This window comes from Comamonas sp. SCN 65-56, assembly GCF_001724135.1.
Taxonomy (GTDB): Bacteria; Pseudomonadota; Gammaproteobacteria; order Burkholderiales; family Burkholderiaceae_C; genus Comamonas_C.
This window is the reverse complement of the sequence record NZ_MEDS01000019.1, coordinates 1-55220: the sequence shown is the minus strand read 5'-3', so window position 1 is coordinate 55220 and position 55220 is coordinate 1. Positions and strand designations below refer to the sequence as shown.

Sequence of the window (55220 nt, the reverse complement as noted above, 5' to 3'; positions counted from 1 at the left end):
AAGCTCTTTTCGTTGGCGTAGCCGGCCGCCAGCGCCACCAGCTTGATCGGGCGGCTTGTGTGGCGCAGTTGCTGCTTGGCAAGGCCCAGGCGCACTTCGTCCTTGAGCTGCTGCAGCGAGCTGCCTTCCTGCTGCAGGCGGCGGTGCAGCGTGCGTGGCGACAGATTCAGCCGCTCGGCCAGCAGGGTCGCGCCGTGCAGCATGGTCGGCTCGTCGGCGAGCAACTGGCGCACGCGCGCACTCACCAGGCGCTCGTGGCGGTACTGCCGTACGGTCAGTGGCAGCGCGCGCTGCAGCATCTGGCGCAGCGCGGCCTCATCGCGCGCCAGCGGCAGTGCAAGATAGTTTTTATCAAAATAGATAGCTGCTTGCGCAGCACCAAAGCGCGCTTGACCAGGAAAAAGCAATGCATACGTAGCCGCGTGCGTTGGTGCGTCAAACGGAAACTCCGTCGCCAGCAGCGGCAGGTGCGAATCGACAAACCAGCAGGCCAGGCCGTGGATGTTGCGCAGCACCGAGACCAGGCAAAACTCGCGCAGGCTGCCCTCCAGGCCCAGGGGCCGGTGCTCGATGATGGTGATGGCTGCGCGGTCGCCGTCCTCGTTGAGCGAGAGGGTGATGGCATCCGTCAACAGCCCGTGGTGGCGACACCAGCGCGCCAGCGCCAGGCCCAGGTGCGGCGCGCTGATGGAGGCGCGCGCCAGCATGCCGTAGCTGCCCCAGGGCAGGCGCCGCTCGAACCAGCCCAGCGCCTCGTCGTCGAGTTCGTGCATGGCTGCGCCGCACAGCGCCTCCATCTGCCAGGCGGTGATGCGGGCGTCCTCTTGGTTGACCTGTTCTGGCGCAATTTGTGCCGCTTGCAGGGCGGCGCCAGGGTCCACCCCACGCTGCGCGTAGACCTGCATGATGGCACGCACGAACGCCATGGGCGTCGCGGCTGCACCGCCTCGGCGGGGCGGCGGGCGCGGCCCTGCAGAGAGCGAAAACAGGGTGGGTGTATACATGTGAACCTGTGGTGTCATGCACGGGTATGGCAATTATTGCAACCTTGCTGTCGCCATCTGCGCAGGCATGCGACGTATTCTTGCGGCGCATCGCGCTTTCCAAGGAGACCCACCATGACCCAGATTCCTCTGAGCCAAAGCTACGCGCGCGGCAGCCAAGCCACGCCACTCATAGAGCAGACCATTGGCGACTATTTCCGCGACAAGGTGGCGAGCCAGCCCGCGCGCGATGCGCTCATCAGCCGCCACCAGGGGCAGCGCTACACCTACGCGCAATTGCATGCGGAGCAGCGGCGCCTTGCCAGCGCCTTGCTGGGCCTGGGTTTGCAGCCCGGCGATCGCGTTGGCATCTGGTCGCACAACAATGCCGAATGGGTGCTGATGCAACTGGCGACCGCGCAGGTGGGGCTGATTCTGGTCAACATCAACCCGGCCTACCGTACGGCGGAGCTGGAATACGCGCTCAACAAGGTGGGCTGCAAGGCGCTGGTGACCATGGCGCAGTTCAAGACCAGCGACTACCTGGGCATGCTGCGCGAGCTGGCGCCCGAGATGGACCGCTGCGCGCTGGGTGATCTGCACGCCGCGCGCCTGCCCGATCTGCGCACTGTGGTGTGGATTGATGTAGCGGGGCAGGGCGAGGAGCAATCCGGAGCGCTGCGCTTTTCCAGTCTGATGGCTCGGGGCGATCCGCAGGATGCGCGTATCGACGCGATCGCCGCGACGCTCAAGGCCACTGACCCGATCAACATCCAGTTCACCAGCGGCACCACGGGCTTCCCCAAGGGTGCGACGCTCACGCACCGCAACATCCTGAACAACGGCCTGTTCATCGGCGATTGCATGCAACTCACGCCGGCGGATCGCCTGTGCATTCCCGTACCGCTGTACCACTGCTTCGGCATGGTGCTGGGCAATCTGGCCTGCTTCACGCATGGCTCGGCGATCGTTTACCCCAACGATGCGTTCGATCCGGTCTCGGTGCTGGAGACTGTGCAGGCCGAAAAATGCACCGCCCTGCACGGCGTGCCGACGATGTTCATCGCCGAGCTGGACCATCCGCGCTTTGCCGAATTCGACCTCGGCAGCCTGCGCACCGGCATCATGGCCGGCAGTCCCTGCCCGGTGGAGGTGATGAAGCGCGTGCAGCGCGACATGAACATGGCCGAGGTGACCATCGCCTACGGCATGACTGAAACCAGCCCGGTGAGCTGCCAGAGCAGCACCGATACCCCACTGGAAAAGCGCGTCTCCACGGTGGGACAGGTACAGCCGCACCTGGAAATCAAAATCGTCAGCCCCGAGACGGGCGCCACCGTGGCGATCGGCGAGCGTGGCGAGCTCTGCACCAAGGGCTATTCCGTCATGGCAGGCTACTGGGGCGATGAAACGATGACGGGCGAAGCGATCGACGCCGACGGTTGGATGCACACCGGCGATCTGGCGACGATGGACGACGAGGGCTATGTGAACATCGTCGGTCGCATCAAGGACATGGTGATCCGCGGCGGCGAAAACCTTTACCCGCGTGAGATCGAGGAGTTCCTCTATCGGCACCCTATGGTGCAGGATGTGCAGGTGGTGGGCGTGCCGGACCAGAAATATGGCGAAGAGCTCTGCGCCTGGATCATCGCCAAGCAGGGCACCGAGCCCACGGAAGAAAACATCCGCGCCTTTTGCAAGGGCCAGATCGCGCACTACAAGGTGCCGCGCTACATCCGGTTCGTGAGCAGCTTTCCGATGACGGTGACGGGGAAAATCCAGAAGTTCAGGATGCGCGAGGTCATGGTTGAAGAGCTGCAGCTACGCGTCGAGCCGATGGCCTGAAGCGTCCGCGTGTTTAAGGCAGCGTTGAATAAGTCCGACAGGCGCCTAAGTGTCGCCACCCACCGGCAGGCCGGCGGCGCGGCGGGCCACGACCAGGCGCTTGCGCATGGCAACCTCCTGCAGGTCGAGCTCGCTGACCAGGCTGCGCAGCGACTCGTCGTTGATGCGGTGCGCCTGGCGTTCGCTGTAGTACCGGTCTCTTTCCGCGCGTATGCAATCAAGCCGTGCCTCGATCTCCAGCACATAGCGCAGCTTGCGCTGGCGCACCACCTCGGGCGCCTCGCGCTGCGCTTCGACGGTGAAGGTTGTTCCGCTGCCGTCGTCGAGCAGCTGAATGCGGGTGCGGTATTCCTGCGTCAGGTGGCCATTGACCTCCTGGCGCATGGCAACCCACTCGGCGTCGTGTTTTTGCAGCTCTTCCTCGGTCAGCGTCAGCCGTGTGATGGCGGCCAGACAGGCCTGCTCGCGCGCCAGGCGCTCTTCGCGCAGCGTGGGCGATTCGGCGGTACGCGGCAGGTAGCGCAAGATGAGCGGCAGGCTGATCGAGCCCAGCACCAGGGTGAAGAGGATGGTTCCGGTGGCGAGAAAAATCAGCATGTCGCGCGCCGGGAACGGCACGCCTTCGTTCAGCACCATGGGCACGGACAACGCACCGGCCAGCGTTACCGCGCCCCGAATACCGGCCATGGTCGTCGCCAGGTTCAGCAGCGGCGAGGGGCGCTCGGTCATCTTGCCCTGGTGGTGGGCGCGGGAGAGCGCACGGTGCACGCCCAGCGTCAGCCAAACCCAGCGCATCAGCAAGAGCGCCAGCGAAATGGCCACGACGTAGCCCACCAGAAGCCAGCCCTCGTGGCCCGCCTTGTGCAGCGTCACGCCAATGATGGATGGCAGCTGCAGGCCCAGCAGCAGGAAGATGGCGCCGTTGAACGAGGACTCCACCATGCTCCAGGTGCCGGTCGTCTGCATGCGCTCGCTGATGTAGCTGCTGCGTTCGAGGTCGCCGAAATTGGTTGCCACGCCCGCGGCCACTGCCGACAGAATGCCCGACACGCCGATCTTCTCGCCGACGATGTAGGCAGCAAACGGCAGCAGCACCAGCAGCAGCACCATTTGCGTGGCCGCCACGTCGCCCAGGCGGTGCGTGATGGTGCCGCGCGCGTACGAAAAGCCCCAGCCCAGCAGTGCACCCACACCCAGGCCGCCCACGGCCATCCAGGTGAACTCCTTGGCCACCTCGTTCCACGAGAACAGGCCGGTGAGCGTGGCGGCAATGCTGAACTTGAGCGCCACCAGGCCCGATGCGTCGTTGAGCAGCGATTCGCCTTCGAGCACGTGCATGGTCTTCTCGGGCATGCCCAGATTGCGCGTGATCGACGAGACGGCGACCGCATCGGTCGGCGAGATGACGGCCGCCAGCGCAAAGGCCACCGTGAGTGGCATCTCGGGAATCATCCAGTGGATCAGGTAGCCCAGGCCCACAACGGTGAACAGCACCAGGCCGAAGGCGAGCAGCAGGATGGGCCGTGCCAGGGCGAAGAATTCGCGCTTGGGAATGCGCCAGCCGTCGGCAAACAGCAGCGGCGGGATGAACAGCAGCAAGAACAGCTCGGGGTCGAACGTGATGTGCAGCCCCGCTTGCGGCCAGGCAATGAGGGCGCCCAGCGCAATCTGGATGAGCGGCAGCGGAACCGCGCGGATGTAACGCGCCACAATGCCGGTGAGCGCACCCAGAAGCAGGACGAGCAGAACAATTTCGACGGTGTGCATGCGGTATTTTCTTCCGCCGCTGCTGCCCCTGTTTGCAACACGTGCCACCAAAAAATCCGACACTCCCATCCAACACAACAGCAAAGAGGTCAGCCATGAGCATTCTGGGGACGCAACTCAATCCGCGTTCCGTGGGTTTTCAGGCCAACGCGCAAGCCATGCAGGCGTTGGTTGATGACTTGCGTGCACATCTGGAGCGCGTCGCGCTCGGGGGCAGCGAGTCCTCGCGCCAACGCCATGTTTCGCGCGGCAAGCTGCTGCCGCGCGAGCGGGTGCAGCAGTTGCTGGATCCGGGCTCGCCTTTTCTTGAAGTTGCGCCGCTCGCGGCGTTGAACATGTACGGCAACGATGCCCCCTGCGCCGGCCTGATCGCGGGCATTGGCCGGGTGTCGGGCGTGGACTGCATGATCGTGTGCAACGACGCCACGGTGAAGGGTGGCACCTACTACCCGATGTCGGTGAAAAAGCATTTGCGAGCGCAGGAGATCGCCGCTCAGAATTGCCTGCCCTGCATTTACCTGGTGGATTCGGGCGGTGCCAACCTGCCCAACCAGGATGAGGTCTTCCCCGACCGCGAGCACTTCGGCCGCATCTTCTACAACCAGGCGAATCTCTCGGCGCAGGGCATTGCGCAGATCGCCGTCGTCATGGGCTCGTGCACCGCGGGCGGCGCCTATGTGCCGGCGATGAGCGATGAATCCATCATCGTGAAGAACCAGGGCACGATCTTCCTCGGCGGCCCGCCGCTGGTGAAGGCCGCCACCGGCGAGGTGGTGAGTGCCGAGGATCTGGGTGGCGGTGATGTGCACACGCGGCTTTCGGGCGTGGCAGACCACCTGGCGCAGAACGACATGCATGCGCTGGCGCTGGCACGGCAGGCGGTAGCGAATTTGAATAAAAACAAGCCTGCAGCGCCCGGTGACATTGCGCCAGAAGCTCCCAAATATGGAGCAAAAGAGCTCTATGGGGTGATTCCGACGGATACGCGCAAGCCCTTTGACGTGCGCGAAATCATCGCCCGCATTGTCGACGCCAGCGCGTTTGACGAATTCAAGGCGCGCTTTGGCAGCACGCTGGTCTGCGGCTTTGCGCGCATCGAAGGCATGCAGGTGGGCATCATTGCCAACAACGGCATTCTGTTTTCCGAGAGCGCGCAAAAAGGCGCGCACTTCATCGAGCTGTGCTGCCAGCGCAAGGTGCCGCTCGTCTTCCTGCAGAACATCACCGGCTTCATGGTGGGGCGCAAGTACGAGAACGAAGGCATTGCGCGCCACGGCGCCAAACTGGTGACGGCGGTGGCCACGGCGGCAGTGCCCAAATTCACCATCATCATCGGCGGCAGTTTTGGCGCCGGCAACTACGGCATGTGCGGCCGCGCCTACTCGCCGCGCTTCCTCTGGATGTGGCCGAACGCGCGCATCAGCGTGATGGGCGGTGAGCAGGCGGCGAGCGTTCTGGCCACCGTCAAGCGCGATGGCATAGAGCACAAGGGCGGTACCTGGTCTGCCTCCGAAGAAGAAGCCTTCAAGGCACCGATCCGCCAGCAGTACGAAGAACAGGGCCACCCCTACTACGCCAGTGCGCGCCTGTGGGATGACGGCGTGATCGACCCGGCGGACACGCGCCGCGTGCTGGCGCTGGGGCTGTCTGCCTCGCGCAATGCGCCGATAGGCGAGACCCGGTTTGGTGTTTTTCGCATGTGATGTGTATCATGTGCATGAAACAGGTGATTTATACACATCATGCGTACCAACATCGATATCGACGATGACCTGCTCGCCCAAGCCATGCAGGCCGGCCCCTACACCAGCAAGAAGGAGACGGTGGAGGCTGGGCTGCGTCTGCTGGCGCGTCAGGCGGCCTACCGCGAAATTCTCAAGTGGGAGGGCAAGCTCCAGTGGGAGGGCGATGACGCCAGTGACTGGGTAGCGCTGAATGCGCAGGTGCAGCAGGCCGAGCCCATGGGTGTTCAGGAGCCTGCAGCGGGCTACGCAAGCAGGCCGTCCGTGCCCGCCAAGGCAATGCGTGGCAAGGCGCGCAAGCCGGGAGCCAAGTCGCATGCTGGCGGTTGATTCCAGCGTCTGGATTGATTTTTTCAATGCGCGCGACACGGCGCAGCGTGCGGAGTTGCGTCGTCTGCTGGACGACGGCCATACGCGCCTGGTCCTGCCCGACCTGGTGCTCTACGAGGTGCTGCGCGGCTTTCGCGAAGAGCGCGCGTTGCGCCAGGCGCGCCTGCTGCTGCAAACGCTCAGCGTCGAACCTTGTGGTGGCGAAGACATCGCACTGGCCGCCGCCGAGCATTACCGCCACCTGCGCGCGCGTGGCATCACCATTCGCAGCAGCATCGACGTAATGATTGCCGCCTTTTGCATCGAAAACGGCTACCTGCTGCTGCACAGCGACCGTGACTACGACGCGCTGGCCCGTTACCGCGGTCTGCGCGTGTGGGGGCAATGAACATGCCGACCTGGGCGCAGCATTTCGCCCGGCCCTGCCCGGAGCTTGACCTTGTCCATTACCTGCAAAACCCGGATGCACCATGAGCGAAAACCTCTCCATCACCCAATCCGGCCAGGTGGCCCGGATCACGCTGACCCGGCCCGACATCCGCAACGCCTTCAGCGATGAGGTCATTGCGGAGCTGACCGCCGCATTCAAGGACGTGGGTGCACGCGCCGACGTGTGCGCCATCGTGCTCGCCGCCGAGGGGCCGGCGTTTTGCGCCGGGGCCAACCTGAACTGGATGCGGCGCATGGCCGACTATTCGCACGACGAAAATCTGGCGGACGCGGCGCAGCTTGCCGAGATGCTGCGTGTGATGTACGAGTGCCCTAAGCCGACCATCGCGCGCGTGCAGGGCGACGTGTACGCCGGCGGCATGGGGCTGGTGGCCGCGTGTGACTTGGCGGTGAGCGCGGACAGCGCCCACTACTGCCTGAGCGAGGTCAAGCTCGGCCTGATTCCGGCCACCATCAGCCCCTACGTGATCCGTGCGATGGGCGCGCGCGCAGCACACCGCTACTTTTTGACGGCCGAGCGCTTCACCGCCGCCGAGGCGCTGCGCATCGGCTTCGTGCACGAGGTGGTGGTGGCCGATCAACTGGACGGCGTGGTCGATGGCTGGGTGCACGCGCTGTGCAATGCCAGCCCCCACGCGCTGCGCGAATGCAAAAAGCTGGTGCAGGACGTGGCCGAGCGCGAGATCAACGCGGCGCTGATCGCGCAAACCGTGCGCGGCATTGCCGACATCCGTGCCAGCAGCGATGGCAAGGAGGGCGTGCAGTCCTTCCTGCAAAAGCGCAAGCCCTCGTGGGTGGCGGGTTGAGCACCAAGCACGCCGCCTGAGCAAAGCAAACCACCATGGATCAACTCTGGCCCTCCATCGTGCAGTGGCTGCATACCGTGGGGCTGCATGTAGACCCCGGCACCGCGCGCGGCGTGGCCGAGGGCGCGGCACGTGTAACGGCCACGATGGACATGCCCAGCCTGCTGGCGCTGGCCGCGGCGCTGGGCTGGGCCAGCGGGCTGCGCCTGTACGCGGTGGTGTTCCTCACCGGCCTGGCGGGCGCGGCGGGCTGGATCGCGCTGCCCTCGGGGCTATCGGTGCTGCAGCACCCGGCCGTGCTCATGGCCAGCGGGTTGATGCTGTTCGTGGAGTTTTTTGCCGACAAGGTGCCCTGGCTCGACAGCCTGTGGGACGGCATCCACGCCTTCATCCGCGTGCCGGCCGGGGCGCTGCTCGCGGCCAGCGTGTTCGGCGCGAACGATGCCACGATGGCGGTGGTGGCGGGGCTGCTGGGTGGTTCGCTCTCGGCCACGGCGCTGGCCACCAAGATGACGACGCGCGCGGCGGCCAATGTCTCGCCCGAGCCGTTTTCCAACTGGGGGCTGTCGTTCTTCGAGGACGGCGTCGTCGTCGCCGCGCTGTGGCTCGCGGCGGCGCACCCGGTGTGGTTTGCCGTGGCGCTGGTCGTGGCGCTGGCGGTGTCGGCGCTGCTGCTGGTCGTGCTGTTCAAATTTTTGCGCGCCGTGCTGCGGCGCTTGTTTCCGGCTCAAGTGAAGGTGGCTTGAATGTTTAAAAAGATCCTGATTGCCAATCGCGGCGAGATCGCCTGCCGCGTGGCCGCCACCGCGCGGCGCATGGGCGTGAAGACCGTCGCCGTTTATTCGGATGCCGATGCCCGCGCCAAGCACGTGGCCGCCTGCGACGAGGCGGTACACATCGGCGCGAGCAGCCCGGCCGAGAGCTATCTGCGCTGGCAGACCATCATCGACGCCGCCAAGGCCACGGGCGCGCAGGCCATCCACCCGGGCTACGGCTTCCTCTCCGAGAACACGCACTTCGCGCAGGCCTGCGCGGACGCCGGGCTGGTCTTCATCGGCCCGCTGCCGCAAAGCATCCAGGCGATGGGCCTGAAGGCCGAATCCAAGCGCCTGATGGCCAAGGCGGGCGTGCCGCTGGTGCCCGGCTATCAGGGCGAAGACCAAGATCCGGCGCTGCTGCAGCGCGAGGCCGACAAGATCGGCTACCCGGTGCTCATCAAGGCCAGCGCGGGCGGTGGCGGCAAGGGCATGCGCGAGGTGTACGCGAGCGCCGATTTTGCCGACGCGCTTGCCTCGTGCAAGCGCGAGGCGATGAACAGCTTTGCCAACGACGCGGTGCTGATCGAGAAGCTGGTGCAAAACCCGCGCCACATCGAAATCCAGATTTTCGGCGACACGCAGGGCAACTGTGTTTACCTTTTTGAGCGCGACTGCTCCACGCAGCGGCGCCACCAGAAGGTGCTGGAAGAATCGCCCGCGCCCGGCCTCTTGCCCGAGATGCGCAAGCGCATGGGCGAGGCGGCGGTGGCCGCGGCGAAGGCGGTGAACTACGTCGGCGCGGGCACGGTGGAGTTCATTGTCGAGCAGCCCGGCGGCTACGCGCATCCCGAGCAGATGCAGTTCTTCTTCATGGAGATGAACACGCGATTGCAGGTCGAGCACCCGGTGACCGAGGCCATCAGCAGCCAGGACCTGGTGGAGTGGCAAATGCGCGTGGCGGCGGGCCAGCCGCTGCCGTGCAGGCAGGAAGACTTGCACATCACCGGCCACGCGATCGAGGCGCGCATCTGCGCCGAAACGCCGGACAACGATTTCCTGCCCGCCACCGGCCAGCTCGTCGTCTATCGCAAGCCGCCGCACGTGGCCTTCGAGCGCGCGGCGCTTTCGGGCAGCGGCATCCACGTGCGCTTTGACGACGGCGTGCGCGAGGGTGATGCGATCAGCCCGTTCTACGACTCGATGATCGCCAAACTCATCGTGCACGGCAGCACGCGCGAGGAGGCACTGGCGCGCATGCAGACGGCGCTGGCGGCCACGCACATCGTCGGGCTGTCGACCAACCTGCAGTTCCTGCGTCGTGCGGTGGCCAGTCACGCGTTCTCTACCGCCCAGCTCGATACCGCATTGATCGCACGCGAAAAAGCCGTGCTGTTCCACCAGGAGCCCGTGGGCCTGCCGCTGGCCGCCGCGGCCGCCGTGGCGCACACGCTGTTGCAAGAGCGCGCGCGCGAGACCACCGACCCCTTCAGCCGCCGCGACGGCTGGCATTCGCACGGCGACGTGCGGCGGCGCTTTGCGCTGGCGTTTGGCGACGCGCCCGCCAGCGCCACGCTGCATTACGCGCACGGCGGCGCTCTGGCGCTCAGCGTGGGCGAGGGTGCTGACGCGGTGCAGGGCGCGCTGGTGTTCGAGCGCACCGCGGGCGGGGCGATCGACCTGCGCTTTGGCGAGCGGCGCGAGACCGTGACGGTGTACGCCCAGGGTGGGCGGCTTGCCGTGTTCGCACCGCAGGGCGCGACGCGCATCGAGGTCATCGACCAACTGGCGCAGGCCAGCGCCACGCAGGAAGAGGGCGGCCGTCTGACCGCGCCCATGCCGGGCAAGGTGGTCTCGTTCGCCGTCAAGGCGGGCGACCAGGTGGCCAAGGGCCAGCCGCTGGCGGTGATGGAGGCGATGAAGATGGAGCACACCATCGCCGCGCCGAGCGATGGCACCGTGGCCGAGCTGATGTATGCGCCGGGCGACCAGGTGGCCGAGGGCGACGAGTTGCTCAAGCTTGAAGTGGCCTGATCGCCAAGGTTGAAAGGCTTGTGATGAACTACCCTGCCAAAGTCCGCCTCATCGACGTCGGCCCGCGCGACGGGCTGCAAAACGAGAAGCAGCCGGTCGCGAGCAGCGACAAGATCGCCCTCGTCGCGCGATTGCAAGCGGCCGGTCTGCGCGAGATCGAAGTCACCAGCTACGTCAGCCCCAAATGGGTGCCGCAGATGGCCGACAACCATGCGGTGATGAGCGGCATCGCGCGCGCCGCGGACGTGCGCTACAGCGTGCTCACGCCCAACATGAAGGGGTTTGAAGCGGCGCTGCTCGACAAGCCCGACGAGGTCGTGGTGTTTGGCGCGGCGAGCGAAGCCTTCAGCCAGAAGAACATCAACTGCTCGATCGCCGAGAGCATCGAGCGTTTTGCACCGGTCGTTGAAGCGGCGCGCGCGGCGGGCATCGCGGTGCGTGGCGCGATGAGCTGCACCGTCGGCTGCCCGTACGAGGGCGAGATCGCCCCCGAGAGGGTGGCCTACCTTGCCGGTTTGATGAAGGGCATAGGCGTGCAGCGCGTGGACGTGGCCGACACCATCGGCGTGGGCACGCCGCTCAAGGTGCAGCGCGCGATAGCGGCGACGCTTCAGCACTACGACATCGATCACGTGAGCGGCCACTTTCACGACACCTACGGCCAGGCGCTCTCCAATACGCTGGCCGCGCTGCAATTGGGTGTGTGGAATTTCCAGTCCTCCGTCGCTGGCCTGGGCGGCTGCCCCTACGCCAAGGGCGCGACCGGCAACGTGGCGACGGAAGACGTGGTCTATCTGCTGCACGGGCTGGGAATAGACACCGGCATCGACCTGGACAAACTGGTGGACGCCGGGGCCTACATCAGCGGCGTGCTGGGGCGCAAACCCCAGTCGCGCGTGGCCGTCGCCATCCTCAACAAGCGCGCGGGCTGAAGGACGATCCATATGGATTGGCATCTCTGGCTTGCCTATCTGGTCGCGGCGATCGCCATCGCGCTCTCGCCCGGGCCGGGCGCGGTGCTTTCCATGAGCCACGGCCTCTCGTGGGGTGTGCGCGGCGCCAGCGTCACCATCCTTGGCTTGCAGGCGGGGCTGGCGCTGATCCTGCTGGTGGCGGGCGTGGGCGTGGGGGCGGTGCTGCTCGCCTCCAGCACCGCGTTCACCGTCGTCAAGGTGCTGGGCGCGGCCTATCTGCTGTGGCTGGGGCTGCACCAGTGGCGCGCGCCCGTGATTTTCGCGAGAGAGGCCGATGACGCCGTCCCATCGCGGAGTGCGCAGGCGCCGCTGCTCAGTGCGCGCCAGCGCTTCCTGCGTGGCCTGCTGACCAACGCCACCAACCCCAAGGGCATCGTCTTCATGGTCGCGGTGCTGCCGCAATTCATCGTCCCCACGCGCGCGCTGGCGCCGCAATTGCTGGTGCTCTTGGTCACCACCCTCACGGTTGATTTCGTCGTGATGCACGGCTACGCGCTGCTGGCCGCGAGCTTGCGCGGGTGGATGAATTCGGCGCGTGCGCAGCGCACGCAAAACCGCATCGCCGGGGCGGTGCTGATGGCGATGGGCGCGAGCCTGGCCTTTGTCGGGCGGGTGGCCCGGGCGTAAGGGCGCAGGCGCGAGGCTGGTCCGGCTTTGGCCTAAAGTCAGCCCCATGACTGAAGCCACTTCCCTCCCTTCCAACGACAGCGTGCAGCGCGTGGTCGCGGCACTCAGCGCCGTCGGCCACCCGCACGCCCCTCAAATGCTCGACATCTCCGCGCGTACCGCGCAGGAGGCGGCCGGTGCGCTGGGCGTCGTGGTCGGCCAGATCGCCAAGAGCATCATCTTCCGGCGCAAGAGCGACGATGCGGCGGTGCTCGTCATCACCTCGGGCGACCGGCGCGTGGACGAGAAAAAGGTCAGCAGCCTGATCGGCCCCATCGGCCGCGCCGATGCCGACTTCGTCAAGAGCGCGACGGGCTTCACCATCGGCGGTGTCTCGCCCGTCGGGTTCATCCAGCCGCCGGTCACCTTGATTGATCGGGATCTGCTGCGCTTTGACGAAATCTGGGCCGCCGCCGGGCATCCGCATGCGGTGTTTCGCCTCAAGCCGCAAGACCTGGAACGCCTGACCGGCGCGCCCGTGGTCGATGTGGTGCAGGTGCCCAAGGCGTGACTTTGGGTCTTCTTCCCTCCCCCTCTGGGGGAGGGTAGGGTGGGGGCTTGCAATGCCGAACAGGACCCGCGACCGTGATTGCCGCGCTGCCCCCATCCCCGCCTCGGTGCTGGCGGCGGGACGCTGCCGCGCTTCGGGTTGTCCAGTTCCGCGCAGGCGGAACTGGAGCCGCAACCCTCAGCCCCAAAGGGGGAAGGGGTCGCACTGCCACGCTGCCAGTCGCGTGCCTGAACGGGTTTTTGCCTGAAATTTTGGAGTAACCATGCACGACATCACCTTCCACTTGGACTTCGTCTCCCCCTACGCCTGGCTCGCCTTCGAGCAACTGCCGCGCACCCTTGAGGGCCTGAGCGTGCGCGTGCGCTACCGCCCGGTGCTGCTGGGCGCGCTGTTGCAACAGCACGGCAACCCCGGCCCGGCGGGCATCGCCCCCAAGCGCGACTGGACCTACCGCCACGTCACCTGGCTGGGACACAGCCTGGGCGTGGGCCTCGATATGCCCGCACGTCACCCCTTCCCGCCGCTGCCGCTCTTGCGCCTGGCGCTGGAATGCAGCGACGATGGCTGCATCAACCGCTACACCGCAGACGCCATCCTGCGCCATGTCTGGCAGGGCGGCGCGGATGCGCTCGAACCGCAGCGGCTCGACGCGCTGAGGGTGCAACTGGCCGAACAACTGCGCCAAGATGAAGGCGCGGGCGAGCGTGCCAAGCGCCTGCTGCGCGAGAACACCGATACCGCCGCCGCGCGCGGCGTGTTCGGCGTGCCGATGTTCGAGGTGCAAGACAAGCTCTTCTGGGGCCTGGACAGCCTGCCCATGCTGCGTGTCTTCCTTGATGGCGATGCCTGGTTCGATGGCCCGGCGTGGGAGGCAGCGAGGCAACTGCTATCGGGCGTTCCCGATGTGACGTAAACCAACAAATCCATAGCTGTTGGCGCTTGTCTGAAGCGCGCCGAGCTGGATTTTCATATCAAACAGTGGGGCTACACTGGGCCAGGCATTGCGCCACTGCGCGCGCATGCCGCAAAAGACAGGCGTGCGGCAGTGGGCGGCCTGGAGCGGGTGGCAGACTCAAGCCTGAGTTGCGCGCAGCGCAGTCATGCGCTCGTTTCAGGCCGAGACGGTGGCCTGCGGCTCAATCGGATTTCTCTACGCCACTTCCGCCATGAGCTGCACCCGAGCCGCCGTCACGCGCACTTCCTTCATGCGCCCATGCCCTGGCAATACCTTCTCCGCGATCGTGACCAGACCGAAGCGCTCCATCTCGTCCAGATCGCGCTTGACCGCGCTGCGGTCGCGTTGCAGCCGTTCGGCAATCTCCGTGATCGATCCCGGCGTTTCCTTCACGGCGCGAAACAGCGCCAGGCGCGTAGCCGTCATCAGCTTCATCACGTCGGCCGGATCTTCAAAACTGACGATTCGCTCTTCGGGGATAGGCTCGCCGCGGTCTGCCGCACGTGCCAATCGGCGGCCACGCTTGAAGAAATCGTCTTCAGTAGCAATCTTGATGGTCAGTTGGGTCATGGGCGGCCTTTCAGTGCAATCCAGTCTTGCTCAAAGCGTTTTTCCACGTCCTCAAAGCTCACGAAGTCGATGGGCTCCTCCGCACCGAAGTAATGCCGATGGTGGTAGCCGTGGGCGTTGTCGTAGCCAACCACGCGCCCGTTGTCTCCTGAGTGCAAGCGGTGGTTGATGTAGGCCAGGTTGTAGCGTGTGACCTTGCCCTTTTCATCCACCCAGACTTCCCGACGCAGACTGCCATTTTCGCGCTTGTCGGAAATCTTGTGCGTATCGTCGTAGAGTTTGGACGCAGGCATGACGGATGTTATCACGCCTGATGGAAATTGCGGGTGCGCGCGGTCGATGATGCGAAGAGGATTGTTTGGCATTGAAATCGTTGGAGCACACTGGGCATTCACCTTGCGCAGCAGCACCGCCTCCGGTTACCTTCGGAAGAATCGCGGAGATGTTTATCTTCGGAAACAATAGCTGTTTGCGCTTGTCCTGCAAGCGCTAGAGGCCAATTTTCTTGAAAACCCATGCCCCTGTCCTGGAACGAAATCAAATCCCGCGCGCTGGCCTTCAGCCGCACTTGGGAAGACGCGGCCAATGAGGATTCCGAGGCCAAGCCCTTCTGGATCGCGTTCTTCGAGATCTTCGGCATCACCGACAAGCGCGTCGCCACCTTCGAACTGAACGTCAAGAAGCACGGTGGTGGTCAAGGGTTTGTGGACTTGTTCTGGCCCGGCATGCTGCTGGTGGAGCAGAAGTCGCGCGGGCGCAGTCTGGATGCCGCCTTCGACCAGGCGCTGGGCTACTTCCCCGGCATTCTTGAACGCGACCTGCCGCAGATCATCATCGTCTGCGACTTCGTGCGCTTTCGCGTGCACCAGCTCGCCAGCGGCAAGACCACCGAATTTGCCCTGGCCGACCTGCACAAGCACGTGCGCCTGTTCGGCTTCATCGCCGGCTACCGGATGCAGGAGATCACCGCGCAGAACCCGGTCAACATCCACGCCGCAGAGCGCATGGGGCGGCTGCACGACGCGCTCAAGGCCAGCGGCTACGGCGGCCATGCGCTGGAGGTGCTGCTGGTGCGCCTGCTGTTTTGCCTGTTCGCCGACGACACCGGCATCTTCCAGCCCGCGCAGGCGCTGCGCCTGTGGGTGGAAGAACGCACCGCGCCCGACGGCAGCGACCTGGGCCCGCGCCTGGCCCAGCTCTTTCAGGTGCTCAACACGCCCGAACACCTGCGCAGCAAGCACCTGGACGAGCAGCTTGCCGCTTTCCCCTACGTCAACGGCCGCTTGTTCGAGGAACCCCTGCCGCTGGCCGACTTCGACGCCGACATGCGCACCGCGCTGCTCGACGCCTGCGCGCTGGACTGGTCGGCCATCAGCCCCGCCATCTTCGGCAGCCTGTTCCAGAGCATCATGGACGCCAGGGCGCGGCGCAACCTGGGCGCGCACTACACCAGCGAAGAGAACATCCTCAAGCTCATCAAGCCGCTGTTTCTCGATGCGCTGTGGGCCGAGTTCCACAAGGTCAGGAACAACCGCAACCGCCTGTTCGAATTCCACAAGAAGCTGCGCCAGCTGACCTTCTTCGACCCGGCTTGCGGCTGCGGAAATTTCCTCGTCATCAGCTACCGCGAACTGCGCCTGCTGGAGCTGGAAGTGCTGCGCGCCAGTTACCAGAGTGGCCAGCAGACGCTGGACGTGCACCAGCTCATCAGCCTGGACGTGGACCAGTTCTTCGGCATCGAGATCGAGGAATTCCCCGCGCAGATCGCGCAGGTGGCGCTGTGGCTGGTCGATCACCAGATGAATTTGCGCGTGAGCGAGGAATTCGGCCTGTACTTCGCGCGCATCCCGCTCAAGAGCAGCGCGCGCGTGGTGCATGGCAATGCGCTCACGCTCGATTGGAACGAGGTACTGCCAATGGAGCAGTGCAGCTACGTGCTCGGCAACCCGCCCTTCGTCGGCGCCAAGTTCATGGACGACGCGCAGCGCGAAGACACCCGCGTGGTGTTCGAAGGCATCCCCAACGCCGGCCTGCTCGACTTCGTCGCCGCCTGGTACGTCAAGGCCGCACGCTATCTAACTCCCTCCCCCTCTGGGGGAGGGCGGGGGTGGGGGCCAGCGGCGCACGCGATGCGCGCCGCCTTCGTCTCCACCAACAGCATCACCCAGGGCGAGCAGGTTGGCGTGCTCTGGGGCTGGCTGCTGGCGCGGGGCATCCACATCCACTTCGCCCACCGCACCTTCAGTTGGAGCAACGAGGCCAGTGGCAAGGCCGCCGTGCACTGCGTCATCGTCGGCTTTGGTTTGCAAGACGTGCCGGACAAGGTGATCTACGAATACGAGGACATCAAGGGCGAGCCGCTGGCGGTGCCTGCCGCCAACATCAATCCCTATCTGGTGGATGCGCCCGATGTGGTGCTGCCCCGGCGCAGTCGGCCGATCTGTGCCGTGCCCGAGATTGGCATAGGCAACAAACCCATCGACGACGGCAACTACCTGTTCACCACCGAAGAGCGCGATGCCTTCATCGCCAGGGAACCGACCAGCGCGCTCTGGTTCCGGCGCTGGCTGGGCGCGATTGAGTTTTTGAACGGTTACGAACGCTGGTGCCTGTGGCTGGGCGACTGCCCCCCCGCCGCGCTGCGCGCCATGCCTGAGGCTTTGAAGCGCGTGCAGGCAGTGAAGAACTTTCGCCTTGCCAGCAAGAGCGCACCCACGCGCAAGCTGGCCGATACGCCGACGCGCTTTCATGTGGAGAACATGCCCGCCGCGCCCTATCTGGTGCTGCCGGAAGTGTCTTCCGAGCGCCGCGCCTTCATCCCGTTTGGCTTTGAGCAGCCCGAAACCCTGTGCAGCAATCTGGTCAAGATGGCACCCGGCGCCACGCTGTTTCACTTCGGCGTGCTCTCCAGCACCATGCACAACGCTTGGGTGCGTGCCGTCTGCGGCCGATTGAAAAGCGATTTCCGCTACTCCGCCGCCATTGTCTACAACAATTTCCCCTGGCCCGATCTACCGCCAAAATCAGAGCCAAATCGGCCTCCAACGCCCGCCCATAAAGCGCAAACAGCTATCGAAACCGCTGCGCAAGCCGTGCTCGATGCCCGCGCCCAGTTCCCCGCCAGCAGCCTGGCCGACCTGTACGACCCGCTGACCATGCCCCCCGTGCTGCTCAAAGCGCACCACAAATTGGATGCGGCGGTGGACGCCGCCTACGCCCTCGTCGGCGGCAAGAAAACCTGGAAGAGCGACGCCGAGCGCGTGGCCTTTCTCTTTGAACGCTACCAGCAGCTCACCAGCCTGCTGCCGGTGGGCAAGGCCAGGGCCGGGCGCAAGCGGGCCTCAGCAAGCGGCAGAAGTCCCGAGGTGTGACGTGCCTGTCATCTTCCGCCACCAAGCGTTTCGCTTTTTCTTCTACTCCAACGAAGGCAATCCGCGTGAAGCCATGCATGTGCATGTACGCAGTGGCGAGGGCGAAGCAAAATTCTGGCTGGCGCCGGAGGTCTATCTGGCCGACAGCGATGGCTTTGATGCCAGCACCTTGCGTAAACTGCGCGAACTGGTGGTCGAGAACCAGACTTTGATTGAAAGGGCGTGGAATGACCATTTCGCCTAAAGCCGTGCGGTTTGATGCGGACATGCTGTGGGTCGATTTGTCCGATGGGCGCACCATCGCCGCACCGCTGGCCTGGTTTCCGCGTCTGCTGGGTGCCAATCCGCAGCAACGCGCTCAGGTCGAGCTGAGCCGCTACGGTCTGCATTGGGAGGCTCTGGATGAAGACATTTCGGTCGAGGGTCTGCTCGCAGGGCAAGCCGATCGGACGCGCAGGGTGCAGCACGCGCCGGTGTGAGTCATGCCCACCATCGCGATCTTCTTCGGCATCATCGTGCGCATGTGGCACGACGATCATCCGCCGCCACACATTCACGTTGAATCTGGACCGCATTCAAGGAGCAGATCGTGATCAAGTTGCTTGAGGTCACTTCATTTGGCAAACACCGGCTGGCGCTGGTGTTCAGCGATGGCGTGCATGGCGTTTTTGATGGCGGCGCCTACCTCGCCACCCGCCAGGGGCCGTTGCTTGAGCCTTTGCGCGACGCGGCTTGCTTTGCGCGCTGCTTTGTCGACGCGGGTGCGCTGTGCTGGCCCAACGGACTGGAATTGTCTGCCGCGCGTCTGCATGGCCTGGTGGAAAACGCGCAAACCGCGTGACTGGGCACGTCTGGCGCATGAGCCTTCGGCTGCTTGAGCCTGCGCAGGCGGAGCTCGATGAAGCGGCTGGGTGGTATGCCGATCAGGCTCCGGGTTTGGGTGAGCGTTTTTTGCTTGAATTTTTGCAGGCGCTGCGGCTGATCGAGTGGTTTTCACTGGCCTGGCATCCGTGCTGCAGCGGTGGCTGCTGCCTCAACCGTCCCACGCAAATCGCATGCCGCCGCCCTCTTGCGTCATCAAAACGCGATCACGGGTGGCCGTGCAGGTCCATCGTTGCCGCGACGGGTCGAGTCCTCCCGCGGGCTCGCTCAAGGCTTCAGGGGTGAAGACGGCAAAGCAGGTGCGGCCGGGCGCACGCACCGAGGCGTACTGAATGACCTGAATGCCCGCAGCCTCGGCGGCGGCCGCCAGGCGCTGTGTTTCGGCGTAGTCCCGGGTGTTTTTCCAGGCATCCTCAAAAGTGTTCCAGGGAGGCAACGTCAGGTCCAGCCCCTTGCCTTCCACGGCGGCCTTGAAAAAAGTATGGTGGGTCGTGAGCCTGCGTTGACTCGGCCCCGCGCTGTCGAGAATGAAGCGCATGCGCCAGTAGGCGACTTCGGCGCAGGCCGCCTCCAGCTCGCGCGCACCGTACCAGATGCCCAGGTGCCCAAGTGCCCTGAAGCGGCTGGGGTGCTGCGGCGTATACCGGAATGGCGTGAAGAGCAGGAAGTGCTGGCTTTGGGTTTTCACGCTCGGCAGGGCAGGTTTGCTCGTTTCGAGAAGCGCTTCGAGCACGTCATGTTCGGCATGGGAATCGACGAGTTGCAAGCTGGAACTGACGTACTGCGTTTCGACGCCCCGCCATGCCGCAGGCTCCGTCAAATGGGTGGCTGTTTCGTCAAGCCACCCTGGCTGCCACCCGGCCTTCGTCATGCGGCGGCGCGCATCCCGTCCAGATAGGCCAGGGTGCGGACCAGGCCGTCGGGCTTGAGGACCAGCTCGGCGGGGATGCCCCCGAGGGCCTTGTTGCGCGAGTGCATCCACTGCCTGCGCATTTCGGTGTCCGAGCCGACCAGCGGATCGAGCGAGCGGAAGATGCGCACCAGCAGCAGCGCGAGTTCGCCGGCCTTGGTGGCGGGGGAGATTTCCGCGGTGCCGCTTCGGTAGCGGCTGACCGTTGCGGTGCTGACGCCGATCACCTTTGCCAGGTCGGTGTTCTGCAGGGCCAGCAGGTCTGCCGCGCGCAGGGTGGCCTTGGTCAGAACCGCTTGGGGATCGATGGCCTGGACGGCTTGGGTGGCGGTCATCGCGTGCTCCTTGCAAGACCATGAATGAATAGACACATGGTACAGGGTTCAGGCAAAAAACATCACATGAAATAAAACGATGTTTTTATTTCAAATGAAATAAAGCGCTGCCTATAACCCTGCATCCTTGCGACATGGGCCGCGCCGCCTAGAATTTTGGCCCCACCTCCGTGAAGGCCGTCACATGAACGAGGGAAGCATCCGCATCCGCGGAGCCCGCCAGCACAACCTCAAGAACCTTGATCTGGACATCGCCACCGGCACGCTGACGGTGGTCACCGGCCCGAGCGGCAGCGGCAAGTCCAGCCTGGTGTTCGACACGCTCTACGCCGAGGGGCAGCGGCGCTATGTCGAGACCTTCAGCCCCTACGCGCGCCAGTTCCTGGACCGCATGGACAAGCCGGCGGTGGACAAGGTGGAGGGCGTGCCGCCCGCGATCGCCATCGACCAGACCAACCCGGTGCGCTCCAGCCGATCGACCGTCGGCACGATGACGGAGCTCAATGACCACCTGAAGCTGTTGTTCGCGCGCGCCGGGCGGCTGTTTGACCGCCAGACCGCGCTGCCCGTGCGCCACGACAGCGCGGACAGCATCCACGCCGAGCTGCAGGCGCGCTGCGCGCAGGCGGGCGATCCGCGCATCGTGCTGACCTTTGCCGCCGAGCTGCCGGGCGGCACCACACCCGAGCAGATGCAGCAATGGCTGTCGGCCAGCGGCTTCACCAAGGTGCAGGCCGAGCGCGAGCACGACGGCAAGAAGCTGCTGGACGTGGTGGCCGACCGCTTTCGCATGGGCAGGGCCGAGCGCGCGCGCGTGGTCGAGGCGATCGAGACGGCCTTGCTGCGCGGCGGCGGGCGCATGGCGGTGTACCGGCTGCCGGAGGAGGGCGAGGCCGAGCCTGAAATCTGGCGCTTTTCCACCGGCCTGCACTGCCCGGAGAGCGACATCCGCTACGCCGAGCCCATCGCCTCGATGTTCTCTTTCAACTCGCCCGTGGGCGCATGCGAGACCTGCCGGGGGTTCGGCCGCGTGATCGGCGTCGATTGGGGGCTGGTGATTCCCGACGACAAGCGCACGCTGCGCGCGGGCGCGATCAAGGCGATCCAGACGCCCGCGTGGAAGGAAATCCAGGACGACCTGATGCGCCACGGCGAGGCCGCGGGCATCCCGCGCGACACGCCGTGGAACAAGCTCACCGAGGCGCAGCAATGCTGGGTGATCGAGGGCACGCCCGACTACCGCGAGGGCAACTGGAACCGCCAGTGGTATGGCATCAAGCGCTTCTTTGCCTACCTGGAGACCAAGGCCTACAAGATGCACATCCGCGTGCTGCTGTCCAAATACCGCAGCTACACCCCTTGCCCGGTGTGCAGCGGCGCGCGGCTCAAGACCGAGAGCCTGCTGTGGCGCGTGGGCAGCAAGGCGGATGCGGACGCGGTGCTGGCACCCGCTGCGCGCTTCATGCCACAGGGGGTGGCGTGGAGCCGGGCGCAGCTGGAGGCGCTGCCGGGGCTGTGCCTGCATGATCTGGTGATGCTGCCGCTGGTGAAGTTGCGGCAGTTCGTGCAGCGGCTGCTTCTTTCTCCCTCCCCCTTTGGGGGAGGGCAGGGGTGGGGGCTGACGGTGCCAAGTTCAGGCGATCTTGTGGATGTGGGCGCCGCTGGCCCCCACCCCCACCCCGGTGCTGGCGGCGAGACGCCGCCGCTCTTCAGGCTGTCCAGTTCCGCGCAGGCGGAACTGGAGCCGCAGCCTTCAGCCCCAGCGGGGGAGGGAGCCAATGCGGATGCCCAAGCGCGCCAGCAAATCCTCGAAGAAATCGCCACCCGCCTCAAATACCTCTGCGACGTGGGCATCGGCTACCTCACGCTCGACCGCCAGAGCCGCACCCTCAGCGGCGGCGAGGTGCAGCGCATCAATCTGACCACGGCGCTGGGCACCTCGCTGGTGAACACGCTGTTCGTGCTCGATGAGCCCAGCATCGGCCTGCACCCGCGCGACATGGATCGCATCAACGTGGCGATGCGCCGCCTGGTCGATGCGGGCAACACCCTCGTCGTCGCCGAGCACGATCCGGCGGTGATGCTCTGCGCCGACCGCGTGATCGACATGGGCCCGGGCCCGGGCGAACGCGGCGGTCAGATCGTCTTCGATGGCAGCGTGGATGCGCTGCGCCAGGCCGACACGCTGACCGGTGCCTACCTCGGTGCGCGCAAATCCGTCGGTATGGGCTTCAAGCGGCTGGTGGCGGCGTCCACGCCGCGCCTGATTCTGGAAGGCGCGCGCGAGCACAACCTCAAGAACCTCACGGTGCAGTTCCCGCTGCAGCGGCTGGTCACCGTGACCGGTGTGTCCGGCTCGGGCAAGTCCACGCTGATCCAGGACGTGCTCGCGCCCGCGCTGATGCGCCACTTTGGCCGCGCCACGGAGGCACCGGGCCGCCACGACAGGCTGCTGGGCGTGGACTTTCTGAGCGACGCGGTCTTCGTTGACCAATCGCCCATCGGCAAGACGGCGCGCTCCAACCCCGCGAGCTACGTCGGCGCGTGGGATGGCATCCGCGAGGTCTTCGCCGCCGCGCCGCTGGCCAGAGAGCGCGGCTACAACGCCGCCAAGTTCAGCTTCAACAGCGGCGACGGGCGCTGCCCGACCTGCGGCGGCTCGGGCTTCGAGCACGTGGAGATGCAGTTCCTCTCGGATGTGTATCTGCGCTGCCCCGATTGCAACGGCCAGCGCTACCGCCCCGAGGTGCTGGAGGTGCGCGTGGAGCGCGGCGGGCGGCTGCTCAACGTGGCCGATGTGCTTGAGCTCACGGTGAGCGAGGCGGCGCAGCTTTTTGCCGCCGATGCAGAAGTCAAGCGCGCACTGGCGCCCATCGTCGACGTCGGCCTGGAGTACGTGCGCCTGGGCCAGCCCGTGCCCACGCTCTCGGGCGGCGAGGCGCAGCGCCTGAAGCTCGCCGGCTTTCTCGCCGAAGCGGCGCGCGCGCGAGCCAAGTCGCACCAGCCGGTGGCACGCAAGGGGCAGCTTTTCCTGTTCGACGAGCCGACCACGGGGCTGCACTTCGACGACATCGCCAAGCTGATGCGCGCGCTGCGCAAGCTGCTGGATGCCGGGCATTCGCTGATCGTGATCGAGCACAACCTCGACGTGATCCGCGCGAGCGACTGGGTGATCGACCTCGGCCCCGATGGCGGCGATGCGGGTGGCGAGCTGGTGGCCGAAGGGCCGCCCGAGGAGCTGCGCCAGCACCCGGGCTCATACACCGCGCAGGCGCTGCGCGAGTACGAAAAAACGTTCAGCGTTCAGCGTTCAGCGTTCAGCGTGCAGGAGGTGCAGGCTGGGTATTTACGCCCAACGCCCAACCCCCAACGCCCAACCGCGATTGAGATCATCAACGCCCGCGAGCACAACCTCCAGCACCTGTCGGTCAACATCCCGCGCGGCAAGTTCAACGTCATCACCGGCGTTTCCGGTTCGGGCAAATCCACGCTCGCCTTCGACATCCTGTTCAACGAGGGGCAGCGGCGCTACCTCGAATCGCTCAACGCCTACGCGCGCTCCATCGTCCAGCCGGCGGGCCGGCCCGAGGTGGACGCGGTCTACGGCATTCCGCCGACGGTGGCGATCGAGCAGCGTCTGTCGCGCGGCGGGCGCAAGAGCACCGTCGGCACGACGACCGAAATCTGGCACTTTCTGCGTCTGCTCTACGTCAAGCTCGGCGTGCAGCACTGCATCCACGACGGCGCTGCTGTGCAGCCGCAGAGCGTGGACAGCATCGTCGCGCAGGTGCTGCGCGACTACCGCGGCCAGCACGTCGGCCTGCTCGCGCCGCTGGTCGTCAACCGCAAGGGCGTCTATACCGAACTCGCCGACTGGGCACGCCCGCGCGGCTACACGCATCTGCGCGTGGATGGCGAGTTTCTGCCGACGACGGGCTTTCCGCGCCTCGATCGCTTCAAGGAGCACAGCATCGAACTGCCGGTGTTCAGCCTGGACGTTTTGCCTGCCGATGAAGCCCTGCTGCACGAGCAGTTGGAAAAGGCGCTGGCGCTGGGCAAGGGTGTGGTGCAGGTGATCAGCCAGCTTGACGGACTGGAAGCCGCGCTGGCGCAGGGCAGGCCCACGTCGGGCATAGGCCGCGTGCAGGTGTTTTCCACTCAGCGCGCCTGCCCGGTCTGCGCCACCAGCTACGCCGAGCCCGACCCGCGCCTGTTTTCCTACAACAGCAAGCACGGCTGGTGCCCTGACTGCATGGGCACCGGCGTGCAGCTCACGCGCGCGCAGCGCAAGGTGATCACCGAGTCCATGCAGCCCGACCGCGAGCTGGGCCGCGAGAAGACCTTTGGCGAGCCCGAGCTGGAAGACCTGGAGGATGTGCCGTGCCCCACTTGTGAAGGCACGCGGCTGAACCCGGTGGCGCGCGCGGTGCTGTTCGAGGGCCAGCCCATCACCGACATCGCGCAACTCTCGGTGGCCGACGTGCGCGCGTGGGTGCGGGGCTTGCAATTGGACGGCCGCGGTGCCGAGATCGCGCGCGACCTGCTGCCCGAGATAGCGAGCCGCCTGGCCTTCCTCGAAGAGGTGGGCCTGTCCTACCTCACACTCGACCGCGGCGCGCCCAGCCTCTCGGGCGGCGAGGCACAGCGCATCCGGCTCGCGGCGCAGCTTGGCAGCAATTTGCAGGGCGTGTGCTACGTGCTCGATGAGCCGACCATAGGCCTGCACGCGCGCGACAACCGCATCCTCTTGAGGGCACTGCAAAGCCTGAGCGACAAGGGCAACACCCTGGTCGTCGTCGAGCACGACGAAGAAACCATCCGCACCGCGGAGCACGTGATCGACATCGGCCCCAGCGCCGGCAAGCGCGGCGGCCGCCTGATCGCCGAGGGCCGTGTGGCCGACATCGAGGCCGTGGCGGATTCGCAGACCGGGCGTTACCTGCTGCATGCGATGCGCCACCCCTTGCAGGCGCGGCGGCCGGTTTTGCTCCCTCCCCCTTTGGGGGAGGGCAGGGGTGGGGGCCAACCCGGTGCCAATGATGAATTTGAATCAAATCAGCCTCTAACGCTTGACCAGCAAGCGCGAGCAGCTATCAATGCGGAAGCTGCTAGCCCCCACCCCAACCCCGGTGCTGGCGGCGAGACGCCGCCGCTCTTCAGGCCGTCCGGTTCCGCGCAGGCGGAACCGGAGCTGCGGCCTTCAGCCCCAGAGGGGGAGGGAGTGAAGGCATGGCTCACCGTGCATGGTGCCCACCTGCACAACCTGCACCACCTCACCGCCCGCGTGCCTCTGAACCGCCTGGTCGCCATCACCGGCGTCTCCGGTTCCGGCAAATCCACGCTGGCGCGCGACGTGCTGCTGGCCAACGTGGCCGCCTGGGTTAGCCAGCGCCAGACCAAAGCAGGGCGCGATGCGATGGATGCGGGCAAGGCACCGCCGCTCATCGGCTGCACCGGCCTCTCGGGCTTCGAATCGGTGGATCGCGTGCTCGAAGTCGACCAGACGCCCATCGGCAAGACGCCGCGCTCCTGCCCGGCGACCTACATCGGCTTCTGGGACTTGATCCGCAAGCTCTTTGCCGAAACGCTGGAGGCCAAGGCGCGCGGTTACGGGGCGGCGCGGTTCTCGTTCAATACCGGCGAAGGCCGTTGCCCCTCCTGCCAGGGCCAGGGCATGCGCACCATCGAAATGAGCTTCCTGCCCGACGTGAAACTGCCCTGCGAGGTCTGCCACGGCGCGCGCTTCAACCCCGAGACGCTGGCCGTCACCTGGCGCGGCAAGAGCATAGGCGAGGTGCTGCGCATGGAGGTGGATGAGGCCGTCCAGTTTTTCGCCAGCATGCCCGCCATCGCGCACCCGCTGCAACTCCTGAAAGACGTGGGCCTGGGCTACCTGACGCTAGGCCAGCCCTCGCCCACGCTCTCGGGCGGCGAGGCGCAGCGCATCAAGCTGGTGACCGAACTCACCAAGGTGCGCGATGACGTTACGCGCCGCGGCCAGAAAACGCCGCGCACGCTCTACGTGCTCGATGAACCTACCGTCGGCCTGCACATGGCCGACGTGGACAAGCTGATTCGCGTGCTGCACCGCCTGGTCGATGGCGGCCACAGCGTGCTCGTCATCGAGCACGATCTGGACGTGATTGCCGAGGCCGACTGGGTGATCGACCTCGGCCCCGAAGGCGGCGCGGGCGGCGGGCGCATCGTAGCGGCGGGTACGCCCGAGGAATTGGTGCGGCTGAAGACCCATACCGGACAGGCGTTGGCGCCAGTGCTGGCGCGTTGAAAACGCGTTGCAGACGATCAATGTCATTTCTACAATGCAACGTAATACACCCAATGCAAAGCGCCGCCATGACCGAATCCGCCACCCTGCCCAGCCGTACCATCAATGTGCGCCTGCCTTCCGAGCTCTACCAGCAGCTTGAAGACTTGGCACGCGCAACCTCGCGCACCAAGAGTTTCGTCACGGTAGAGGCTTTGAGCAGCTACGTTGCCGCACAGCGCTGGCAGATTCAGGACATTGAAGCCGGGCTGGCCCAGGCGGAGCAGGGCGATCTCTCCAGCGAGGAAGAAGTCGCCACGGTTTTTGCTCGTCATGGCGCGTGACATCCGCTGGACGCGCCGCGCGCTGGCACGTCTGGATGAGATCGCTACCTACATCGCCCAAGACCATCCGGTGCGCGCCGCCAGCTTTGTGCGCGAACTGCGCGACAAACTAAACTTGTTGCGCGAGCACACGCTGGGCAGGCCGGGTCGGGTGTACGGCACGCGCGAACTGGTGCTGCACAAGCACTACATTGCCGTTTATCGCGTGAAGGACAACACCGTGCAGGTGCTGACCATCTTGCACACGGCGCAAAAGCGCCTTTGATGGGCAGGGCGCTGAATAAGCATGCCACCCTTGCACAAACCCGCGCGCCCCATGCCTTCAGGCTGGCAGCGCGCCTGGCGCCATGTGAACGCGCCGCCCAAGCCGCCCGTCGGTTCGCCCTGCAATGGCTGTGGCCTGTGCTGCCTGGCCGAACCGTGCCCGCTCGGCATGCTGTATTCGCGCCGCACCACCGGGCCATGCGTCAAGCTGCGCTGGGATGACGGCGCAGGGCGCTATGTCTGCGGCGTCCTGCAGGATGCTGAGCGCGCTGTGCAGCGGTGCAGCAACGGGCTCACGCGCGGTTGGCGCGCGCTGGTGCGCCGCTGGATCGCGGCGAGCATGGGGTGCGATGCCGATGGCATTGCGGAGGTGGATGCGTCAGCGCGTAGCCCGCGCGCTTGAAGCTGCGGCTCAGGCTTGGTGCGTCTTGTCCTGGTGTGCTGCCATCTGATCAATTGCCAGTGAGGAGTGCGCGTAGGCGCCGCCCGCGCGCATTTCGGCCGCGACCCAGATCGCTTCCATGATCTGCCCTTCAGTCGCGCCGGCCTTCAGCGCGCCGTCGGTGTGGCCGCGAATGCAATACGGGCACTGCGTGACATGCGCCACCGCGACGGCGATCAACTGCTTGGTTTTCGCATCCAGCTCGCCCTCGGCAAAGGCCGCGGCGCTGAAAGCGCGAAAGCCTTCAAGCTGTTTGGGCGCCAGCTCGCGGCGCTTGCGGGCGATGTCGGCGTCGCCGAACTTCGGATAAATCGCGTGGTCCATCGTTGCTCTCCGTTCATTGCACATCGAGGCCCGTCGGGCTCAACAGGTATTCGCGCATCGCCACCGCGTTGTTCACTTCTTCGTCGTGCGCGCCATACACCAGCGTGATCACGCCTTTGTGTGCGCGCTCACGCAAGGCGGCGAAATGCTCTGGACTTTGCGCCAACTCGGCGGCGTAGCGGCGGCGAAACTCCGGCCACTTGTCGTATTCGTGGTTGAACCAGTGGCGCAGGTCGGTGCTGGGCGAAAGATCCTTGTTCCATTCGGTCAGTTGCAAGGCCTCTTTCTTGACGCCGCGCGGCCAGAGCCGGTCAATCAAAATGCGTTCGCCATCATCAGGCGATGGTTCCACGTAGGCGCGCTTGATGCGTACATGGCTTGCTGGAATCGTGTTTTTCATGCCGTGCCTCCACACCAAACCAGCATACGCCTGTACCTCGATTTCTGCCGCGCGTGCGGCTATTGCGGCAGGCCCGTGCCCACCTCGTGCGTGACCACCTGTACCTCGGAATGCAGCGTGCGGTGCACCGGGCACATGTCGGCGATTTCCAGCAGGCGCTGGCGCTGCGCGGCGTCAAGCAGGCCTTCCAAGGTGATGGCGCGCTCGATGCGGTCGATCTTGCCGGCCTTGGTCTCGCACTCGGCGCAGTCGCTGGCATGCACTTTCTCATGGCGCAGCACCACGCTCACCTTGGTCAGTGGCCACTGTTTGCGATTGGCATACATGCGCACCGTCATCGCGGTGCAGGCACCCAGTGCCGCGCTCAGCATCTGGTAGGGGCTGGGGCCCAGGTCGTCGCCGCCCACGCTGGCGGGTTCGTCGGCCAGCCAGTGGTGCGGCCCGGCAGCAATTGCCACGGTGTAGGCGCCGGTGCCGCGCTCGGCCACATGCACCCAGCCATCTGCGGCCACAGCGTTTTCGGGCTGCGGCTGTGCCGCCGCTGGCAGATAGCGCGCGGCCCATGCCGCGATCACGCTGGCGGCGTAGCGTGCGTCCTCCTGGCGTGAAAGCAGGTGGTCCGCATCGTCCAGCGAGACGAAGGACTTGGGATGCATTGCCGCCTGAAAGATGCCACTGGCGTTGCTGATGTCCACCGTCGTGTCGATGGGGGAGTGCAGCACCATCAGCGGGCGGCGCAGTGCACGGATGCGCTCGGCCTGGCGCTGGCCGCGCACATCGTCCAGAAAGGCGCGGTCTATCGTGAACGCGCGTCCGCCCAGCTGCACCGTCGCACGGCCTTCGGTTTCTATCGTTTGCAGCTGCGCGCCGAAGTTGTGCGTCACATGCCCGGGCTCGAAGGGCGCGCCTATGGTGGCAAACGCCTTGGCGTCCGGGATGCGCGCGCCTGCCGCGAGGATGGCCGCGCCACCCAGCGAATGCCCGATCACGAGCGCGGGCGCACCGTGGCGCGCGCGCAGCCAGTCGGCGGCAGCGACGAGATCATCCACGTTCGATGAAAAATGCGTCTCGGCAAAATCGCCTGCGCTCTCGCCCAGCCCGGTGAAGTCAAAGCGCAGCACGCCAAAACCCGATTCCACCAGCGCACGGGCGATGAAGACCGCGGCGCGGCTGTCCTTGGAACAGGTGAAGCAATGCGCAAACAGCGCCCAGCCGCGCGGCGCGTCCTCGGGTTGGTCCAGCCGTCCGGCAAGCCGTGTGCCATGGGCGTTGGGGAAGGTGATGGGTGTGCTGCTCATCGCGCCACTGTAGGCGCAATCGCCATGCCGCGCTCAGGCGGGTTGCGCTATGGGCGCAGCGCCACGCTCGCCCTGGAGAGCGCGTAGTTCACGCCGCAATACAGCAGCGCCACCACCAGATACACCGGCACCAGCGCGTGGTAGTTGGCGATCAGCACCTTGGCGTTCTGCATCAGTTCGCCATAGGTGACGACGTAGCCAAAGGTGGTGTCCTTGACCACGATGACCAGTTGCGCGACCAGCGCCGGAATGATGGTGCGCAGTGCCTGGGGGAAGACGATGGAAAAAAACACCTGGGCTTCGCTTAGCCCCAAGCTGCGCGCTGCAGCGGTTTGGCCGCGTGGCACGGCAAGCACCCCCGCGCGGTAGACCTCGGCCACCACGGCGGCGGCGCTCAAGGCGATGGGCAAAGTCAGCATCCAGTAGGTGCTGAGCTTGATGCCCGCCTGCGGCAGCACCAGAAAGCACACGTAAATCAGCAGCAGCGTCGGCGTGCCGCGCAGCAATTCGATGACCGCCACGCTGGGCCAGCGCAGCAGCCGCAGCCGCGCCACGCGCCCGAGCATCAACCCCAGTCCCAGGGCCAGTGCGATGACGGCGGCCATGGCGGCGGACGCCAGCGTGCCCAGCAGGCCCTGGGCCAGAAACGGCCAGGTGGTTGGCCAGGCGAAGAATTGCCAGAAGCGGGCATCGAGCTGCCCCGCTGCGTGAAACTGCAGCACGATGGCCGCGGCCAGTGCCAGCAGCGCGAGCGCGGCGAGAGCGCTTGTCGCCTGTTGAGCGGCCCGCAGCCGGGGGCTGGGCGCGCCAAAGAGCAGGTTTTCCAGCGGGCGGCTCATCGCAGTATGCGCAGCTTCTTTTCGAGCGCCGCGCCCGCCCAGGCGATGAGCAGGCCGCTGAATACATACAAGGCCGCCGCGATGGCGAACGCAGGGATGCCGGCGGCCGAATCGGTGGCGATTTTGGAGACCAGCGCGGTCAGTTCCCGGCCCGGAAACGGCACCTGCGACGCCAGCGAGGTGGAGAGCATCAGCGCGATCAGCAGCGACGTCATGGGCTGCACCATCGCGCGCAGCGCCTGCGGCAGTACCACCGCCGTGATGACCTGCAGCGGCCGCAGTCCCAGGCTGAGGGCGGCCTCGACCTGGCCGCTGGCGACGGTGGCGATACCGGCGCGCAAATAGTCCGCCGTGAAGGCTGAGCCGACCAGCGCCAGGGTCAGGATGACGCTGGGCTCGTAGTCGATCACCAGCTCCAGATCGGGCAGCGCGAAGACGATGAAAATCAGCAGCGCCACGCTGGGGATGTTGCGAAAGACCTCGACATAGGCGGTGAGTGCCCAGCGCAGCGGCGGCAGCGGCAGCAGGCGCAGCACCGTCACCAGCACGCCCAGCAAAAAGCCGGGCACGAAGGACAGCACCGTGAGCTTCCAGGTCAACCAAAGGGCCTGCCCGAAGGCAGGCCCGTAGTCGGCCAGCAGCCGGGAAACCTCGCCCATTGCCGGTGGATCAGGGCAGGGCTGGCGGTGCTGGCACGGCGGCGCTGCCGGTGCGCTCGCCGATGGAGATCGTCCACAGCCTGGCCCAGGTGCTGTCGGCCGCCAGCTTCTTCAGAAAACCATTGAGGAAGGCCACGCCGTCCGAGCCCTTGGGCAGGCCGATGCCATAGGGGTCTGGCGCACCAAAGGGCGCGCCTGCCAGCTTGGCGTCGCCGCTGCCCAGGCTGATCGCGGTGAGCAGCAGCGTGTAGTCGGTCACATAGGCCTGCACGCGGCCCTGGCGCAGCGCGTCCAGCGCTTCCTGGTGGGTCTGGAATTCCTGCACCAGCGCCTTGGGGGCGAATTGCGCCAGGATGGCCGGCCCGGTGGAACCGGCCTGCGTCGCCACTTTTTTGCCGGCCAGGTCGTTGACCGACTGAATGGTGGTGTTGCCCGCCTTGACCAGCACCCCGGCCTGCGAGGTGTAGTAAGGGCCGGCGAAGTCGATCTTCTCGGCGCGCGCGGGAGTGATGGAGTAGGTGGCGATCACCATGTCCACCTGATCGTTGATGAGAATTTGCTCGCGCGTGGAAGAGTTCACCTGCGTGAACTGGGTTTTTGCGCCATCGCCCAGGATGTAGCGGGCGATGAGGTCGGCCAGGCCCGCATCAAAGCCGCGCATCCTGCCGTCTTTCTCGTTCAGCAGCGAAAACAGATTGGAGGTGCGCGTGCCGCCCAGGCGCAGCAGGCCGGCCTGCTTGATCTTGCTGGCCCAGGTGCTCGATGCGATGGTGGCCGCGTCGGCCACGGGGCCTTGCGCCACCAGTGCGTCAAACGCAGCGGCGTTGATGGGCGTGCCCTGGGCGAAAACAGCGGTGCCGGCCACCAACGCCAGCGCCGCGATGGTGGATTTCAGAAGGGATGGGATGGACACGGGAGCCTCTTGAACGGGGTGGTGCGTCAAGGAATGTATAGCAGGTTGTCTGGTTATGAAGAAGCAATGAAACAGACACATTTCAAATATTTACTGATATACGTACTCTGTCGAACCACCACATTAGTCCGATGGAACTATTGTGCGGATGAATTGGCTCCCTCATTATTGCAACCGTCTATCACAAGAGAGGCGTCCATGAAAAACGTTATTCGCATGCTGGGCGTGGCGGCCAGCTTTGCACTGGCCAGCAGCATGGCCATGGCAGATTCCATTTCGCCATCGACCTATTCGACGACATTGGGTATCGGTGAGTCCGTCACGATCACCAAGACGGTGGTCATCTCCAAGGGAAGCCCGACCTCGGCGCTCGTGGATGTGAAGTTCATTGCCGACACCACCGGTTCGATGGGTGGCATCAACAGCACGGTGAAATCCAATGCGACCGCCATCATGAGCGGTCTCTCAGGGTTTGGGGATGCCCAGTTCGGCGCCAGTGAATACAAAGACAGATTCGACTCGTACACCACCAAGGTCAATCAAGCACTGACGTCCGACACGTCTGCGGTACAGGCAGGCATCAACGCCTGGGGAGCCAGTGGCGGCGGTGACACCCCTGAAGCCAATCTAATTGCTCTCAAGCAGCAGGCAGAGGCCACGGATTGGCGTGAAGGCTCCAACCGTTTCATCGTCCAGTTCGGTGATGCACCGGGTCACGAAGGCGGCGACTACCCCACCTTGGCCAATACCATCACGGCCTTGAACGACAACAACGTCAAAGTCATTGTGGTCGGCACGTCGGCTATGAATAACACTTGCGCCTATGAAGGCAATAACTGCACCGGCAACGCCGCAACGACCATCGCCACTTCCACCGGAGGCTCGTTCAACCTTATTAGCAGTGGTGCAGACATCGATCAGTTGATCAAGGATGCGATAGGAGATTCGTTCGCAACCTATTCCAACGTTTCGCTGGGTCTTGTCGGCTCTTCGGGCGGAGTGGGCGTGAGCTTCAACCCGGTTTCCTACACCGGGTCTTGGGATCGTTCCGAAGACCGCGTCTTTACTTTTGACGTGACCTTCACGGGCATAGCTGCCGGCACCTTTGATTTCGGCGTCGGCGCCTTCGTCGATGGTGGCCGCGTAGCGCTGGAGACGGACAGCATCACGGTGGCCGCTGCCCCGGTTTCTTCCGTACCGCTGCCGGGTGCCTTGCCCATGCTGCTGGGCGCGCTGGGTGTGAGCGGCTCTTTCCTGCGTCGTCGCCGCCGCGGCTGATCGGGACAAATCTCTGAAGCACAATGGGGTGGCTTTTGCCGCCCCATTGTTTTTTGCAGTTCGCCCCGCCTGCGAATTCATTCCTAGAGGTCTTCATGCTCCCATCGCGCGTGCTTCTGGCTTTGACACTTGTCATGTCCCTGTTGTTGCTTGTGCCGCAGGCACATGCGGCATCGATAAATTTGACGGGTGCGGTGGTGGGTACAAAAAAACCGGCAGCTCAACCCGGACCGCTGGACGATGCGCTTAAACTGATCCAGGCGGGCAAGTCGGCGGATGCTGAAAAATTGGCACGCAAGGTGATCAAGGAGTCGTCTGACTCAGCCGCCGCCCATGAAGTCCTGGGCGTGGCGCTGGCGCTGCAGGACAAGGTGCCCCAGGCGATTGAGGCATTGCAGCAGGCAATCAAACTCAACGCCGGCCAATACACGGCCTGGATAAAACTGGGAGACATCGCGACCGCGATGGGAGAGCCGGAAAAGGCGATCTCATTTTACCGCGAAGCGCTAAAATCTGCCCCCGATGACAGACTGGTGAACCAGCGTATCGGTCTGTATCTGGCGCAGCATGGTGCGCTCCAGCCTGCCATAGAGCATCTCAAGAAGGGCATTGCCGGTATGCCCGAGACAGCCGCCGGACTGCGTGTGGATCTGGGGCGCCTGTATGTGCGTAACGGGCAACCAGAGCAGGCGTTGAAGCTGCTGGACTATTGGGACAAGGCTGCGAGCGACGCCAAGCCGGTTCCACCTGCGGCCCTCATGGTGCTTGGTGATGCCTGGCTGGCAACGGGCAATGCCACCAAGGCAGCCGACCGGTTCAAGGCCGTACTGGCAACGAAAGGCCTTGCCAAGGATGTACCGGCGTTGGTGGGCCAGGGGCGCGCCTATCGCGCGCTGGATCGCCTTGACGCATCCATCAAGACCCTGACCGAGGCCGCCAGGCTGGCACCCAAGGACCCTGCACCGCAAATCGAGCTTGCAGCCAGCGAAGCCTTGGCAGGCTCGGGGAAGGCGGCACAGGCGCGGCTCGAGCAGCTGGTGCAGCCGCAGCGCCAGCCCGACACCGACACGCTTGGAAGAGCGGGGCAGCTTTATGCGAGCATGGGTTTGTATGAAAAAGCCCGTGATGTCTTTGCACGCGCCAGCGAGCAAACGCCCAACAGCCCGGTGTTGCGTGCCAACATGACCATGGTGTTGCTGCGCCTTGGAGACACGCGGGGAGCCCTGGAGCAGGCGCGCAAGCGGCTGGAGCTGGCGCCCGGTGATGCAGACGCGGCCTTCATGGTCGGCATGCTTGAAGAAGGCTCGGGCGACAAGGCAGCGGCCGCCAAACACTACGAGCAGGCCATCAAGAATGCGCCGTCGCATTGGCAGAGCTTGAATAACCTGGCGTTGCTGCGCTTGAATGCGGGCAAGAAGCCCGAGGCGCTCTCGCTGGCGCGCCGGGCAGAGAAATCAGCGCCGGACAACACCACCGTGCTCGATACCCTGGCGCGGGTTCAGGAGGCGAATGGTGACGCCAACGGTGCGGCCGGGGCATGGCTCAAACTGGGCGACCTGTATCTGGCCGACCAGCGTAAGGATGAGGCGCGCAAGGTGTTGGAGTTTGCGTCACGGGCCGTGACCGATGCCGCTCTTCGCGCGAAGATAGACACCAAGCTCAAGGCGCTGTGAATCTGCAGCTTCCCGCCGCGTTCTGCGTTTGAATGCAAAGCCGTATCAGATCTTGAACAGATTCGCCGCCTTGATTTCCAGCACCAGATCGCCCTTCTGATTGGCCATCTCCCAGTCCCAGCGCAGCAGGCCAAGGCCTGATTTCGTAGTGCGTTTTTCAACGATGGTGATGGCCAGGCGCAGCGTGTCGCCGGGGCGCACCGGGTGCAGCCAGCGGATGTTGTCCAGACCGGGGGAGACATAGGATTCGGAACCAGCCAGGAAGGCGTCGACGGCCAGGCGCATGGCAATGCCGCAGGTGTGCCAGCCGCTCGCGATCAGGCCGTTGAAGGGGCCCGTGGCCGCCGCCTCGGGCTGGGTGTGAAACCACTGTGGATCCCACTGTTTGGCGAAGGCGAGGATTTCCGGCTCGGTGACCGTGTAGGGGCCTGCGTGCAGCACCTGGCCGACCTCAAATTCTGCGTATTTCATGGCTGCTGCGCCTTTCAGGCAAAGCGCGCCGGGCGCTTTTCGGTGAAGGCCGCTACGCCTTCGCGTGCGTCGCTGCCGGCAAAACCCAGGAATTCCAGCGCCAGCGAATGCTCGAACGCCGGCCAGGCGGCGCGCAGCCAGTGGTTCAGGCTGCGCTTGGTGTGGCCGAGCGCGGCGCGGCTGCCGCCTGCAAGCTCGGCCGCGGTGGCGCGGGCGCGCTCCAGCAGTTCGCCCTGGGGCACGGCCAGGCTGACAAGGCCGATGCGCTCGGCTTCGGCCCCCGTCACCGGTTGGCAGGTGAGCAGGTGGTATTTGGCCTTGGCCATGCCGCAGAGCAGTGGCCAGATGACGGCCGCATGGTCGCCCGCAGCGACGCCGAGCTTGGTGTGCGCGTCGATGATCTTGGCGTTCTCGGCGGCGATCGAGATGTCGGCCATCAGCGCGACGGCCGCACCGGCGCCCGCAGCCGCGCCGTGGATGGCGCTGATGATGGGCAGGTCGCAATCCATCATGCCTTGCACGATGGCGCGGGCCTCGTGCATCACGCGCATGCGCTTGGCTTCACTTTCCAGCATGTCTTGGAGCAGTGCCATGTCGCCGCCAGCGGAAAAGCCCTTGCCTTCGCTGCGCACGAGGATCACGCGGCATTGCGGGTCTTGGGCCAGCTCACCCCAGAGCGTGGCCAGGCGCGTGTGGTCGGCGCTGGTGCAGACGGGCAGCTCACCGGCCGGGCCGAAGACGACCTCGACCACGCCAGCGGTGGTGGGTTCGATGCAGATGCTCATGCCGCACCTGCACGCTGCAGCCAGGGGCTGATGCGGTAGCGTTCGCCGCGGTAGCAGGCGTCCAGCGCCTCGATCAGCCCGATGACGCGGGAGCGGCCCAGCCGCTGCAGCCACTCGAACGGGCCTGCGGGGTAGTTCACGCCCAGCTTCATCGCGGCGTCGGCGCCGTCGGGCGTGCACACGCCTTGCTGCACGGCGTCGGCCGCTTCGTTGACCAGCATGGCAAGCGTGCGGGCGACGACAAGGCCGGGGGCATCCTGCATCGGCACTGGCTGCCAGCCCAGCGCCTGCAGCACCCCGGCGGCATGCGCAGCGCTGGCTGCGCCGGTGGTGGCAAAGGCGATGGCGCCCCCCGCCACCGTTGGCAATTCGTCAAAGACGGCAAGCTGCGCCAGGCCTTCGGCGCGGGCGATCTGCCAGGCGGAGCGGCCATCGGTCTGGCGCAGTTGCAGACTGCCCAACTGCAGACCGACCCAATTGCTCGTGGGCACGCGCGAGACGGTGAAGCCCTTGGCGGCAACCGCCAGTGCATCGGCCACCGTGCCGCTGCCATGCACGACCACCGTGCTGCCTGCAGCGGGCGGCGCCACCGGGCAGGGAGCCAGTGCTGGTGCGCCTTCAGGGTAGACGTAGAAACCGCGACCATTCTTGCGCCCGAACTGGCCGGCCTCGACCAGCTCGCGCTGGACCAGGCTGGGGGTGAAGCGCCGGTCATAAAAATTGGCCTCGAACACAGTCTTGGTGACGGCGTAGTTGGTATCGAGCCCGATCAGGTCCATCAGCTCGCACGGGCCCATGCGAAAGCCCGCGGCGCGCAGCACGGCATCGAGCGCTTCAGGCGCCAGCGCCTGCTCTTGCAGCAGCATCAGCGCCTCGGCGTAGTAGGGGCGGGCGATGCGGTTGACGATGAAGCCCGGCGTGCTGCGTGCATGCACGGGGGTCTTGCCCCAGGCGCGCGCGAGTTGCTCGACCTCGGCCGCGATGGCCTTATCGGTGCGCAGGCCGTGCACAACTTCGACCAGCTTCATCAGCGGCGCGGGGTTGAAGAAGTGCATGCCGACGAGGCGCTCGGGGCGCTTGAGACCGGCACCGATGGCGGTGACGCTGATCGACGAGGTGTTGGTGGCCAGGATCGCACCTTCGGGCAGCAGGTCTTCGAGCTGCTGGAACAGGCTGTGTTTGACATCGAGGCGCTCGACAACCGCTTCAATCGCGAGCAGAGCGGTCTTGCCTTCGGCGAGAGTCTGGATGGGCAGCAAGCGCGCCAGTGTGGCATCGGCGTCCTGCTGCGTGAGTTTGGCTTTTTCGACCAGCTTGGTGAAGGTGGTGGCGATCTTCTCGCGTGCCTTGACCGCGGCGCCTTCGAAGGTGTCGAAGAGGAACACGCGGTGCCCGGCCTGCGCCGCGACCTGGGCGATGCCCTGGCCCATGACGCCGACGCCGATCAGGAGGATGTCTTGCTTGCTGGTGGTCATTGTGCTGTGTGGTGTGGATTCCAGGAGGCGGCGCGCTTGGCGAGGAAGGCGGTGAAGCCTTCGCGCGCTTCATCCGTGCCGCGCACGCGGGCGATGGTCTGCGCCGTCAGCTCGCGTGCCTCGGCCGTTACCGGTCCGCGGGGGAGCTGATCGTACAGCCGCTTGATTTCCACCTGGGCCTGCGGGCCGCCAATCAGCAAATCCGCCACGGCCTGCTGCACGGCCGCATCGAGCGCATCCAGCGCCACGACCTGCTGCACCATGCCGATGGCCAGCGCCTCGCCGGCCTGGATGCGTGTGGTGGTGAGCGCCAGGCGTCGCGCCTGCCGCCGCCCGACGGCGTTCAGCAGATAGGGCCCGATGACCGAGGGGATGATGCCGAACTTGGCTTCGCTGACGGCAAAGCTGGCGTTGTCGGCGGCGATCGCAATGTCGCAGGCGCAGGCCAGGCCCACGCCACCGCCGAGTGCCGCACCCTGGATGCGCGCGATGGTGGGCTTGGGGCTTTGCTCGATGCGCGACAGCATGGCGGCAAAGCGCCGCGCATCCTGCAGGTTCCAGTCGTGGTCGGCGAGCGAGGCGCGCTGCATCCACTGCAGATCGGCCCCGGCGCTGAAGTGCTTGCCACTGCCCGCGAGCACGATGACGCGCACCGCGTTGTCCTGCGCCAGTTGTGCAAAGGCGGTGTCGAGTTCGCCGATCATGGCCTCGTCGAACGCGTTGAAGACCGCCGGGCGGTTCATCAGCACCTGGGCCACGCCAGGCGCTGGGTGGGTGATCTGCAGCGTGTCCATCAGTAGGTTTCCAGATGCAGGCGGCCTTCGCGCTTGAGTGCGCCGCCGATCTCGTCCCAGTTCAACCCGGCTTGCACGGCCACGTCGCGCAGGGTAAGCATCACGCCTTCCTCCATGCTTTTGAGGCCGCAGACGTAGAAATAGGCGTTGGGGTCGGCAAGCAGCGGCGCCAGGTCGGCCGCGCGTTCGCGCATCAGGTCCTGCACGTATTTCTTGGGCGCGTCCGGCGTGCGGCTGAAGGCGAAGTTGATGTCGATGAAATCCTTGGGCAGGCTCAGCAAAGGGCCGAAGTAGGGCAGTTCCTCCTTGGTGCGCGCACCGAAGAACAGCATCAGCTTGCCGCCTTCGAACTTGCCGCTCTTGCGCAGGCGCCGGCGCCATTCGGTCATGGCGCGCATCGGTGCGCTGCCGGTGCCGGTGCAGATCATCACGATGTGGCTCTTGGGGTGGTTGGGCATCAGAAAGCTGTTGCCGAAGGGGCCGATGATCTCGACCTTGTCGCCCACCTTGAGGTCGCACATGTAGTTGCTGGCGACGCCGCGCACCGGGTTGCCGTCGTAGTCCTGCAGCACGCGCTTGATCGTCAGGCTGATGTTGTTGAAACCCGGGCGCTCGCCGTTCCTCGGGCTGGCAATGCTGTACTGGCGCGGCACGTGCGGCTTGCCGCGGGCGTCCAGGCCCGGTGGCAGCACGGCGATGGACTGGCCTTCGAGGACCGGGAACGGCATGGCGCCGAAATCAAGCACGATGTGGTGCGTGTCGTACTCCTTGCCCACCTCGGTCACGCGCAGCGTGCCGGTGACGGTGGCGGTGGCGGTCTTTTGCGCGGCGCGCGGGCCGTAGAGGTTGGTGTAGGCATGCGCGCCGGACCAGGGCGGCAGGGTCGAGTTGTAGGCGCTGGAATCAAACGGCGTCTCGCCCGAGGGATCGGGTTCGGCCGCCGCCGCTACCTGCGCCGCTTCTTCCTTTTGCGTCAGCGGCGCGTCGATGGCCATGTCGGCTGCGCCGAACTCGGCCAGCTGGGCTTCGGTCAGCAGCGCCGGGAGTTGGTCCCAGCTGAACTGCTGCTCCAGCGTATAGGCGAGCGAGCGCGGCACGTTGTGCCAGTTGTCGATCGCGCCCGTGGGGCAGACCGGCACGCAGGCCATGCAGTGCTCGCAGATGTTGACGTCGACGACGTAGTTGCGGTCGTCATGGGTGATGGCGTCGATCGGGCAGGCCGCCTCGCAGGCGCCGCAGCGGATGCAGATTTCCGGGTCGATCAGGTGCTGCTTGATGAGTGCAGTTTCAGGCATGCCCATATTCATCTCCTAACTTCAAAAAAAATAGCTGCCAGCGCTTGACTGGCAAGCGCTGCAGCCATTTTTATACATCAATTGAAACGCACGTACTCGAAATCCACCGGCTGGCGGTTGATGCCGATCGCCGGCGCCGCGATCCAGTTGGCGAATTTACCCGGTTCGACCACGCGGCCCATCAGGCTGGTGACGTAGGCACGGTCTTCGGCCGAGGGCAGCCATTCGCGGACGTGGGCGTTCCACTCGGCTTCGCTGATGACCTTGCCTTCCGGGCTCACGTGCAACCCGGCCAAGGCGCCGATCTTGCGGTTGAAGGCCTTGTGCGGCACTGTCAGCTTGAACGGGATGCCGGCCTTCTCGATGACGCGGTTCCAGCGGCTCACGCCGGCAACCGAATCCTTGATGTAGTCGTCGCGCAGCACTTCGTTGAGCGCGTTGAGCATCGGGACGTCCTTCTCCTGGAGCTGGCCGTCGACCACGTTGAGGATCTTGTAGGTCTGATCTTTGAGCAGGTGGTCGTCGACGCGCTTGCCTTCCTCGAAGCGACCCTTGAGACCGGTCGAGTAGAAGGTTGCGGCATTGCTCGATTCGTCGGCGCCGAACAGGTCGATGGTGACGCTGTAGTGGAAGTTCAGGTAGCGCTGGATGGTCGGCAGGTCGATCACGCCGGCGTTGCGCAGCGTCTTCACGTCGTCGGTCTTGAGCTCATTCATCACTTGGCAGGTGCGCTGCACGACGCGGCTCACGCCCTGCTCGCCAACGAACATGTGGTGCGCCTCTTCGGTCAGCATGAAGCGCGTGGTGCGGGCCAGCGGATCAAAACCCGACTCGGCCAACGCGCAGAGCTGGAACTTGCCGTCACGGTCGGTGAAGTAGGTGAACATGAAGAAGCTGAGCCAATCGGGCGTCTTCTCGTTGAAGGCCTGCAGGATGCGCGGGTTGTCCTCGTTGCCGCTGCGGCGCTCGAGCAGCGCCTCGCCTTCCTCGCGGCCGTCGCGCCCGAAGTATTTGTGCAGCAGATAGACCATGGCCCACAGGTGGCGGCCCTCTTCGACGTTGACCTGGAACAGGTTGCGCAGGTCGTACATGCTGGGCGCCGTCAGGCCGAGGTGGCGCTGCTGCTCGACGCTGGCGGGCTCGGTATCGCCCTGCGTCACGATGATGCGGCGCAGGTTGGCACGGTGCTCGCCAGGCACGTCCTGCCAGGCGGCTTCGCCCAGGTGGTCGCCGAAGTGGATCTTGCGGTCCTGCTCGGCCGGGTTCAGGAAGATGCCCCAGCGGTAGTCGGGCATCTTGACGTAATCAAAGTGCGCCCAGCCCTGCGGATCCACGCTGGTGGCGGTGCGCAGGTAGACGTCAAAGCCGTGCGAACCGTCCGGACCCATGTCGCCCCACCACGAGAGGAAGTTGGGCTGCCAGGCCTCGAGCGCGCGCTGTAGCGTGCGGTCTTCGTTGAGGTTGACGTTGTTGGGGATCTTCTGGCTGTAGTCGATGCTCATGAGATGCTCCTTGGAAGGTAGGAATTGCGTTGCAGGTTGGGCGTTGAGCGTTTATTGCGGAAAAGGGAGGTTCACGCCAAACGCTCAACGCTCAACGTCAAACCTCCCCTTGATCAGACGCGGTTCCAGTCGAAGGCGGCCTTGTCGCCCTTGCCGTAGACCTTGAGCGCACCCTTCTCGCCGACGGCGTTGGGGCGCTGGAAGATCCAGTTCTGCCAGGCGGTCAGGCGGCCGAAGATGCGGGTGACCATGTTCTCCGTGCCGTTGAAGCGCAGATTGGCTTCCATGCCGGTCAGGGCGTCGGGACTCATGGCGACGCGCTCTTCGATGGCAATGCGGGTTTCATCGGCCCAGTCGATATCGTCGGGTGCGCTGGTGACGAGGCCCAGCGCCAGCGCGGCATCGGCATCCAGCGCTTGGCCGATGCGTGCGCGCACGGCGGCAAGCGGCGCGGCTTCGTCGTAGAAGCGCCGCGCCAGGCGGCTCTGGTCGGTGGCCATGGGGTATTGGCCGAAATTGAGCTCGCCGACGCTGATCTTCGGTGCCTTCTCGGGCGCATCCGGCAGCGCCAGGTGGTAGATGCGGTCGCAGGCCAAGGCGAGTTCGAGAAAGCTGCCGCCAAAGCACGAGCCTTCGTCGACCAGCGCGAACAGGCTGCGCGAGGACACGTCGAGGCGGCTGAACACGCGGCGCAGCAGGCCCAGCGTTTCACGCACCAGCCAGTGGTTCTTGTGCGCCAGCAAGGATTTGTCCATCGCCGCAACGGCGTCCAGGCTGCCGCTGGTCTTGATCAGCCAGGTGCCTATGGTCGGCTCGTTGGTGCGCATCTGCAGGATCGCGTCGTCGAGCTCGCGAGCGAGTTGCAGCGGATACCACTGGCTGCCCGCGGCCTCAATGCCGACGATGTCGCCCGGCTGGGCGCCTTCGGGTGCGCGCACCGTGAAGGTGGCGACGCGCTGCTCGCGCTGGATTTCGACGCTGATGTGGCTGTAGCGCAGTGCATCCGCTTCGATGCTGCGGTTGAGCGGCGTGAGTTCGACACCCTTGGCACCCGCCGGGCGGTCGCTCTGCGCGGCCAGCGCCTGGGCGCGCTCCGCCACCTTGGCGGCAAACTGCGCCGGCTTGGCAATGGCATCCACCAGGCGCCAATCGACGGCCTTTTGCCCGCGCACGCCTTCGCTGGTGGTGCAGAAGATGTCGGCCAGGTCGTGGCGTACGTGGCGCTTGTCGGTCACGCGCGTCAGGCCGCCGGTGCCGGGCAGCACGCCCAGCAGCGGCACCTCGGGCAGGCTGACGCTGCTGGAGCGGTCGTCCACCAGCAGGATTTCATCGCACGACAGGGCCAGCTCGTAGCCACCGCCGGCGCAGGCGCCGTTGACGGCAGCGAGGAATTTGAGCCCGCTGTGGCGCGAGGAATCCTCCATGCCGTTGCGCGTTTCGTTGGTGAACTTGCAGAAATTCACCTTCCAGGCGTGGCTGGACAAGCCCAGCATGAAGATGTTGGCGCCCGAGCAGAACACCTTGTCCTTGAGGCTGGTGACGACCACGGTGCGCACCTCCGGGTGCTCGAAGCGGATGCGGTTGAGCGCGTCGTTGAGCTCGATGTCGACCCCCAGGTCGTAGCTGTTGAGCTTGAGCTTGTAGCCGGGACGCAGACCGCCGTCTTCGGCGAAATCGGCCGACAGCGTGGCAACCGCGCCATCAAAGCTCAGCTTCCAGTGCTTGTACTGGGTGGGATGGGTTTGGTATTCAACTCGAAAAGTGGGGTTCTGCGTCACGGCGGGCTCCGAAAGAGAGGGGTTCAACAAGGGCGATGAAGCGCATTATTATGCATATATCAGCGTATGTCAAGCGGAATATGCAGTCGAATGCATTTTTGTGCGTGTCAAAGAGTTGCCTTATGTTGCATGTGCGAACTGAAGCAGGGCGCGTACCTTGTCGCGCAACAAAAGAAAGGTTTTTTCTTGCGGCTGAGCGCTGGTATCGAGCTGCCATTCCGCCTTGGCGTAGAAGGCCGAGCGCCCCGCCAGGATGGAGCGCAGGTCGGCCATGGCTTCATGGCTGGCGTCCATCGGGCGCATGTCGCCTTGTGCTGCCACGCGGCGCATATGATCTTCCGGCGTGGCCTTGAGCCAGATGGTGGTGCAGTGCGCCAGCAGCAGATTGAAGGTGGCTGGATCGGAGACGATGCCGCCCGGGGTGGCGATCACCGCCTCGGGGTAGATCTGGATGGCCTCTTCCAGGGCCCGGCGCTCGTAGCGCCGGTAGGCGGCCTGGCCGTAGAGCCCCTGGATTTCGCTGACGCTGCAGCCGGCGAATTTTTCGATCTCGCGGCTGAGCTCGATCATCGGGAAGCCGAGATCCTGCGCCAGCAGGCTGCCCAGCGTGCTCTTGCCGGCGCCGCGCAGGCCAATCAGCGCCACCAGGTGGCTGCGTGGGCGTGCGCCCTCGCCTTGCGCGCCGCCAGTCCCCAGCAGATCGCCGATGGCCACGCGCGCCTTGTGCAGACTGGCCTCGTCGCGGCCCGCCAGCATTTCGCGGATGAGCAACCACTCGGGGCTGCTGGTGGTGACGTCGCCCAGCAGCTCGGCCATCGAACACTGCAGCGCCCGTGAGATCAGCAGCAGGATCAGGATGGAGGCATTGCCCTGGCCGTACTCCAGGTTGGCCAGATGGCGTTCGCTGACACCGGCCAGATGCGCCACGGCCTTGCGTGTGAAACCGCGGCGCGAGCGCAAGGTGCGCACGCGCTCACCCAGCTGCGCCAGAAAAGCGTCGCCTTCCTTGGCGAATTTGGTGGCGGCCGAGGCCCGCTTTGCGCCCGAATGGGGTGGCTCAGGCGTGCCGGAGACTAGGGAAATCCCTGATTCAGGCATTATATTGCTTGACACAGCGGTGGTGGTGGGTAAGATAACGAACGCACAATAATGCATCTGCCGCCAAACTGCAAGCACGAGCGGCGGTGCACAGCCTTCTCACTTGGAGTGTTCATGACCGCTGAACAACTGCGCAGCCAGATTGCTGCCTTGGCTCAACAGATCGCCGGCAAGCCGCTCGACAGCCGCCTTGCCGATTGGCTCAATACCGAGCATGGCCCGCTGTCGGACAGTTTCAGGCAGTTGCAGGCCACCTGCGAGGCGGGCGTGCACGACGGCTGGCTGTGCAACCGCGAAGGCGGCGGCATCCGCTACGGCCGCATCTTCAAGCCCGCGGACGATCTGCAGGGTTTTTCGGTGGATGTGGTGGACATGGAGTCCATCGCCGGGCCGCAGCATGTGCATCCGGGCGGCGAGATCGATCTGGTGATGCCGCTTTCCGACGGCGCGCAGTTTGACGGCCATGGTGCCGGTTGGGTGGTCTATGGCCCCGGCAGCCAGCATGCGCCGACGGTGACCGGCGGGCGCGCGCTGGTGCTGTATCTGCTGCCGGCGGGACAGATTCAATTCTTGTAAGGCGACTCAATGACTGAGCTTCTTTCCAATTATCTGGGCGGGCGTTGGCAGGCTGGCAGCGGCGTCGGCACGGCCTTGTTTGACCCTGTCCTGGGCAACGAGCTGGTGCGCGTGGATGCCACCGGCCTGGATCTGGCCGCCGGCTTTGCGTTTGCGCGAGAACAGGGCGGGGCCGCGCTGCGCGCGCTGAACTATCGTCAGCGCGGTGAATTGCTGGTGGCAGTGGCCAAGGTGCTGCAGGCCAACCGCGATGCGTACTACGACATATCCACGGCCAACTCCGGCACTGTGAAGGCGGACACCGGCATCGACGTCGATGGCGCCATCTACACGCTCAGCACCTATGCCAAGCTGGCTGCGGGTCTGCCCGAGGGGCATTTTCTGCCTGATGGCGAGGCGCAATCGCTGGCCAAGGATGGCTCGTTTGCCACGCGCCATATCCGCGTGCCGGTCGATGGCTTGGCGCTGTTCATCAATGCCTTCAATTTCCCCTCGTGGGGGTTGTGGGAAAAGGCGGCGCCCGCGCTGCTCTCCGGCGTGCCGGTGGTGGTCAAACCCGCCACGGCCACCGCCTGGCTGACGCAGCGCATGGTCAAGGACGTGGTCGATGCCGGCGTGCTGCCGGCAGGCGCGCTGTCCATCGTCTGCGGCAGCTCGGCCGGGTTGATGGATGCGCTCGCGCCGCAGGATGTGCTGTCGTTTACCGGCTCGGCCGATACTGCCGCGCTTTTGCGCAGCCATCCGGCCGTGGCTCAGTACTCGGTGCGCGTGAACATTGAGGCCGACAGCATCAACAGCGCCGTGCTGCTGCCCGATGCGGCGCCTGGAACGCCGGCGTTCGATTTGTTCGTGAAGGAGCTGGCGCGTGAGATGACGCAGAAGGCCGGGCAGAAATGCACCGCAATCCGCCGCGCCTTCGTGCCGGCTGCATCTTTCGATGCGGTGGCGCAGGCCGTCGGCGCGCGGCTGGCCAAAACGGTGGTGGGCAATCCGCGCAACGAGAGCGTGCGCATGGGCTCGCTTGTGAGCCGGGCGCAGCTGGGGAGCATCCGTGAGGGCATCGCCACCCTGCGCGGTGCGGCGCAGGTGCTGCACGACGGCAGCAGCGCGGCGCTGGTCGATGCCGATCCGGCTGTGGCCTGCTGTGTCGGGCCCACGCTGTTCGGCCTAGCCACGCCTGATGCCGTACTGGCCAATGCCGTGGTGCACGAGGTCGAGGTCTTCGGCCCGGTGGCCACGTTGCTGCCCTACGCCAACGTGGCACAGGCGGTGGCGCAGGTGGCACGCGGTCAGGGCTCGCTGGTGGCGTCGCTGTATGGCGATGACGCGCCGCTGCTGGCGCACACTGCGCTGCAACTGGCACCGTTGCATGGCCGCGTGCATGTGGTCAGCCCGGCGTGTGCCACGACGCATACGGGGCATGGCAACGCCATGCCGCAGTCGATGCATGGCGGGCCTGGGCGCGCCGGTGGCGGTGCCGAGCTGGGCGGTCTGCGCGCCCTTGATTTTTACCATCGCCGCGTGGCCATCCAGGGCGCGCCCGAAGTGCTCGGCGCACTCTGACCCACGGCAAGTCTGAAGGGAACCAACATGACAACGGATTTGGCCGCCAACGCACCTGAGGTGGCTGCGCCACCGACGATCTTCAACTTTGCGGCGCACCTGCTGCAGGTCAATGCGGGGCGCGCCCAGCGTGCGGCCTTCATCGACGACACCGAGCAACTGAGCTACGGCGCGCTCGAGCAGCGCGTGCGCCAGTGCGCCGCGGGCCTGCGTGCGCTGGGCGTCAAGCGTGAAGAGCGCGTTCTGCTGGCGATGCAGGACGTGACTGACTGGCCGGTGGCCTTTCTCGGTGCCATCTATGCCGGCGCGGTGCCGGTGGCAGTCAATACCCTGCTGACGGCCGACGACTACGCCTACATGCTGGAGCACTCGCGCGCGCAGGCGATATTGACCAGTGGCGCGCTGCTGCCGGCCATCAAGGGCGCGCTGGTAAAGGCAGATCACGAGGTGCAGAAGGTGATCGTCTCGCGCCCGGTCGCGCCATTGGATTTCGGCGAACTGGCGTTTGACGCCTTCCTCGCGGCACAGGCTCCGCTGCCGCACCCGGCGGCCACACATCCCGACGATCCGGCGTTCTGGCTTTACTCCTCAGGCTCCACCGGTCGCCCCAAGGGCGCGGTGCATTCGCACGCGAATCCGTACTGGACGGTGGAGCTGTACGCCAAGCGCGTCCTCGGGTTGGCGGAAAACGACGTCTGCTTCTCGGCCGCAAAGCTGTTCTTCGCCTACGGTCTGGGCAATGGGCTGACCTTTCCCATGGGCGTGGGAGCGACCACTATTCTGATGGCCGAGCGGCCGACGCCGGAGGCGACGTTCAAGCGCATGACCGGCGGTGTGGGCGGCGTCAAGCCGACGGTGTTCTACGGTGCGCCCACGGGTTTTGCCGGCATGTTGGCCAACCCGCACCTGCCAACGCGCGAACAGGTGGCGCTGCGCCTTGTGTCCTCGGCCGGTGAGGCGCTGCCGCGCGATCTGGGCGAGCGCTTCACCGAGCATTTCGGCGTCAAGATCGTCGACGGCATAGGCTCGACCGAGATGCTGCACATCTTCCTGTCCAACAAGCCCGACGACGTACGTTACGGCACCACCGGCTGGCCGGTGCCGGGCTATGAGGTCGAGTTGCGCGACCACGACGGTGCGCTCGTGCCCGATGGCGAGTTGGGCGATCTCTACATCAAGGGCCCCTCGGCGGCCCTGATGTACTGGGGCAACCGTGAAAAGAGCCGCGACACCTTCCGGGGCTCGTGGACCAAGAGTGGCGACAAGTACGTCCGCAATCCCGATGGCACCTACACCTATGGCGGGCGCAGCGACGACATGCTCAAGGTCAGCGGCATCTATGTGAGCCCCTTCGAGGTCGAGGCCACGCTGGTGCAGCACCATGCGGTGCTGGAGGCTGCGGTGATCGGCATCCAGGACGCCGATGGTTTGACCAAGACCAAGGCCTTTGTGGTGCTCAAGGACGGAGAAAAAGCCACCGAGGACGAACTCAAGGCCTTCGTGAAAGACAAGCTCGCGCCCTACAAGTACCCGCGCCAGATCGCGTTTGTGAAGGAGTTGCCCAAGACAGCGACCGGCAAGATCCAGCGCTTTCGCCTGCGCGCGATGGAAACGATTGGCGCATGAGCCAGACTGAAACGCGGTTTGCCGAGATCGCCTGGCGCGATCGTCCGGTGCGCATCGAGTACCAGTGGCTCGCGCCGGATCGCCGCGATGCACCGCTGATGGTGTTTCTGCACGAGGGCCTGGGCTCGGTGGCGATGTGGAAGGACTTCCCGGCGCAGTTGTGCGATGCCCTGCAGTGGCGCGGCCTGGTGTATTCGCGCCCCGGCTATGGCCGCTCCACGCCGCGTGCGGCCGATGAACATTGGGTCAATGACTTCATGCATCGCCAGGCCGACGAGGTGTTGCCGGCGTTTCTCAGTGCGGTCGGCGTGACGCAGCCGCCCTGGTTGTTCGGTCATAGCGATGGAGCTTCCATTGCCTTGCTGCATGCACGCAATCACCCGGCGGCGGGCGCCATCGTGCTCGCGCCTCATACCATGGTGGAGCAGATCTCGGTGGACAGCATCGAGAAGGCGCGTGAAGCGTATGTGGCTGGCGGCCTGCGCGAGCGTCTGGCGCGCTACCACGACGACGTCGATTCGGCCTTCTGGGGCTGGAATGAGGTTTGGCTGTCGCCGGCGTTTCGCGCCTGGGACATCCAGCAAGAGATCGCCGCCATCGGCTGCCCTGTCCTGGCCATCCAGGGCCTGCAGGATGAGTACGGTACATTGGCTCATGTGCGCAGCATTGCACGCCAGGTGCCGCAGACCCAGGTGGTCGAAATCGATCATTGCGGCCATTCGCCGCACCGTGACCAGCCTGCCGCCGTGATCACGGCGTGCAGTGCGTTTGTGCAACAACATTCTTTTTCCAACCACTGATCTTCCATAGAAAGACGAGGAGACGACCATGATGAATCGCAAGACCTTTCTGACGAGCGCGGCATCGCTGGCGCTGGCGGGCATCGCGCCGCTGGCACGCGCCCAGGCGGGCAAGCTCAAGGTGGGCTTCATGCTGCCCGCGACCGGCACCTATGCGGCGCTGGGCACGGCGATCGACAACGGGTTCCGGTTGTATGTGGATCAGCTCGGCGGCAAAATTGCCGGACGCGAGATCGAATACATCCGCGTCGACGACGAGAGCGATCCGTCCAAGGCCACCGACAACGTCAACAAGCTGATCAAGCGCGACAACGTGGACGTGATCGTCGGCACGGTGCACAGCGGCGTGGCGATGGCGATGGCGAAGGCGGCCAAGGAATCGGGCACGCTCCTGATCATCCCGAACGCTGGCGCTGATGCCGTCACCGGCCCGATGTGTGCGCCCAACATCTTCCGCTCCAGCTTCTCCAATTGGCAGCCGGGTTTTGCCATGGGCGAGGTGGCCGCCAAGCAGGGCCACAAGAAGGCGGTGACCATCACCTGGAAGTACGCCGCCGGCGCCGAGTCGGTCAAGGGCTTCAAGGATGCGTTCGAGAAGGCTGGCGGCAAGGTCATGAAGGATCTCACGGTGCCCTTCCCCAATGTGGAGTTTCAGGCGCTGCTGACCGAGATCGCGTCACTCAAGCCCGATGTGGTCTACACCTTTTTCGCCGGTGGTGGCGCGGTGAAGTTCGTCAAGGACTATGCGGCCGCGGGCCTCAAGGACAGTATTCCGCTGGTCGGCGCAGGCTTCGTCACCGACGGCACGCTGGAAGCGCAGGGCGCGGCGGCCGAAGGCCTGCTGACGGCGCTGCACTACGCCGACGAATTGCCGGCGCCCAAGGACAAGGAGTTCCGCCTGGCCTATGCCAAGGCCTACAAGATGCAGCCCGACGTGTACGCGGTGCAGGGCTACGACGCGGCGCAGATCCTGGCGATCGGCCTCAATGCCACCAAGGGTGACGCGAAGAATGCCAAGGCGTTCTCGGCCGCGGTGACCAAGGCGACGATAGACAGCCCGCGCGGCAAGTTCACGATGTCCAAGGCGCACAATCCGGTGCAGGACATGTATTTGCGCAAGGTGGTCGGCAACGAAAACGTCTATCAGAGCGTGGCGGTCAAGGCCCTGGCCGATCCGGCCACCGGCTGCCGGATGTAATCCGGCTTTCAGGGGCGGGCGGCCGATCGGCCGCCCGACGTGTTTCACCACGCGACTGTCTGCATGGACCTTCCAACCTTTCTCATCCAGTGCCTGAACTCTCTGCAGTACGGGCTGCTGCTGTTTCTCGTCGCCTCCGGTCTGACGCTGATCTTCGGCATCATGGGCGTGATCAACCTGGCGCACGGCAGCTTCTACATGATCGGCGCCTACATGGCGTATGGGCTGGCGCCACTTTTTGGCGGTAGTTTCTTCGTCACCCTGACGGTCGGCGTGGTGCTCTCGGTCGTGCTCGGCTACGTGCTCGAGTGGGCCTTCTTCAGCTTCCTCTATGAGCGCGATCACCTGCAGCAAGTCCTGATGACCTATGGCCTGATTCTGGTGTTCGAGGAACTGCGCAGCATTCTCGTGGGCAACGACGTGCATGGCGTGCAGGCACCGCCGTGGCTTGCGGGCTCGATCGAGCTGGGCGACGTGATGAATTACCCGGTGTATCGCTTGTTCATCAGCGCCTGCTGCGTTTTCCTGGCGCTGGGCATGTGGTGGGTGTTCACCCGCACGCGCCTGGGCATGCGAATTCGCGCCGGCACGGCCAATCGGGAGATGGTGCAGAGCCTGGGCATAGACATCTCGCTGCTCTACCGCATCGTCTTCGCCGTCGGCGTGGCGCTGGCGGCGTTCGCCGGCATGATCGCGGCGCCGGTTTCCAGCGTCTACCCGGGCATGGGGGAATCGGTGCTCATCATCTGCTTCGTCGTGGTGGTGATCGGCGGCATAGGCTCGATCCGCGGCGCGCTGGTGGCGGCGCTGTTGATCGGCTTTGTCGATACCTTTGGCAAGGTGCTGCTGCCGCAGGCGGCGGGCGTGCTGGTTTATGTGCTGATGGCGGCCGTGCTGCTGTGGCGCCCGGATGGATTGTTCAAGCCATGAGCGCCACGCCCCGTTCCTCCCCCTTGGGCGGCAAGCATGTGTTTGTCGCCGCCGTGTTTCTGCTGCTGGCGCTGTGGCCGCTGGTATCTGGCGCGTATGGCGCCGATCTGGTGGCCAAGCTCATGATCTACGCCATTCTGGCGGTGGCGCTTGAACTGCTGGTGGGCAGCACTGGACTGGTCTGCTTTGGCCAGGCGGCGTTTTTCGGCATAGGCGCGTATGCGGCGGTGCTGCTGGCGCCGGCCGACAACGCCGTGCCCTCGCTGCTGGTGGCGCTGCCGCTGTCCATGCTGCTGGCGGCGCTGTATGCACTGGCCGTGGGCGCGCTGTCGCTGCGCACCAAGGGCGTGTACTTCATCATGGTCACGCTGGCGTTCGCGCAGATGGCGTATTACGTGATCCACGACACCGAGCTCGGTGGCGGCACCGATGGCATCTACCTGTACGTGAAGCCGGTGCTCGGGCTGCTCGATCTGGGCAACGCCGCGCACCTGTACGGCTTCATCTGGTTCAGTCTGCTGCTGGTGTTTGCGTTTCTCGCGCTGCTGCTGCGCTCGCCGTTTGGCCGCGCGCTGGCCGGCATCCGCGTCAACGAGCAGCGCATGCGCGCCACCGGGTTTTCGGTCTACCCGTACAAGCTCGCGGCGTTCACGATCTCGGGCGCGATCTCCGGCTGGGCCGGGTTCCTGTTCGCGATCAAGGACGGTTTTGTGAGCCCCGAGCTCTTGAGCTGGCATTTGAGCGCGGGTGTGCTGGTGATGATCATTCTGGGTGGTCTTGGCCATCTGCGCGGTGCGCTGATCGGTGCGTTTGCGTTTTCGCTGCTGCAGGAGTTGTTCAAGTCCGAAGCGCTGCTGGGTGAGGCCGCCAAGCACTGGCATTTGGGCTTGGGGCTGGTGGTGATTGCCTGCGTGGCCTTCATGCCGCGTGGCCTGGTCGGCATCCCGCACCAATGGCGGCTGCACGCGGCGCGCAAGCGCGACAAGCACGCGCCCGACAGCGAGGAGGCGCAGGCATGAGCGGCGAAATTCTGTTGCGCGGGCGCGCGCTGACGCGGCGCTGGGGTGGATTGGTCGCGGTCAACGGCGTCAGCGTGGAGCTGGTTCGCGGCGCCGTGCATGCGGTGATCGGCACCAATGGCGCAGGCAAATCGACGCTGATCAACCTGCTCTCGGGCGAATTTCCGCCCAGCAGCGGCCAGATCGAACTGCTGGGCCAGGACGTGACGCAGTGGTCGCAGCCACGGCGGGCACGCGCGGGCCTGGGGCGCAGCTACCAGCGCAACACCATCTACCCCAGCTTCACGGTGCAGGAAAACTGCCGCCTGTCGGCGCAGGCGCGTTACCAGACGCCCTGGGCCTGGTGGCACGACGCCCAATCGCGCGGCCCGACGCAGCGCATTGCGCGCGAGGTGGCGCAGCGGGTGGGCCTGGGCGAGGTGCTGCAGCGCGAGGCCGGGCTGCTCAGCCATGGCCAGAAGCGCCAGCTGGAGATCGCCATGTGCCTGGCCACCGCGCCCAAGGTGCTGCTGCTCGACGAGCCGCTGGCCGGCATGGGCGCCGAGGAGACCGAGCGCATGCTGGCGCTGCTGGACGCCTTGAAGAAGGACCACGCGATCTTGCTGGTGGAGCACGACATGGACGCGGTGTTTCGCATCGCCGACCGCATCACGGTGATGGTCAACGGCTCGGTGATCGCCACCGGCACGCCCGACGACATCCGCACCAATGCCGATGTGCGCGAGGCTTATCTGGGGCACGATGCATGACGCAAACCAAAGTGATGTTGCAGGCGCAGGGCCTGCATGCGTGGTACGGCAGCAGCCATGTGCTGCATGGTGTCGATCTGGAAATCCGCCAGGGCGAAACCGTGGGTTTGCTGGGGCGCAATGGCATGGGCAAGAGCACGCTGATTCGCTCGCTGCTGGGCCATGTGGCGCAGCGCGAGGGCAGCATTCGCCTGTTCGACCAGGATATTTCGCGCGCCAAACCGCATGAGGTGGCGCGCCTGGGCGTGGCCTATGTGCCGGAAGGACGCGGGGTGTTCGGCAACCTCACGGTGCGCGAGAACCTCATCATGGCCGAGCGTCCGGGGCGCGATGGCCGCGCCGACTGGACCATGGAGCGCGTGCTGCAGACCTTCCCGCGCCTGTCGGAGCGCATCGACCAGCTGGGTGCGTTGCTCTCGGGCGGCGAGCAGCAGATGCTGTCGATCGGCCGGGCGCTGATGACGCACCCCGAGCTGGTCATCCTGGACGAGGCCACCGAAGGCCTGGCGCCGCTCATCGTGCATGAGATCTGGCGCGTGATCGACGAGATCAAGTGCGCTGGCATGGCGGTGCTGATCGTCGACCGCGACTGGCACCGGGTGCTGAGTCGCAGCAACCGCGCGCTGGTACTGCAAAAAGGCCAGGTGGTACTGCAGGGCGATGCGGAAACCATGCTCGAAGACACGACGCTGCCCGAGTATCTGGGTGTTTGAATAGTCCTGAATTCATAGCTGTTTGCGCTTTGCTGACAAGCGCTAGAACCTGATTTCGTCAAAATTTCATGACGAGCGATCTGTTTGCCGAAGACCACCCGCTGGCCGGCAGCACGACCCGGCTCGGCTCGCAGTCCGTGGTGTTGCGCGGCTTTGCGCTGGCGCTGATGGACGAGCTCTGGCCGCAGTTGCAGCAGGTGGTGGCGCAGGCGCCGTTTCGCCACATGGTGACGCCGGGCGGCCAGACCATGTCGGTGCCGCTGACCAATTGCGGGCCGCTGGGCTGGACCAGCAGTCGCGCCGGCTACCGTTATCGCGGTGACGACCCGGATACCGGCCTGCCGTGGCCGGCCATGCCGGCGGTGTTCATGCGGCTGGCCAGCGAGGCCGCGGCCGAGGCGGGCTTTGCCGGTTTCGCGCCCGATGCCTGCCTCATCAATCGCTACCGCCCCGGCAGCCGCCTGACGCTGCACCAGGACAAGAACGAGCGCGATTTTGCGCAGCCCATCGTTTCCGTATCGCTGGGCGTTTCAGCCGAATTCCTCTGGGGTGGTTTGCAGCGCAGCGATCGTACGCAGCGCATCCCGTTGTTTCATGGTGACGTGGCAGTCTGGGGTGGAGTGGACCGATTGCGCCATCACGGCATTGCGCCGGTGCGCGCGATGGCGCACCTACTTACCGGCAACGAGCGCATCAATTTCACCTTTCGCAAGGCGGGGTGATCTATTTGCTGCCGTAGGCCTGCTGCGTGCTCCCCAGCGTCGGGCGCACGGCGGTGAGGAAGTTCTCCAGCGCCTCGGGCAGCACCGCGCCCTTGCACCAGGCCAGGCCTACTTCGAGATCGGGCAGGGGCTGCAGCAGCTGCCGGACCTCCAGCCGGTCACCTTCCAGCGACCAGGGGCGATACAGCATGTCGGGCAGCACCGTGACCCCGGCACCGGTCGCCACCAGGCTGCGTACCGCCTCCACCGACGAGGTGCGGATCAGCACGCGCGGGTCGGTCTGCGCATGGTGCTACAGCCCAGTCGTCGTCTCTCCGAGTTCGTCCGACTCCAGCAGGATCAGGGATTCGCGCACCAGGGCGTCGGCATCGATCTGCTTCTCATCGGCCAGCCGGTGATTGACCGGGCACCAGACGCGCCATCCTGAGCGCAGGATGGTTTCGGTCTCCAGGGCGCGAAAGTTCTGCAACTGGGACACCGCGATCAGCGCCACGTCGAGCTCGCCGCTGACCAGCAGGTGTTCCAGATAGTCGCGCCGGTCTTCGGTGATGTGCACCTCGATGCGTGGAAAGACGCGGCGAAAGCGCTCGAGCAAAAACGGCAGGTAGTAGCCCACCATCAGGTTGGAGACGCCGATGTTCAGGCTGCCGGTGACGGCGTGCGGGCGCGATGCCAGCGCGTCGCGGGCATTGCGCATCGCCACTTCGATCTGCTGCGCATGGCGCAGGAACTGGTGGCCGGTGTGCGTCAGCGCCATGCCGCGGGCCTTGCGCTCAAACAACAGGGCGCCCAAGTCTTCCTCGATCTGGGCGATGGCTGTTGATTTCCACCCAGAACTGACCCACCTGCACGGGTAATTTCCATCCAAATCTGACCCACGTAAGAACCCTAACCTGCTGCTTTTAGTGGCAGGAGTACAGGAGTGATTGACGTGGCGACATTGAGTGTCATCAGGCGTTGGGCACTGCGAGAGCATCTGTCCCTGCGCGAGATAGCGCGGCGAGCCGGGCTGTCTCGAAACACCATCAAGAAGTACCTTCGGGCCGATACGGTCGAGCCGCGCTATGCCAAGCGCGTGAGCCCCAGCAAGCTCGACCCCTTCGCAGACAAACTGTCAGGCTGGCTCAAGACTGAGGCCGGCAAATCGCGCAAACAGCGGCGCACGGTCAAGCAGATGCACGCCGACCTGGCCGCTCTGGGCTACGACGGTTCGTACAACCGCGTGGCCGCCTTTGCACGTGTCTGGCAGGCCAAACGGCAGGAAGCCGAGCGAACCACTGGCCGAGGCACCTTCGTGCCCCTGACCTTCGGTGCCGGTGAAGCGTTCCAGTTCGACTGGAGCGAAGACTGGGCCGTCATCGGCGGCGAGCGCACCAAGCTGCAAGTGGCCCACACCAAGCTCAGCCACAGCCGTACATGCACCAAACGCCTTTGGTCACCCACCGCGTCGCAACTCCCTGACACCCCGGCCCAGCTTGCGGCGCAACAGGGCCCGCAGGGTCACCCCATCCGAGTACCCGACCTGTGCGGCGACCTGG

Annotated in this window: 52 protein-coding genes and 2 pseudogenes (1 of these 54 running past the window's edge); 33 read left to right on the top strand and 21 right to left on the bottom strand. The window is 65.4% G+C overall.

Annotated features, from left to right (window positions below):
* Positions 1-926, bottom strand: the 5' portion of a protein-coding gene (locus ABS45_RS11480; protein ID WP_291555673.1) for an AraC family transcriptional regulator. The gene continues 73 nt to the left of window position 1, outside the view; the window shows 926 of its 999 coding nt (coding positions 1-926); its start codon is at positions 924-926; the stop codon falls past the left edge of the window.
* Between the two features lie 192 nt (positions 927-1118).
* Here ABS45_RS11480 and ABS45_RS11475 point away from each other — a divergent pair, with 192 nt between their 5' ends.
* Positions 1119-2831 carry an AMP-binding protein gene (locus ABS45_RS11475; RefSeq protein ID WP_291555664.1) on the top strand — a complete coding sequence of 571 codons (1713 nt, stop codon included), beginning with the start codon at positions 1119-1121 and terminating at the stop codon, positions 2829-2831.
* A gap of 45 nt (positions 2832-2876) precedes the next feature.
* Here ABS45_RS11475 and ABS45_RS11470 read toward each other — a convergent pair whose 3' ends face one another.
* Positions 2877-4598: a Na+/H+ antiporter gene (locus ABS45_RS11470; protein WP_291555663.1), complete on the bottom strand. Its 1722-nt coding sequence runs from the start codon at positions 4596-4598 to the stop codon at positions 2877-2879.
* 95 nt (positions 4599-4693) lie between these two features.
* Here ABS45_RS11470 and ABS45_RS11465 point away from each other — a divergent pair, with 95 nt between their 5' ends.
* The 10 genes from ABS45_RS11465 to ABS45_RS11420 all read left to right on the top strand — a co-directional run bounded on the left by ABS45_RS11465 (position 4694) and on the right by ABS45_RS11420 (position 13779).
* A complete protein-coding gene (locus ABS45_RS11465; RefSeq protein ID WP_291555662.1) occupies positions 4694-6301 on the top strand; it encodes a carboxyl transferase domain-containing protein in 1608 nt (535 codons plus the stop codon).
* A gap of 39 nt (positions 6302-6340) precedes the next feature.
* Complete coding sequence (locus ABS45_RS11460; RefSeq protein ID WP_291555661.1) at positions 6341-6670, top strand: type II toxin-antitoxin system VapB family antitoxin; 330 nt, start codon at positions 6341-6343, stop codon at positions 6668-6670.
* Positions 6657-7058, top strand: a complete 402-nt coding sequence (locus ABS45_RS11455; protein ID WP_291555660.1) for a PIN domain nuclease — start codon at positions 6657-6659, stop codon at positions 7056-7058. The genes ABS45_RS11460 and ABS45_RS11455 overlap by 14 nt, the downstream gene beginning before the upstream one ends.
* 82 nt (positions 7059-7140) lie before the next feature.
* On the top strand, positions 7141-7926 hold the full coding sequence (locus ABS45_RS11450; RefSeq protein ID WP_291555659.1) for an enoyl-CoA hydratase/isomerase family protein: 786 nt from the start codon (positions 7141-7143) through the stop codon (positions 7924-7926).
* Positions 7927-7961: 35 nt separating this feature from the next.
* Positions 7962-8672, top strand: a complete 711-nt coding sequence (locus ABS45_RS11445; protein WP_291555658.1) for a DUF4126 domain-containing protein — start codon at positions 7962-7964, stop codon at positions 8670-8672.
* The gene (locus ABS45_RS11440; protein WP_291555657.1) at positions 8673-10715 is read left to right on the top strand and encodes an acetyl/propionyl/methylcrotonyl-CoA carboxylase subunit alpha; all 2043 of its coding nucleotides are present in this window, start codon (positions 8673-8675) and stop codon (positions 10713-10715) included.
* A 23-nt stretch (positions 10716-10738) separates the two neighbouring features.
* Positions 10739-11647: a hydroxymethylglutaryl-CoA lyase gene (locus ABS45_RS11435; protein ID WP_291555656.1), complete on the top strand. Its 909-nt coding sequence runs from the start codon at positions 10739-10741 to the stop codon at positions 11645-11647.
* Positions 11648-11659: 12 nt separating this feature from the next.
* Positions 11660-12316, top strand: coding sequence for a LysE family transporter (locus ABS45_RS11430; RefSeq protein ID WP_291555655.1), 657 nt, complete (start codon positions 11660-11662; stop codon positions 12314-12316).
* Between the two features lie 46 nt (positions 12317-12362).
* On the top strand, positions 12363-12866 hold the full coding sequence (locus tag ABS45_RS11425; protein ID WP_291555654.1) for a YbaK/EbsC family protein: 504 nt from the start codon (positions 12363-12365) through the stop codon (positions 12864-12866).
* A 262-nt stretch (positions 12867-13128) separates the two neighbouring features.
* Positions 13129-13779 carry a DsbA family protein gene (locus ABS45_RS11420; protein WP_291555653.1) on the top strand — a complete coding sequence of 217 codons (651 nt, stop codon included), beginning with the start codon at positions 13129-13131 and terminating at the stop codon, positions 13777-13779.
* Positions 13780-14016: 237 nt separating this feature from the next.
* Here ABS45_RS11420 and ABS45_RS11415 read toward each other — a convergent pair whose 3' ends face one another.
* Both ABS45_RS11415 and ABS45_RS11410 read right to left on the bottom strand, forming a co-directional pair.
* On the bottom strand, positions 14017-14391 hold the full coding sequence (locus ABS45_RS11415) for a helix-turn-helix domain-containing protein (protein ID WP_291555652.1): 375 nt from the start codon (positions 14389-14391) through the stop codon (positions 14017-14019).
* On the bottom strand, positions 14388-14684 hold the full coding sequence (locus ABS45_RS11410) for a DUF6516 family protein (protein ID WP_291555651.1): 297 nt from the start codon (positions 14682-14684) through the stop codon (positions 14388-14390). The genes ABS45_RS11415 and ABS45_RS11410 overlap by 4 nt, the downstream gene beginning before the upstream one ends.
* A gap of 222 nt (positions 14685-14906) precedes the next feature.
* Here ABS45_RS11410 and ABS45_RS11405 point away from each other — a divergent pair, with 222 nt between their 5' ends.
* From ABS45_RS11405 to ABS45_RS11390, 5 genes are read left to right on the top strand one after another with little or no spacing between them, the layout of a single operon-like run.
* On the top strand, positions 14907-17762 hold the full coding sequence (locus ABS45_RS11405; protein ID WP_291555650.1) for a DNA methyltransferase: 2856 nt from the start codon (positions 14907-14909) through the stop codon (positions 17760-17762).
* Between the two features lies 1 nt (position 17763).
* Positions 17764-18006 carry a DUF4160 domain-containing protein gene (locus tag ABS45_RS11400; RefSeq protein ID WP_146911992.1) on the top strand — a complete coding sequence of 81 codons (243 nt, stop codon included), beginning with the start codon at positions 17764-17766 and terminating at the stop codon, positions 18004-18006.
* Positions 17990-18241 (top strand): DUF2442 domain-containing protein, encoded by a 252-nt coding sequence (locus ABS45_RS11395; protein ID WP_146911991.1) that lies wholly within the window; start codon positions 17990-17992, stop codon positions 18239-18241. Before ABS45_RS11400 ends, ABS45_RS11395 begins: the two co-directional genes overlap by 17 nt.
* A gap of 3 nt (positions 18242-18244) precedes the next feature.
* Positions 18245-18355 (top strand): DUF4160 domain-containing protein, encoded by a 111-nt coding sequence (locus tag ABS45_RS17630; protein ID WP_146911990.1) that lies wholly within the window; start codon positions 18245-18247, stop codon positions 18353-18355.
* Positions 18352-18603: a DUF2442 domain-containing protein gene (locus tag ABS45_RS11390; RefSeq protein WP_146911989.1), complete on the top strand. Its 252-nt coding sequence runs from the start codon at positions 18352-18354 to the stop codon at positions 18601-18603. Before ABS45_RS17630 ends, ABS45_RS11390 begins: the two co-directional genes overlap by 4 nt.
* 192 nt (positions 18604-18795) lie before the next feature.
* Here the strand turns inward: ABS45_RS11390 and ABS45_RS11385 are convergent, their stop codons facing one another.
* Positions 18796-19410, bottom strand: a complete 615-nt coding sequence (locus ABS45_RS11385; RefSeq protein ID WP_291555649.1) for an RES family NAD+ phosphorylase — start codon at positions 19408-19410, stop codon at positions 18796-18798.
* Positions 19411-19511: 101 nt separating this feature from the next.
* Positions 19512-19889, bottom strand: a complete 378-nt coding sequence (locus ABS45_RS11380; protein WP_291555648.1) for an antitoxin Xre-like helix-turn-helix domain-containing protein — start codon at positions 19887-19889, stop codon at positions 19512-19514.
* A gap of 184 nt (positions 19890-20073) precedes the next feature.
* Between ABS45_RS11380 and ABS45_RS11375 the strand changes: the two genes are divergently transcribed.
* The 4 genes from ABS45_RS11375 (at position 20074) to ABS45_RS11360 (ending at position 27165) form a co-directional block, all read left to right on the top strand.
* A complete protein-coding gene (locus ABS45_RS11375; RefSeq protein WP_291555647.1) occupies positions 20074-26175 on the top strand; it encodes an excinuclease ABC subunit UvrA in 6102 nt (2033 codons plus the stop codon).
* A 68-nt stretch (positions 26176-26243) separates the two neighbouring features.
* Entirely contained in the window at positions 26244-26498 is a 255-nt protein-coding gene (locus tag ABS45_RS11370; protein WP_291555646.1) for a hypothetical protein, read from the top strand.
* On the top strand, positions 26488-26763 hold the full coding sequence (locus ABS45_RS11365) for a type II toxin-antitoxin system RelE/ParE family toxin (protein WP_291555645.1): 276 nt from the start codon (positions 26488-26490) through the stop codon (positions 26761-26763). The genes ABS45_RS11370 and ABS45_RS11365 overlap by 11 nt, the downstream gene beginning before the upstream one ends.
* A 51-nt stretch (positions 26764-26814) precedes the next feature.
* Positions 26815-27165 (top strand): hypothetical protein, encoded by a 351-nt coding sequence (locus tag ABS45_RS11360; RefSeq protein WP_291555644.1) that lies wholly within the window; start codon positions 26815-26817, stop codon positions 27163-27165.
* 9 nt (positions 27166-27174) lie between these two features.
* Here the strand turns inward: ABS45_RS11360 and ABS45_RS11355 are convergent, their stop codons facing one another.
* Genes ABS45_RS11355 through ABS45_RS11330 form a run of 6 tightly spaced genes read right to left on the bottom strand, consistent with a single transcriptional unit; the run spans position 27175 to position 31637 of the window.
* Positions 27175-27528 (bottom strand): carboxymuconolactone decarboxylase family protein, encoded by a 354-nt coding sequence (locus ABS45_RS11355; protein ID WP_291555643.1) that lies wholly within the window; start codon positions 27526-27528, stop codon positions 27175-27177.
* A gap of 13 nt (positions 27529-27541) precedes the next feature.
* On the bottom strand, positions 27542-27928 hold the full coding sequence (locus ABS45_RS11350; protein ID WP_291555642.1) for a DUF488 family protein: 387 nt from the start codon (positions 27926-27928) through the stop codon (positions 27542-27544).
* A 59-nt stretch (positions 27929-27987) separates the two neighbouring features.
* Positions 27988-29226 carry a bifunctional alpha/beta hydrolase/OsmC family protein gene (locus tag ABS45_RS11345; RefSeq protein WP_291555641.1) on the bottom strand — a complete coding sequence of 413 codons (1239 nt, stop codon included), beginning with the start codon at positions 29224-29226 and terminating at the stop codon, positions 27988-27990.
* Between the two features lie 47 nt (positions 29227-29273).
* A complete protein-coding gene (locus ABS45_RS11340; protein WP_291555640.1) occupies positions 29274-30065 on the bottom strand; it encodes an amino acid ABC transporter permease in 792 nt (263 codons plus the stop codon).
* A complete protein-coding gene (locus ABS45_RS11335) occupies positions 30062-30724 on the bottom strand; it encodes an ABC transporter permease subunit (protein WP_291555639.1) in 663 nt (220 codons plus the stop codon). The genes ABS45_RS11340 and ABS45_RS11335 overlap by 4 nt, the downstream gene beginning before the upstream one ends.
* Before the next feature lie 10 nt (positions 30725-30734).
* On the bottom strand, positions 30735-31637 hold the full coding sequence (locus tag ABS45_RS11330; RefSeq protein ID WP_291555638.1) for a glutamate ABC transporter substrate-binding protein: 903 nt from the start codon (positions 31635-31637) through the stop codon (positions 30735-30737).
* Positions 31638-31835: 198 nt separating this feature from the next.
* Between ABS45_RS11330 and ABS45_RS11325 the strand changes: the two genes are divergently transcribed.
* Both ABS45_RS11325 and ABS45_RS11320 read left to right on the top strand, forming a co-directional pair.
* Positions 31836-32915 (top strand): hypothetical protein, encoded by a 1080-nt coding sequence (locus ABS45_RS11325; RefSeq protein WP_291555637.1) that lies wholly within the window; start codon positions 31836-31838, stop codon positions 32913-32915.
* Positions 32916-33049: 134 nt separating this feature from the next.
* Positions 33050-34588: a tetratricopeptide repeat protein gene (locus tag ABS45_RS11320; RefSeq protein WP_291555636.1), complete on the top strand. Its 1539-nt coding sequence runs from the start codon at positions 33050-33052 to the stop codon at positions 34586-34588.
* A 45-nt stretch (positions 34589-34633) separates the two neighbouring features.
* Here ABS45_RS11320 and ABS45_RS11315 read toward each other — a convergent pair whose 3' ends face one another.
* The 8 genes from ABS45_RS11315 to ABS45_RS11280 form a co-directional block, all read right to left on the bottom strand.
* Positions 34634-35059, bottom strand: coding sequence for a MaoC family dehydratase (locus ABS45_RS11315; protein WP_291555635.1), 426 nt, complete (start codon positions 35057-35059; stop codon positions 34634-34636).
* A 14-nt stretch (positions 35060-35073) separates the two neighbouring features.
* A complete protein-coding gene (locus ABS45_RS11310; protein WP_291555634.1) occupies positions 35074-35844 on the bottom strand; it encodes an enoyl-CoA hydratase/isomerase family protein in 771 nt (256 codons plus the stop codon).
* Positions 35841-37319: a 3-hydroxyacyl-CoA dehydrogenase gene (locus ABS45_RS11305; protein ID WP_291555633.1), complete on the bottom strand. Its 1479-nt coding sequence runs from the start codon at positions 37317-37319 to the stop codon at positions 35841-35843. Before ABS45_RS11305 ends, ABS45_RS11310 begins: the two co-directional genes overlap by 4 nt.
* Positions 37316-38113, bottom strand: coding sequence for an enoyl-CoA hydratase-related protein (locus tag ABS45_RS11300; RefSeq protein ID WP_291555632.1), 798 nt, complete (start codon positions 38111-38113; stop codon positions 37316-37318). The genes ABS45_RS11305 and ABS45_RS11300 overlap by 4 nt, the downstream gene beginning before the upstream one ends.
* Positions 38113-39414: a benzoyl-CoA 2,3-epoxidase subunit BoxA gene (gene boxA / locus ABS45_RS11295; RefSeq protein ID WP_291555631.1), complete on the bottom strand. Its 1302-nt coding sequence runs from the start codon at positions 39412-39414 to the stop codon at positions 38113-38115. Before boxA ends, ABS45_RS11300 begins: the two co-directional genes overlap by 1 nt.
* Before the next feature lie 71 nt (positions 39415-39485).
* Entirely contained in the window at positions 39486-40910 is a 1425-nt protein-coding gene (gene boxB / locus ABS45_RS11290; RefSeq protein ID WP_291555630.1) for a benzoyl-CoA 2,3-epoxidase subunit BoxB, read from the bottom strand.
* Positions 40911-41023: 113 nt separating this feature from the next.
* Positions 41024-42688 carry a 2,3-epoxybenzoyl-CoA dihydrolase gene (gene boxC / locus ABS45_RS11285; protein WP_291555629.1) on the bottom strand — a complete coding sequence of 555 codons (1665 nt, stop codon included), beginning with the start codon at positions 42686-42688 and terminating at the stop codon, positions 41024-41026.
* Between the two features lie 120 nt (positions 42689-42808).
* Entirely contained in the window at positions 42809-43786 is a 978-nt protein-coding gene (locus tag ABS45_RS11280; RefSeq protein ID WP_291555628.1) for a helix-turn-helix transcriptional regulator, read from the bottom strand.
* A gap of 114 nt (positions 43787-43900) precedes the next feature.
* Between ABS45_RS11280 and ABS45_RS11275 the strand changes: the two genes are divergently transcribed.
* The 10 genes from ABS45_RS11275 (at position 43901) to alkB (ending at position 53682) form a co-directional block, all read left to right on the top strand.
* A complete protein-coding gene (locus tag ABS45_RS11275) occupies positions 43901-44362 on the top strand; it encodes a DUF4863 family protein (RefSeq protein WP_291555627.1) in 462 nt (153 codons plus the stop codon).
* Between the two features lie 9 nt (positions 44363-44371).
* Entirely contained in the window at positions 44372-45925 is a 1554-nt protein-coding gene (locus ABS45_RS11270; protein ID WP_291555626.1) for a 3,4-dehydroadipyl-CoA semialdehyde dehydrogenase, read from the top strand.
* A 27-nt stretch (positions 45926-45952) separates the two neighbouring features.
* Positions 45953-47551: a benzoate-CoA ligase family protein gene (locus ABS45_RS11265; protein ID WP_291555625.1), complete on the top strand. Its 1599-nt coding sequence runs from the start codon at positions 45953-45955 to the stop codon at positions 47549-47551.
* On the top strand, positions 47548-48351 hold the full coding sequence (locus tag ABS45_RS11260) for an alpha/beta hydrolase (protein ID WP_291555624.1): 804 nt from the start codon (positions 47548-47550) through the stop codon (positions 48349-48351). Before ABS45_RS11265 ends, ABS45_RS11260 begins: the two co-directional genes overlap by 4 nt.
* Before the next feature lie 31 nt (positions 48352-48382).
* Entirely contained in the window at positions 48383-49549 is a 1167-nt protein-coding gene (locus ABS45_RS11255; RefSeq protein ID WP_024537557.1) for an ABC transporter substrate-binding protein, read from the top strand.
* A gap of 63 nt (positions 49550-49612) precedes the next feature.
* Positions 49613-50479, top strand: a complete 867-nt coding sequence (locus ABS45_RS11250) for a branched-chain amino acid ABC transporter permease (protein ID WP_291555623.1) — start codon at positions 49613-49615, stop codon at positions 50477-50479.
* The gene (locus ABS45_RS11245; RefSeq protein ID WP_291555622.1) at positions 50476-51498 is read left to right on the top strand and encodes a branched-chain amino acid ABC transporter permease; all 1023 of its coding nucleotides are present in this window, start codon (positions 50476-50478) and stop codon (positions 51496-51498) included. The genes ABS45_RS11250 and ABS45_RS11245 overlap by 4 nt, the downstream gene beginning before the upstream one ends.
* Positions 51495-52247: an ABC transporter ATP-binding protein gene (locus ABS45_RS11240; RefSeq protein ID WP_291555621.1), complete on the top strand. Its 753-nt coding sequence runs from the start codon at positions 51495-51497 to the stop codon at positions 52245-52247. Before ABS45_RS11245 ends, ABS45_RS11240 begins: the two co-directional genes overlap by 4 nt.
* Positions 52244-52960 (top strand): ABC transporter ATP-binding protein, encoded by a 717-nt coding sequence (locus ABS45_RS11235; RefSeq protein WP_291555620.1) that lies wholly within the window; start codon positions 52244-52246, stop codon positions 52958-52960. The genes ABS45_RS11240 and ABS45_RS11235 overlap by 4 nt, the downstream gene beginning before the upstream one ends.
* A gap of 68 nt (positions 52961-53028) precedes the next feature.
* A complete protein-coding gene (gene alkB, locus ABS45_RS11230; RefSeq protein ID WP_291555619.1) occupies positions 53029-53682 on the top strand; it encodes a DNA oxidative demethylase AlkB in 654 nt (217 codons plus the stop codon).
* A gap of 1 nt (position 53683) precedes the next feature.
* Here the strand turns inward: alkB and ABS45_RS11225 are convergent.
* Positions 53684-54379, bottom strand: a pseudogene (locus tag ABS45_RS11225) (LysR substrate-binding domain-containing protein).
* A gap of 225 nt (positions 54380-54604) precedes the next feature.
* On the opposite strand from ABS45_RS11225, the pseudogene ABS45_RS11220 reads away from it, so the two are divergent.
* A pseudogene (locus ABS45_RS11220) lies at positions 54605-55220 on the top strand (hypothetical protein); the annotation flags it as partial.

What these genes read in the sequence shown, in the direction of transcription:
- ABS45_RS11475 (WP_291555664.1), top strand. Translation starts at nt 1,119, where the DNA reads ATGACCCAGATTCCTCTGAGCCAAAGCTACGCGCGCGGCAGCCAAGCC.
- ABS45_RS11470 (WP_291555663.1), bottom strand. Translation starts at nt 4,598, where the DNA reads ATGCACACCGTCGAAATTGTTCTGCTCGTCCTGCTTCTGGGTGCGCTC.
- ABS45_RS11465 (WP_291555662.1), top strand. Translation starts at nt 4,694, where the DNA reads ATGAGCATTCTGGGGACGCAACTCAATCCGCGTTCCGTGGGTTTTCAG.
- ABS45_RS11460 (WP_291555661.1), top strand. Translation starts at nt 6,341, where the DNA reads ATGCGTACCAACATCGATATCGACGATGACCTGCTCGCCCAAGCCATG.
- ABS45_RS11455 (WP_291555660.1), top strand. Translation starts at nt 6,657, where the DNA reads ATGCTGGCGGTTGATTCCAGCGTCTGGATTGATTTTTTCAATGCGCGC.
- ABS45_RS11450 (WP_291555659.1), top strand. Translation starts at nt 7,141, where the DNA reads ATGAGCGAAAACCTCTCCATCACCCAATCCGGCCAGGTGGCCCGGATC.
- ABS45_RS11445 (WP_291555658.1), top strand. Translation starts at nt 7,962, where the DNA reads ATGGATCAACTCTGGCCCTCCATCGTGCAGTGGCTGCATACCGTGGGG.
- ABS45_RS11440 (WP_291555657.1), top strand. Translation starts at nt 8,673, where the DNA reads ATGTTTAAAAAGATCCTGATTGCCAATCGCGGCGAGATCGCCTGCCGC.
- ABS45_RS11435 (WP_291555656.1), top strand. Translation starts at nt 10,739, where the DNA reads ATGAACTACCCTGCCAAAGTCCGCCTCATCGACGTCGGCCCGCGCGAC.
- ABS45_RS11430 (WP_291555655.1), top strand. Translation starts at nt 11,660, where the DNA reads ATGGATTGGCATCTCTGGCTTGCCTATCTGGTCGCGGCGATCGCCATC.
- ABS45_RS11425 (WP_291555654.1), top strand. Translation starts at nt 12,363, where the DNA reads ATGACTGAAGCCACTTCCCTCCCTTCCAACGACAGCGTGCAGCGCGTG.
- ABS45_RS11420 (WP_291555653.1), top strand. Translation starts at nt 13,129, where the DNA reads ATGCACGACATCACCTTCCACTTGGACTTCGTCTCCCCCTACGCCTGG.
- ABS45_RS11415 (WP_291555652.1), bottom strand. Translation starts at nt 14,391, where the DNA reads ATGACCCAACTGACCATCAAGATTGCTACTGAAGACGATTTCTTCAAG.
- ABS45_RS11410 (WP_291555651.1), bottom strand. Translation starts at nt 14,684, where the DNA reads ATGCCTGCGTCCAAACTCTACGACGATACGCACAAGATTTCCGACAAG.
- ABS45_RS11405 (WP_291555650.1), top strand. Translation starts at nt 14,907, where the DNA reads ATGCCCCTGTCCTGGAACGAAATCAAATCCCGCGCGCTGGCCTTCAGC.
- ABS45_RS11395 (WP_146911991.1), top strand. Translation starts at nt 17,990, where the DNA reads ATGACCATTTCGCCTAAAGCCGTGCGGTTTGATGCGGACATGCTGTGG.
- ABS45_RS17630 (WP_146911990.1), top strand. Translation starts at nt 18,245, where the DNA reads ATGCCCACCATCGCGATCTTCTTCGGCATCATCGTGCGCATGTGGCAC.
- ABS45_RS11380 (WP_291555648.1), bottom strand. Translation starts at nt 19,889, where the DNA reads ATGACCGCCACCCAAGCCGTCCAGGCCATCGATCCCCAAGCGGTTCTG.
- ABS45_RS11375 (WP_291555647.1), top strand. Translation starts at nt 20,074, where the DNA reads ATGAACGAGGGAAGCATCCGCATCCGCGGAGCCCGCCAGCACAACCTC.
- ABS45_RS11370 (WP_291555646.1), top strand. Translation starts at nt 26,244, where the DNA reads ATGACCGAATCCGCCACCCTGCCCAGCCGTACCATCAATGTGCGCCTG.
- ABS45_RS11365 (WP_291555645.1), top strand. Translation starts at nt 26,488, where the DNA reads ATGGCGCGTGACATCCGCTGGACGCGCCGCGCGCTGGCACGTCTGGAT.
- ABS45_RS11360 (WP_291555644.1), top strand. Translation starts at nt 26,815, where the DNA reads ATGCCTTCAGGCTGGCAGCGCGCCTGGCGCCATGTGAACGCGCCGCCC.
- ABS45_RS11355 (WP_291555643.1), bottom strand. Translation starts at nt 27,528, where the DNA reads ATGGACCACGCGATTTATCCGAAGTTCGGCGACGCCGACATCGCCCGC.
- ABS45_RS11350 (WP_291555642.1), bottom strand. Translation starts at nt 27,928, where the DNA reads ATGAAAAACACGATTCCAGCAAGCCATGTACGCATCAAGCGCGCCTAC.
- ABS45_RS11345 (WP_291555641.1), bottom strand. Translation starts at nt 29,226, where the DNA reads ATGAGCAGCACACCCATCACCTTCCCCAACGCCCATGGCACACGGCTT.
- ABS45_RS11340 (WP_291555640.1), bottom strand. Translation starts at nt 30,065, where the DNA reads ATGAGCCGCCCGCTGGAAAACCTGCTCTTTGGCGCGCCCAGCCCCCGG.
- ABS45_RS11335 (WP_291555639.1), bottom strand. Translation starts at nt 30,724, where the DNA reads ATGGGCGAGGTTTCCCGGCTGCTGGCCGACTACGGGCCTGCCTTCGGG.
- ABS45_RS11325 (WP_291555637.1), top strand. Translation starts at nt 31,836, where the DNA reads ATGAAAAACGTTATTCGCATGCTGGGCGTGGCGGCCAGCTTTGCACTG.
- ABS45_RS11320 (WP_291555636.1), top strand. Translation starts at nt 33,050, where the DNA reads ATGTCCCTGTTGTTGCTTGTGCCGCAGGCACATGCGGCATCGATAAAT.
- ABS45_RS11315 (WP_291555635.1), bottom strand. Translation starts at nt 35,059, where the DNA reads ATGAAATACGCAGAATTTGAGGTCGGCCAGGTGCTGCACGCAGGCCCC.
- ABS45_RS11310 (WP_291555634.1), bottom strand. Translation starts at nt 35,844, where the DNA reads ATGAGCATCTGCATCGAACCCACCACCGCTGGCGTGGTCGAGGTCGTC.
- ABS45_RS11305 (WP_291555633.1), bottom strand. Translation starts at nt 37,319, where the DNA reads ATGACCACCAGCAAGCAAGACATCCTCCTGATCGGCGTCGGCGTCATG.
- ABS45_RS11300 (WP_291555632.1), bottom strand. Translation starts at nt 38,113, where the DNA reads ATGGACACGCTGCAGATCACCCACCCAGCGCCTGGCGTGGCCCAGGTG.
- boxA (WP_291555631.1), bottom strand. Translation starts at nt 39,414, where the DNA reads ATGGGCATGCCTGAAACTGCACTCATCAAGCAGCACCTGATCGACCCG.
- boxB (WP_291555630.1), bottom strand. Translation starts at nt 40,910, where the DNA reads ATGAGCATCGACTACAGCCAGAAGATCCCCAACAACGTCAACCTCAAC.
- ABS45_RS11280 (WP_291555628.1), bottom strand. Translation starts at nt 43,786, where the DNA reads ATGCCTGAATCAGGGATTTCCCTAGTCTCCGGCACGCCTGAGCCACCC.
- ABS45_RS11275 (WP_291555627.1), top strand. Translation starts at nt 43,901, where the DNA reads ATGACCGCTGAACAACTGCGCAGCCAGATTGCTGCCTTGGCTCAACAG.
- ABS45_RS11270 (WP_291555626.1), top strand. Translation starts at nt 44,372, where the DNA reads ATGACTGAGCTTCTTTCCAATTATCTGGGCGGGCGTTGGCAGGCTGGC.
- ABS45_RS11265 (WP_291555625.1), top strand. Translation starts at nt 45,953, where the DNA reads ATGACAACGGATTTGGCCGCCAACGCACCTGAGGTGGCTGCGCCACCG.
- ABS45_RS11260 (WP_291555624.1), top strand. Translation starts at nt 47,548, where the DNA reads ATGAGCCAGACTGAAACGCGGTTTGCCGAGATCGCCTGGCGCGATCGT.
- ABS45_RS11255 (WP_024537557.1), top strand. Translation starts at nt 48,383, where the DNA reads ATGAATCGCAAGACCTTTCTGACGAGCGCGGCATCGCTGGCGCTGGCG.
- ABS45_RS11250 (WP_291555623.1), top strand. Translation starts at nt 49,613, where the DNA reads ATGGACCTTCCAACCTTTCTCATCCAGTGCCTGAACTCTCTGCAGTAC.
- ABS45_RS11245 (WP_291555622.1), top strand. Translation starts at nt 50,476, where the DNA reads ATGAGCGCCACGCCCCGTTCCTCCCCCTTGGGCGGCAAGCATGTGTTT.
- ABS45_RS11240 (WP_291555621.1), top strand. Translation starts at nt 51,495, where the DNA reads ATGAGCGGCGAAATTCTGTTGCGCGGGCGCGCGCTGACGCGGCGCTGG.
- ABS45_RS11235 (WP_291555620.1), top strand. Translation starts at nt 52,244, where the DNA reads ATGACGCAAACCAAAGTGATGTTGCAGGCGCAGGGCCTGCATGCGTGG.
- alkB (WP_291555619.1), top strand. Translation starts at nt 53,029, where the DNA reads ATGACGAGCGATCTGTTTGCCGAAGACCACCCGCTGGCCGGCAGCACG.